This window comes from Actinomycetota bacterium (genome assembly GCA_040757835.1).
In the GTDB taxonomy this organism is placed as follows: Bacteria; Actinomycetota; Geothermincolia; order Geothermincolales; family RBG-13-55-18; genus SURF-21.
In genome coordinates, this window is sequence record JBFLWJ010000015.1 from 1 (window position 1) to 57,671 (window position 57,671).

Consider the following 57,671-nt stretch of genomic DNA (forward strand, 5'->3'; position numbering starts at 1 on the left):
GAGGAGGCCAGGCAAGCAAAGGCAGCGCCGGAGCGTACACCGCCGCCGCCACAGAGGCCTGCACCCCAGGGACCGGCGCCGCGCCAGCCGACGCCGTCGGGTGAAAAGACCGCGCCGCCTCAGATGCGCGGCAGGCCTCAGGGAAAGCCTCCCGCAAGGCCGAGGACGGACCGGCACGATCAGGTGCGCACCGAGAGGCCGGCCGTTGCGCGCGAGCCCGGCACCAAACCGATGAAGAAGAAGCTCCGTGTCCCGGCGGGGATAACGGTGAGGGAATTCGCGCAGCGTGTCGGCAGGACCCCCTCACAGATCATCTCCGTCCTCATGGGTATGGGAGAGATGGTAACCATCAACCAGGCCATCTCGGAGGACGCCCTCATGCTGGTGGCCGAGGAGTTCAAGATAGACCTGGAGATCAAGACGCGCGCCGGCGAGGAGGTCGTTGCCGTCGAGGATGCCCCCGAATCGTTGCTGCCCCGTGCGCCGGTGGTGACGGTCATGGGACACGTGGACCACGGCAAGACGTCGCTGTTGGACGCCATCCGCAACACCGCCGTCACCGATCAGGAGATGGGCGGGATAACCCAGCACATAGGTGCTTCGGTGGTTGAACACGAGGGCAAGACCATCACCTTCATCGACACCCCCGGCCACGAGTCCTTCACGGCCATGCGGGCCAGGGGGGCCAGCGTGACCGATATAGCGGTGCTGGTGGTCGCGGCAGACGACGGAGTGATGCCGCAGACCATCGAGGCCATCGACCATGCGCGCGCCGCCGAAGTGCCCATCATGGTGGCGGTGAACAAGATAGACAAGGCGGAGGCGAATCCAACCCGCGTGCGCCAGCAGCTCACCGAGTTCAACCTGCTTCCCGAGGAATGGGGAGGCGACACGATCTACGTCGACGTCTCCGCGAAGGACGGCACCGGCCTCGATCATCTTCTGGAGATGATATTGCTGGTGGCGGAGATCAACGATTACCGCGCCAACCCGCAGGCGCCGGCCAGCGGAAACATCATCGAAGCGCGCCTGGACAAGGGGAGGGGGCCGGTGGCTACGCTGCTGGTCAAACGGGGCACGCTGCGGCGCGGGGATGCCCTCATGGCCGGCAAGGCTTACGGAAGGGTACGTGCCCTAATCGACGACAAGGGAAAGACCATCCAGGAGGCTGGCCCCTCCACTCCCGTGGAGATCCTTGGCCTCTCCACGGTCCCGGAGGCGGGCGACGAGTTCGCGGTGGTCGAGGACGAGAAGAAGGCCCGAGCGATCGCCGGGGCCAGGGCCTCGAGGGAACGAGCTTCAGGTGATCGCAACGCGGTCCCGACCCTCTCTCTGGAGGACCTCTTCCGGCAGATCCAGGAGGGGGAGGCGCAGGAGTTCAACCTGATAATAAAGGGTGATACCCAGGGCTCGGTGGAAGCGGTGAAGGACTCCGTGGCCAAGATAAAAGTCGGGGAGATCGCGATCAACATCATCCGTACCGGTGTGGGAGCCATCACCGAGAACGACATCATGCTGGCCCGCGCTTCCGATGCCGTGGTGCTGGGCTTCAACGTCAGGCCGGATGCGGCCACCCAGGACATGGCGGCCAGGGAGAAGGTAGAGGTTCGGACATACCGCGTCATCTACCAGCTGCTGGAAGAGCTGGAAGCGGCACTGGTGGGCATGCTAAAGCCCGAATACGAGGAGATAAAGGTCGGGGAGCTGGAGGTGAGGGCGGTGTTCAAGGTGCCCCGCCAGGGGGCCATAGCCGGCTCTTACGTGCAGAGCGGGGAGATAAACCGCAATTCCCGCGTCAGGCTGGTGCGGGACGGGACCATCGTGTTCGAAGGGGGCATATCTTCTCTGCGCAGGTTCAAAGACGATGTACGCTCGGTCTCCGCCGGTTACGAGTGCGGCGTGGGGCTCGAAAACTTCCAGGACGTCAAGGAAGGCGACGTCATAGAGGTCATCGAGATGCGCGAGATACCCCGGGGCACCGAGGCGGCTGACTCCTGAGGAGGTCGTCGTCGTGTTCATAGGAGCATTGCGGATAGAACTGTATATGCCCCAGTGCCGGACCCTCAAGGACAAACGCCAGGTGGTCAGATCGATCATCGACCGCACCCGCAACCGCTTCAACGTAGCCGTCGCGGAGGTAGACAAGCAGGACCTCTGGCAGGTGTGCAGCCTCGGAGTATGTTGCGTGAGCAACACCGAATCCGCGGTGCGGGAGATACTGGACAAAGTGGACCGCAGCGTGAGGTCGACCGGCCAGGCCGAGGTGCTGGAATCGCCGGTAAGCGTGTTCAAGCCGTAACCGCGCGCCGGGAACGGGCGAGGTGACGAGATGATCCCTGACCGCATGAAGAGGGTCAACGAAGCCTGCAAGGAAGCGCTGGGGGAGATCCTCCAGGAGAAGATAAAGGACCCGCGCATAGGCTTTGTCACCGTCACCATGGTCGAGGTCACGCCTGATCTCCATCAGGCCAAGGTATGGTTGAGCGTGATGGGCACGGAAGAAGAGGTGGAAACGGCCATGCGGGTGCTCGAGAAGGCAAAGGGATTCCTGCGCAAGGAACTCGGAATGCGCGTCCGCATGCGCTATACTCCAGAGCTGAAGATAATCCTGGACCATGGGGCCGAGATAAGCGAGCGGCTCCAGGGTATCCTGCACGAACTGGAAGAGGATGGCACTTGAACGGAATCGCGCATATAGCGTCGCTGTTGCGGGACGCGGAGACAGTAGGGGTCGCCTCTCACGTAAATCCAGATGGAGACAGCGTGGGATCACTCCTAGCCCTGTCCATGGTCCTGGAGCGGACCGGAAAGAGAGTGCGTGCCTGCGTCCCTGAACCGGCGAAGTATCCTCCCCAGTACGGCTTTCTTCCCGGCAGGGAGTTGCTTATGGACCCCGGCGAGCTCGAGGAGGGACTGGAGCTCTTCGTCGCCCTGGACTGCAGCAACCCCGAGCGTCTCGGACCGCTGCGGGTCAAAGCGGAGTCTGCGCAGACCCTCATAAACATCGATCACCACGAGGACAATAAGCTCTACGGCACGGTGAACCTGGTTGACGCCGCGGCGTCCTCCACCTCTGAACTGGTGTTCGCGGTCATCAGGGAAGCCGGCTGGCCCCTCGACCCTGAAGTCGCTACTTGCCTCTATACGGGCGTGGTCACCGATACCGGCCGTTTTCAGCACCGCAACACGTCCCCTCGTACCTTCAGCCTGGCGGGAGAGCTTGCCGCCGCGGGCGGCGACATCTTCCGGGTGGTCAAAGAGGTATACGACAACCAGTCCCTCGCATATACCCGTCTCCTTGGCCGCGCCCTGCAACGCCTGGAGGTCGTGGGCGATCTCGGCCTTGGTTACAGCTTCATAACCCAGCAGGACCTGGACGAGACCGGCGCTTCCCTTCCCGAGACCGAGGACCTCATCGACCACTTGCGTACCGTCAGGGGCATCCAGGTGGTGGCGCTCCTCAAGGAGCTGGAAGACGGCAAGGTGAGGGTGAGCCTGCGCTCGCGCGACGGCATCGAGGTAGGACCCATCGCCCGTGCCATGGGCGGGGGCGGCCATGCCATGGCCGCGGGCTATACCTCGGATGCCGATATCGTGAACAGCATCGAGGTCCTCATCGGAGAGCTGCGGGAACGGCGTGGAAGCTAGGCGGACGGACGGACTGCTGCTGCTGGACAAGCCCACGGGCCCCACATCCCATGACATGGTCACTGCGGTGAGAAAGGGCGTTGGCGCGGCCAGGGCGGGCCACTGCGGCACCCTGGACCCCCTTGCATCCGGACTGCTGGTCATCCTCCTGGGGACAGCCACCCGGCTGGCTCCGTTTGTCCGGGGAGATCCCAAGATATACGAGGGCAGCATCGTGCTGGGCCTCACCACGGACAGCATGGACATAGAGGGACAGGTCACAAGCGAGAGCGACTATACGGGCGGGGAGGCTGAGGTGCGCGACGCACTGGCGTCCCTCGAGGGTGAGCTGGAACAACTGCCTCCCATGTATTCTGCGGTGAAGTACCGCGGCAAGCCCCTCCACCGCTATGCGAGGAAAGGCGAGGAAGTACCGCGCCGGGCCAGAAGGGTCAGCGTCTACAGCGTGGAGATGCTGGCCTTCCACAGGACGGGCGAACGGATGGAGGTGGACTTCCGTGTGGCATGCTCCCCCGGCACCTACGTGCGCGAACTGGCGGCGAGGTTGGGCGAGGCACTCGGCTGTGGCGGGGCCCTGTCGCGCCTGCGCCGCACGGCGTCCGGCCCTTTCCTCCTCGAACATGCGCACTCCCTGGACGAACTGGAAAAGCGGGGTACCGCAGGAGACGTGATCCTCCCCGCGTCGTCCGCGCTGAGGGGACACATGAGCATCGAGGTTGAGGAGGCTGTGGTGGAGGCGGTCTGCAACGGGTCACAGCTGGAGGGCTCCATGCTACGGCGCGTAGACGAAGGGATAGTGGACGGCGACATCGTCGCCGTCCACGGCGGGGGCAAGCTGCTGGGAGTGCACCGCGTGATCACGGCCTCGCCTTTCTCGTCGCGTGCGGTTCGTATGCTGCCGGGAGGTAACCGGTAGCCGGGCTCTCATGAGCGCGATTGAAAAGGCCGGGCGGTGCCTTATACTCTTTAGGTGAGCATTGGGGCGCGTTTTTCGTTAGCGAAGCGCGTGACAGGAGAAGAACGGCGGCGAGTTATGGAAATCATTCCAGGCATAGGGGCGATCCCCGAGGATATCGGAGAGACGGTGGTGACCGTCGGTATGTTCGACGGGGTCCACCGCGGCCATCAGAAGATCATCCACATCGCCCACGAGAAGGCGAGGGAGAGAGGCCTGCGCTGTGTGGTCTTCACCTTCGACCGCCATCCCCTCGAGGTCCTCAAGCCGGGGAAGCACCCCAAGCTGCTCTCTTCCAGCGCGCAGAAACTCCGGCTGCTGGAAGAACTCGATGTAGACATGGTGCTCATGGCCCACTTCGACGAGGAGTTCTCCGCCATAACCGCCGAGGAATTCGTGGACGGGCTGCTCATGAATGGACTGCATGCACGCGAGGTGGTGCTGGGCGAGAACTTCCGCTTCGGCCGGGGAGGGGAGGGGGACGTCGGCTCCATGGCGGCATTCGGCAAAACGAGGGGGATAATGACGTCCGCCATCCCGCTGCTGCGGGACAACGGCGATGTGATATCGAGCACACTCATACGCAAGATGATCGAACGGGGGGACGTCGAGGAGGCAGCACGCCGCCTGGGCTGGGACTATATGATCGAAGGAGTGGTGGTGAGAGGAGACGGCCGGGGAAGGAAGATGGGATTCCCCACCGCCAATATCGAGGTCCACGACAACCGCTGCATACCGGCCAAAGGCGTCTACGCGGGGGAAGCCCATCTCGAGCACCGTATCCTGCCGGCCGTGAGCTACATCGGGGATGTGCCCACTTTCGCCCACGCCATGGAGATCAAGAGGCGGGTCGAGGTGCACATCCCAGGCTGGGAGGATGATCTCTACGACCACTTCATGGGGATATCGTTCCAGGCCAGACTGCGTGGGGAGGCGACTTTTCCGGACGCGCAGGCGCTCATCGAGCAGATACGGGCGGACGTCAGCCGGGCCATGGATATGCTGAAGCAGCCGTAAGCGGGGACGGTAGCCCGACAGCCGTACCGGACCGACCCGCATGACACGCACGTTTTCCCTCTGTCCTGCGCTGTGTTATCATCTCATCGTGCAAGAAAGAGTGGAAAAAGATGTATAGGCGGCGGGAGGGCCGCCTGAACCTGGTCCTAGGAACGAAGAAAGCCGACTTCGCTCTTGGGTCCATGGGGATGAAGGAGGTGAAAAGGCATGCCCCTCAACAGTGAACGGAAACTCGAGATAATCGAGGAGTACAGATCTCACGAGCAGGACACCGGGTCCGCTGAAGTCCAGATCGCTATCCTCTCCAAGCGTATTGATGACCTTACCGAGCACCTCAAGGTGCATAAAAAGGACCATCACTCACGCAGAGGACTGCTGAAGATGGTCGGCAAGAGGAGAAGGCTCCTCGACTATCTCAAGGACAAGGACGTGGAAAGGTACCGCGAGCTCATCGAGAGATTGGGACTACGGCGTTAGCGACCGCGGGATTCGTGAGATGAGAAGAAACGAATGGAGATGAAGAAGGAATGACGGAAGAAGAAGCAAGGAAATACTCGGTGGATATAGCCGGAAAGGTGACCGAGTTGGAGGTGGGCAAACTGGCCTGCCTGGCAGATGGAGCCGTGGTCATATCCTGCGGCGGCACCGAGATCCTGGTAACGGCCATGGGGTCCAAGCACGAGGTTGACCGGGATTTCTTTCCCCTGGTGGTCGACGTCGAGGAGAGGATGTACGCGGCCGGGAAGATCCCCGGCGGTTTTTTTCGCCGCGAGGGACGCCCGTCGGAGAAGTCCATCCTCAACGCCCGCCTCATAGACAGGCCGCTTCGCCCCACTTTCCCGGAGGGTATGCGCATAGAGGTACAGGTCATAGCGACGATACTCTCGGTCGACCAGCTCAACCCGCCGGACGTGATGGCCATCAATGGAGCGTCCGCCGCCCTGTGCATCTCGGACGTGCCCTTCAACGGGCCGGTGGGTGCGGTAAGGGTGGGCCTGTTCGATAGCGGGCCCATGCTCAACCCCACTCTCCAGGAGCTCGAGGACAGCCGCCTCGACCTGGTGGTGGCGGGGGTGCTCAACCAGGAGACCAACGAGATCGACGTGATCATGGTGGAGGCCGGAGCCAACCAGGTCCCCGAGGACGAAATGGTCGACGCCTTGGAGTTCTCGAAACAGGGCATACGGGAGATGATCAAACTGCAGCTGCAGATGGCGAGGGAGGTAGGCAAGGAGAAGCGCAGCGTCAACCTCAAGAGCTACGACTTCGATGCCGTACGCGCCCGCTTTCCCGAGATGCAGAAACGCGTCGATCAGCTGGTGCACGACACGGCCCGTAACCAGTTGGACAAGGGCGAACGCGACCGCTGTATGGACAACCTCCAGAACGAACTGGTCCTGGCGGCGGAGATGGACGGCGCCAACGAGGAGTTCGTGGCGGCGATAAAGGAATACTTCAGTCACCTGGTGGGTAAATCCGTGCGCCGCATGATCGTGGATGAGGACATGCGGATAGACGGCAGGCGTCCCGAGGAGATACGTTCCATCTCATGCGAGGTGGGCCTGATATCGCGCACCCACGGGTCGGGCCTGTTCAGGCGCGGCCTCACCCAGGTACTGACGCTCCTCACCCTGGGCCCCATAAGCGACATGCAGAAAATAGACGACCTCTCCCCGGACGAGAGCAAACGCTACCTGCACCACTACAACTTCCCGCCTTTCTCGGTGGGCGAGACCGGTATGCTGCGCGGGCCGCGACGCAGGGAGATAGGCCATGGGGCTCTCGCGGAGAGGGCGCTGGTCAACCTGATCCCGGATGAGGAACAGTTTCCCTACACCATCCGCCTGGTTTCTGAGGTCCTCTCCTCCAACGGCTCGACCTCCATGGCTTCGGTGTGCGCCTCCACCCTGGCTCTGATGGACGCGGGTGTCCCCCTCAAGGAGAACAAGGCGGTGGCCGGCATAGCCATGGGCCTGATCAAGGAGGAGGACAAGGTCGCGGTACTCACGGATATCCAGGGGTTCGAGGACAAGTATGGCGACATGGACTTCAAGGTTGCGGGGACGGACAGCGGCATCACCGCGCTGCAGATGGACATGAAGGTGCAGGGGATATCGGTGGAGACCATGCAGCGGGCGCTGGAACAGGCCAAGGAAGCCCGCATATACATCCTGCGCAAGATAAGGGAGGCCATGCCGGAACCACGGAGCGAGCTGTCGCCGTTTGCGCCGCGCGTGGTGACCTTCGAGGTGCCGGTGGACAAGATCCGCGAAGTCATCGGCCCCGGCGGCAAGGTCATCCACAAGATAATGGCGGAGCACGACGTGGAGCTGGATATCGAGGATGACGGCCGCGTGTTCATCACCGCCAAGGACCTGGCGAGCGCCCAGGGGGCGAGGATGATGGTCGAGCAGATCATCCGCGAGCCCAAGGTCGGTGAACAGTACGACGGCACCGTGACCCGCACCACCAGCTTCGGTGCCTTCGTCGAGATACTCCCGGGTAAAGATGGATTGATCCACATCTCCAAGCTCGCCGACCGCCATATCCCACGCGTCGAGGACGTCATAAACGTCGGCGACAAGGTAAAGGTCGAGGTGATGGAGATCGACAAGATGGGAAGGATCAACCTGAGGGCACTCGATCTGAAGATACCTGACGGCCTGCCCGATTCGGGGCCACCGCGCAACGACCGCAGGCCGGAAGGGCGCAGGGATTCCAGGCCACCACGCGGCCAGTCAGGGCAGCAGGGCAGGCAGGACGGCAGGGACAGGGGCGACGCAGGCCGTCCGAGGCAGGACGGGCAGGACAGGAAGAGCTGGTAACGGGACGCCGTTTCCTATGGAGAAACACTTTCAGCGTACCGAGGGACGGAACGGCATCCGCATCCTCACGGAGCGGATGCCGAATCTGCGCAGTGTCACTACCGGGTTCTGGGTGGGGGTGGGCTCGCGCGACGAGCCCCAGGAGCTCTCCGGCATAAGCCATTTCATCGAACACCTGCTCTTCAAGGGGACCTCCCTGCGCAGCGCCAAGCGTATCGCCGAGGATTTCGATGCCATGGGAGGTGAGCTGAACGCGTTCTCCGCCAAGGAGTACACCTGTTACTATGCCAAGGTGCTGGACGAAAAGGTGGAGGACGCCTTCGAGGTCATGACCGACATGCTGCTGCGCTCGCTCATGCGGCCCCAGGACGTGGACGCGGAGCGCAAGGTGATCCTAGAGGAGATCGCCATGCATGAGGATTCCCCCGACGATATCATCCACGACCTCTTCGTATCAGCCCTGTGGGAATCGCATCCCCTGGGTCAGAGCGTGCTGGGCTACCAGAACGTCATACGCACCCTGGGGAGCGATGAGATAGCGGCCTACTTCCGCCGCTTCTATTTGCCACGCAATATCGTCATCGCGGTAGCGGGCAATATCGAGCACGAGAAAGTGGCAGGCCTGGTCGAGCGCTTCATGGATAGCGACGGGGCAAAGGGACTGCACGAGCGCCACAGCGTGGTGCCGGAGATCAGGCCCCATACCGTCGTTTACAACCGCCCCACCGAACAGGCGCATATCGTCCTCGGCACCCAGGGACTACCGCGCCAGCACCCCGCTCGTTTCGCCCTCGCCATCCTGGATAACATCCTGGGCGGGGGGATGAGTTCCAGGCTGTTCCAGAAGATAAGGGAAGAGCGTTCCCTGGCCTACTCCATCTTCTCCTACCACTCCATGTACGTCGAGACGGGCCTGGTGGCCGTCTATGCCGGCACGAACCCGGAGAACGTCTCGGCGGTGCTAGAGTTGATCAAGGAGGAGATAGACCTTCTGCTCGAAAGAGGGATCAGCGAGGAGGAACTGGAGCGCGCCAAGGGGCACATCAAGGGCAACCTGGTGCTTAGCCTCGAGGACAGCGGCAGCCGCATGACCCGGCTGGGAAAAGCGGAGATATGTGCGGGCGAGATCCTCAGCCTGGACGAGCTGCTGCGGCGCATTGACGTGATCACCACGGACGACGTGCGCAAACTGGCCAGGGACCTTTTCGGGGCGCGCAGGCTGGTGGCAACGGTCATCGGACCTTTCGGGGACAGGGAGATACAGGGCCATCTATTCTGAGCGGGAAGACCACGGCAGCGGTTTGGGTCAAGGGGGGATCGCATGATCAAGGTAGGTGTCAGCGGCGCGGGCGGGCGCATGGGCCGTGAGGTCTGCCGGGCAATCACCGCCGAGGAAGGCCTGGAACTGGTATGCGCCATCGATCCTTCCTATGCCGGAACGGTCCTCAGCGAACTGTTGCCGGGACTCGAGAGCGATATCACGGTTTCCGGTTCCCTGCAGGACCTGCACTCGTGCGGTACCGAGGTGATGGTCGACTTCAGCGTGGCCGCCGCCGCCCGCGTCGGGGTGTCCTACGCCCTGGACCGGGGCATCGCGTGCGTGGTCGGTACCACCGGACTCGAGGCAGGAGACCTCGAGGATTTCGCCCGCATCGCGGACGAGAGGGGGACCGGGTGCCTGGTGGCGCCAAACTTCGCCATCGGAGCGGTGTTGATGATGGAATTCGCCCGTCTTGCCGCGCGCCATATGCCGGCGTGCGAGATAGTGGAACTGCACCACGACCGCAAGATCGACGCTCCTTCGGGGACGGCCCTGAATACCGCGAGGATGATCCTGGAGGAAAGGGGAGTCGAGATCGCAAGCGCAGAGGCATCAGAGGCCGGGCCTCGCGGCCTGGACCTCGGAGGGATACGCGTGCATTCAGTGCGCCTGCCGGGACTGATGGCCCACCAGGAAGTTATATTCGGCGGGGCGGGACAGACCTTGAGCATACGGCACGACACCTTTGACCGCGCCTCCTTCATGCCAGGGGTGATGATGGCGGTTAAGGGGATCGTGGAGATGAAGGGGCTTGTCCTGGGCCTCGACAAGGTACTTGACGTTTAAGGCAAGCCGCTCCCGGTCCGGCGAGCGGGAGAGTGACGGCGAACGAGACGACAGGTAAGGCAGGGAGAGAGGAGGGACGGGAAGATGAGGGACCTAGCCGGGAAGATAGTCCTGATCACCGGGGCTGCGCGGGGCATGGGAAAGCTGCATGCCGAGAACTTCCACCGGGAAGGCAGCGTGGTCGTGGTCACCGATGTGGACGAGGCCGGGCTTAAGGTGACCGAGAGCGAGCTGCGCTCGCGCGGATGCAAGGTCCACGCATACGGACTGGACGTCTCCGACCGCGACGCTTGCTTTGCGCTGGCGGAAAAGGTCAGGTCCGAGGTGGGCCCCATAGACGTGCTCATCAACAATGCCGGGATCACCGAGTGCCACGCCGTACTCGACCTCTCCGAGAAGGCGGTGAGGCGCATGGCTGAGGTGAACTATATGGGGTACGTCTGGATGATGCAGGCGGTGGTCCCGGAGATGCTCAAGAGGGGATCGGGGCACGTGGTCAACGTCTGTTCCGTTGCCGGCAAGGTGGGAACAGCCAAGATGGGCGGCTACTGCGCCACGAAGTTCGCCGATATCGGCATCACCGACGCCATCCGCATGGAGACCAGGGGCAGCGGAGTGGACTTCACCATCGTCAACCCGGGCTACGTCTCCACCGGCATGTTCGAGGGAGGCAAGGTGCCCTTCATAACCAGGTGGCAGGACCCCATGAAGGTCTCCCGAGCCGTGGTGGAGGCGGTGAGGAGGAACAAGGCCGAGATCTGCGTTCCCCGGGCCAACGTGCTCCTGGTGGCCTTCCTGCGAGGGCTTTGTATGCCCAAGCTCATTGATTTCACCTTCCACCTCTTGGGCGTCGATAAGTCCATGGACGGTTGGTGCAGGGCGGGGGAGCGCCCGTTCTAGGGCTTTTCCGGCCTTGAGGTGCTAGATCCAGCCCGGCGACAAGGCTGGTCGTCGTCGCAAGCTCCTCCGAGCACCTTGCTCGCCGGGCTGGTGGCAGCGCAGACGAAGGCTCTTTGGCGAACCCAGCCTAGAACGGGCGGTGGGGATAATATAGGGCGACATCCGGGCGGGTACAGAGCCTTTGTACTGTGATAATATGCACGATTCATGGCGCGACCGACCTGGTAGTTCCCCGGGCTGGTGGCAACGCAGACGGATGCTCTCTTTCCGAAAAAGCCCGGAACGGGCGGTGGGGATAATATAGGGCGATATTCAGGTCCGAAAAATACCTGTTGGCCACATCCATGCGCGGTTCTCGTTCCCCATGATCCATATGTTGTTCCGCGACCCTGCCGTTGGCTGGTTAAAAGGTGATCGCGAGGTAAGCGTTGAACAACAGGAGTAGGATTTGGAGGAGGACGTTTTCGCTTAAAATCCTCGTGGGATCCGAGGTTGTCGTTGAAAACGACTGGAGTGAAGATGGCGACGGCTAAGAAAAAGCCGGCACGGGCGAACAAGAAGGGCAAGGTGCCGTCTACGGGCAACGCCAGGAAAGGGACCGGCGGCAGGAAGACGGAGAGAGGACTGCCGAGGAACCTGCGCGAGATCTACGGCGTGGCCATCATAACCGTGGCCGTCCTCTGTTTCCTTGCCTTCTACCTCTCCGCGCTGGGTCCGGTGGGAAGGGGGCTCGACCTCTTCTTCTCCTACGTCATGGGCGGCGTGCGCTATGCCCTACCCTTCATCCTGCTCCTGGTAGGCCTGGCGCTTTTGCTGGGCCGCCTGGGCGAGATACCCAGTGAGAAGGATGCATGGCACTTGACCTGGGTCGAACTGGCGGGGACAGCGGTGATGATCATGGCAATCTGTGCGCTGCTCAGCCTGGGACGTGGCGACGTGGAGACGATGTTTGAGCGCGCAAACCTGGAGGCCGGAGGCGGGCTCATAGGAGCGGCCATAGCTTGGCCGCTGGTAAAGATGTTCAGCAGAACGGGAGCGTACGTGCTCCTGATAGCGATGTTCATCGTCGGGTTCCTGCTCTTCACGGGTCTTACCATATCTAAGTATTTCCAAGAGAGGGTGGAGAAGAGGCGTCGCCAGCGCGCCGAGAAGAGGGCGGCGGTCCCCACGGCGGCGGCATCCATGACCGCCGGCCGGTCGCCGAGGAAAGAGGCGCCTCAACCACTTCCTGGAGTCGAGAAGGCCGGGATGTTGGTGGAGGACGGCCCGCCACCGGAGACTCCGCCCGCGCCCGAGATCCCCCCTGAAATGGCTGCTCCACCGAAACTGGTCGAGGAGGATACGGGCCAACTGGCCATCGAGGTGGAGGATGGGGGCAAAGGCAAGGCCTACAAGCTACCGCCGCTGGAGCTGCTGAGCAGGGCCGGGGAGCGCAATCCCATATCGCATAAGAGCGTGAACGAGAGCATCTCCATCCTCGAGAAGACCCTGAAGGAATTCGGAGTAGACGCGGCGGTGACGCGTGTGACGCGGGGTCCCACCGTGACCAGGTTCGAGGTCGAGCTGGGCTCGGGAGTGAAGGTGAACCGCGTGCTCAACCTGAGCGACGACATAGCCTACGCCCTGGCATCACCGGATATCAGGATAATCACCCCTATCCCGGGCAAGTCGGCCATCGGCATCGAGATCCCCAACCGCGAGAGGGACCTGGTGACCCTGGGGGACATCCTGTCCAATCCCATGGCCAGCAAGTCGCCGGGCCCGCTCAAGGTGGGTCTGGGGATGGACATATCCGGAAAGCCAGTGATGATGGACCTGCGCGAGATGCCGCACCTGCTGCTCGCGGGCGCCACCGGTACCGGGAAGAGCTGCTGCATCAACGCCATTATCGCGTCGGTGCTGGTCACTTCCCCTCCCCACGATGTGAGGATGATCATGGTCGACCCAAAGTACGTCGAGCTCTCGCACTTCAACGGCATACCCCACCTGCTCACCCCGGTGATAACCGACCCGAAGAAGGCAGCCGGTGCGCTGGCCTGGGTGGTGCGGGAGATGGAGATGCGATACCAGCTCCTCTCGAAGGCGGGGGTGAAGAGCATCATCGCCTACCGTTCGGCCCTCAAGGAGGGCCTCGAGAAGGAAAAGGACGAGAAGGGCGAGCGGCAGTTCCCCCACCTGCCGTACATACTGGTGCTCATCGACGAGCTGGCCGACCTGATGATGGTGGCCTCGGCGGAAGTAGAGGACAGCATAGCGAGGATCGCCCAGATGGCGCGGGCGGTGGGGATCCACCTGGTGGTGGCCACCCAGAGGCCTTCGGTGGACGTGGTGACCGGGATGATCAAGGCGAACATGCCTTCACGCATAGCTTTCACCGTGGCCAGCCAGGCCGATTCGAGGGTGATCCTCGACGTGGGGGGCGCGGAGAAGCTGGTGGGCCACGGCGACATGCTCTTTCTACCGGCGGGGAGCTCGAAGCCCATAAGGGTGCAGGGTTCCTACATCGCGGAGCGGGAGATCGCCGCCGTCGTCGGGTTCATCAAGCGCCAGCGCCAGGCGGACTACCAGGAGGAGATCCTGGAGGAGGCGGGCAAAGGGAGGAGAGAACAGACCCGCGAGGACGAGTTGCTGGAGGAAGCCATCGAGATCGTGGTGCTCTCCGGGATGGCCTCGGCGTCGCTGCTGCAGCGAAAACTCAGGGTCGGCTACGCGCGGGCGGCGCGTCTGGTGGACCTCATGGAGGACCTGGGCATCGTGGGGGGTTCAGAGGGCAGCAAACCCAGGGCGGTGCTCATAACCCCAGAGGAACTGGAGGAACGGAGGAGGCGCATGGGGGCGCAGCCGGAAGGGGAGGTAGCCAGTTGAGCCGCTCAGGGAGATACCATTACCGCGCCGGTGCTTTTGACGTTCTGGTTATTAAAGACATTGGTCTCTGGTATAATCAACCCAATAGGCATTGAGCAGGAGGTCGCGGTGGCCAACAGGTTGGCTCAGGAAGTCGAGAAGGTCCTTGCGGCGGCGGTCGGCGATTTCATCGCCAAGGCCACGGTGAAGAAGAACTGCGAGCTGATAGGCACCACGCCTGACGACCTGACCGCCGATCAGCTTCCGACCCTGGCCGAGAAGATCGAGAAATCCGTATCCTTCTTTTCCGGAAAGGACGTCGGCAGCGGGGTGGCGGAGAAGATCAAGGCCATAAAGATCTGATATTGCGTGGCACCGTGCCGCCAGGGCCGCGATCAGACTTAGCAACATGGTAATAGAGGAGGACCGGGGTCGAGATATGCCCGGTCCTTTTAGCGTCTCGCAAGATGGCCGTGGTGGCGGCGAGAAAAGGAACGGCCGGGGCGCTTGAAGGCGGCCGCGGCGAGGTGGTCGAGGATGATGGTGCATAAGAAGTCCTTCTTTCTGTTCAGCCTGGGTTGCCCCAAGAACGAGGTGGACTCGGACGGCCTGGCCTCGATGCTCATGAGGGAAGGCTGGGCCATGCAGCGCCATGCCCGTGATGCCGGGGTCATGGTGGTCAACACGTGCTCGTTCGTGGCCGCGGCGGTGGAGGAATCGCTGGAGACCATCATGGAGCTGGCGGACCTGAGGGAGGATGGAGGCAGGCGCCTGGTGGTCAGCGGCTGCCTGGTCTCGAGGTACGGCGGGGGTACTCTCGCTCCCCTCCTTCCCGAAGTGGACATGTGGGTCGACATGTCCGAATATCATCGCTTTGCAGCCTTGCTGGACGAGCTGATCGGCGAGGAGCCCACGGGGGAAGAAGGCGGGGGGCGGGACCGCGCTGCAACGCTTGAGCGCGGTTTCGTCTATGTCAAGATCGCAGAAGGGTGCTCGAGGAGGTGTTCCTTCTGTGCTATCCCGGCCATCAGGGGACCCCTGAGCTCGCGCCCCCGTGAAGAGATCGTGGAGGAAGCGCGCCTCTTCACGCGGCACGGGGCACGCGAGATAGTGCTCGTGGCCCAGGACACAACCTCGTACGGGCTGGATTTATACGGCCGGACCGCGCTCCCCGACCTTCTCTCGGACCTGCGTGAGGCCGTGGGAGAGGCGTGGCTGCGCGTCATGTATACGTATCCCGAGGGCGTCGATGACGCCCTCCTGCGGGCCATGGCCGATTACGGCGCCTGCCGCTATCTGGACCTTCCCTTTCAGCACTCAGACGCTGGCGTGCTCAAAGCAATGGGGAGGAGGGGGGATGCCGGGTCACACCTCCGGCTTCTGGCGAGGATAGGCGAGCTTATGGGGGAGGTGGCCTTGCGCGCCACCTTCATGGTGGGTTTCCCTGGCGAGGACGGCAGGGCCTTCGCTGATCTCGCGGCATTCGTGGCCGGCGCCCGTTTTGACTGGCTGGGGCTCTTCGGCTATTCTCAGGAGGAAGGCACCCCCGCGTTTTCCCTTGGAAAAGGGGCTTCCGCTTCCGTGACACGCGCCAGGCTGCAGGAGCTGGCCGCCGTGCAGGAGGAGATAATGCGGGAGAAAGCAGTGGCGCTGGTGGGGAACGAGATGAGAGTGCTGCTGGAGCAAGCGAGCTCGGAGGCTCCAGGCTTCTGGGAGGGCCGGACGTGGCGAGAAGCCCCCGAAATAGACGGCGTGGTCTTCGTAGCAGACACCGGGGGCTTGCGAGCGGGGAGCATGGTCGACGTGGCGATAACGTCGAGCGAAGGGGTTGACCTGGTTGGCACGGTCAAAAGGGGATAATGACGTATCGAACGCGGTGGGGAGAGGGGACAACCTGAACCTGCCCAATGCCCTTACCATGTCGCGTATGCTCATGGCGCCGCTCATCGCCTACCTGCTCTCCGACGATGACCGCCGCAGGAACGTCCTGGCGGCGATCACGGTAGGCGCCGCCGCCCTCACAGATCTCCTTGACGGACACATCGCCCGCAAACAGGGGAAGGAGACCAGGCTGGGGCAGTTTCTCGACCCCCTTGCGGACAAGATATGCATCTCCACTACCTTCATCATGCTCGCGGCGCGGCGCAGGATGCCTGCATGGGTGCCGGGGGTGATCATAGGGCGAGAGGTATTGATCACCCTCTTCAGGGTCTACGCCGGATCGCAGGGCTCCTCGGTCCCTGCGAGCATTTGGGGGAAGCTGAAGACCAACTCGCAACTCCTGGCGGTCCTTATGGTCATCCTGGGGGGCGGAGACCCCTCCCGGGCGGACCTGGAAAAAGCAGCCGTCAACCTGTCGGTGGCGCTGACCCTATATTCCGGACTCGACTACATGCGCAAGTCGGGCCGTTACCTGAGCAGGCCGGAGGGCGTGTAGGGTGCAGACATGCGCGCTGCTTGCCGTGGGAGACGAACTGCTCGACGGCAGGGTGAGCGACACCAATTCCGACTTCATCATCGAGAGGTTAACGCCCCTGGGCTTCGAGGTGGTCCTGCGCGTCAACGTCGGCGACGATCTGGCCCGCATAGGGCATGCCATTTCGCTGTGCATGGGCCTGGCCGACGTGGTGGTGGTCACCGGGGGGTTGGGGCCCACCGGGGACGACCTGACGAGGGAGGCGGTGGCCGGATCGCTGCGCCGCCCGCTCCACCGCGACGGGCGCCTGGAGGAGAGGCTGCGCGGCTTCTTCGAGACCATGGGGAGAAAGATGTCGGACACCAACCTGAAGCAGGCGGACCTGGTCGAGGGGGCCGTGCCCATCGACGCGCGCCTGGGTACGGCCCCCGGCCAGTGGATCGAGGCCGGCGGCAAGCTGATCTTCCTCGTCCCCGGCGTCCCCAGGGAGATGCGCGACATGATCGAGGGAGACGTCATCCCACTGCTCGCGCGGCGGTTCGCTTTGGAGGAGAGGGGCATGAATTCGACCTTCCTGGTCGCTGCGATGCCCGAGTCTGAACTCGCGGAACACGTGGAGAAAGCCCTGTCAGGCGTGGAGGGGGTGAGGGCCGCATACCGGGCGATGCTGGGCCAGATCGAGGTCAAACTGTCCGCACCCCACGGCCATCCCGGCTTCAGGGGGGCGGAGGAGAGGGTGAAAGCCGCCCTGGGGGCCTGGGTGGTGGCAGAGGGAGGAGAGACGCTGCAGGGGAACCTCGGGGAAGCCATGCGCGGCCGCGGGCTCACCCTGGCGGTGGCGGAGTCGCTCACGGGGGGTATGGTCGGCGAGAGGATCACCAGCGTCCCCGGCAGCTCGGACTATTTCCTTGGGAGCATCGTCGCCTACACCTACGATGCCAAGGCCGGACTGCTGGGAGTGAACGCGGGGCTGCTGCGCGAACGGGGTGCTGTGAACGAGGAAGTGGCTAAGGCAATGGCCCGGGGAGCCAGGCAGAGGTTCTCCTCGCACCTCGGTATAGCGCTGAGCGGCGTCGCGGGACCAGACGGCGGAGAGGAGGATGAACCTCCCGGTACGGTCGCCTTCGGACTGGCCGATGAAACGGGGACTTACGGCTGGATCTACCGCCTGCCCGGGGACCGAGAGATGGTACGCCAGTTCGCCACCACGATAATGCTGACCATCACTCTCCTCTATGTGCGTGGTGAGGATTATAGCCATGTCCGGTAAGGCCCTGAGGTTGTTCGTCGCGGCCGGCATACCCAGCGAGGCCAGGGACATCCTGGGGCTGGCGATGGACGGTTCGCGCGCAAAGATCGCTGACGCGAGATGGGTAAGTGCGGAAAACCTCCACCTCACGCTGAAGTTCATCGGCGCATATGGAGAGGAAGCGCTGGAGGGCTTGTCGAACGAGTTGCTGGAGACGGCCGCGCGCTGCAAGCCTTTCAAGGCGGCGCTTGGAGGTTGCGGCGCGTTCCCCTCGCCGCGCAAGGCCCGCGTGATCTGGGTCGGTATGTGCGAGGGAGCGGAAAGCGCGGGCGCGGTCGCCCGAAAGCTGGATGCCCGGCTGGAGAGGGTGGGGATAGAACGCGAGAGCAGGCCGTTCCGCGGCCATATCACCCTGGCGAGGATGAAGCACCCGCGGGACTGTGCGGCTGCGCTGGAGGACCTGGGCAAGCAGCTCGGGGGATTGCAGGACAGGGCTTTCACAGTGGACGAAGTGGTACTCTACCACAGTATACTTGGACCACAGGGACCTACCTATATTGCGCTGCAGAGGGTCGCGCTGGGAGGGAACAGCCATGAGTAAGGTCAAACTGGCCCCGTCGCTGCTCAATGCCGACTTCAGCGACCTGCGCGAGGCCGTATCCTCAATCGAGGACACCGCGGACGTCATCCACCTGGACGTGATGGACGGCAACTTCGTCCCCAATATAACCTTCGGACCCCTGGTGGTGAAAGCGGTTCGGGCCATCACCGACCTTCCCCTGGATGTGCACCTCATGATCGCCCACCCCGCGGAGTACGTCGAGGACTTCGTCAGGGCCGGTGCGGACTGGGTCTCGTTCCACGCCGAGGTCACGCGGCACCCCGGAGAGATACTCGGGCTCATACACAGCCTTTCCTGCCGGGCCGGTGTGGTCATCAACCCCCAGACGCCCGCGGAGCGCCTCTACGAGTACCTTGAATTGATGGAATTCGCGCTGGTGATGACGGTCATGCCCGGCTTCGGTGGACAGGCAATGATCCCGGAGGCACTATACAAGGTCGAGGAGTTGAAAAGCGAAGCGGGGCGACGGGGCCTGGGCCTGGAAGTCGAGGTGGATGGCGGTGTGAAGACGGAGAACCTGCACGCGGTGCTGGAGGCGGGCACCGACATCGTGGTGGTGGGGTCCTCCATATTCGGCGCGCCGGACCCGCGGATGGCCGCGCGAGAGATCAGGTCCATCCTCGACGGATCCTGAGGCACCGGGGCTCTCCCTCCGGCGCAAAACGCGCTGCCGGCCGGTTATCATTATCTTGGATGATATAGACAGCCGTTAACGGCTGCCGCTATAATTTATCTGTACGGTCTTCGGGGCAGGGTGAAAACCCCGACCGGCGGTAAAAGTCCGCGAGCCGCAAGGCAGAGCCGGCGAAATTCCGGCACCGACGGTGAAAGTCCGGATGGGAGAAGACCTCCAGGCGCAGGTTCGTGGGCGTCGGGTTTTCTCCCGGCGCCCCTTTTGTTTTTTCGGCGGGAGCGTGCATAGAGTGGATTTCAGCGCGGAGGACAGAGAATACATGGGCAAGGCCCTGTCCCTGGCCGGCAGGGGCAGGGGCATGGCCCACCCCAATCCCATGGTCGGCGCGGTCATTGTAAACAATGCCGCTATCGTGGGCGCCGGTTTCCACCGCGGCCCCCACACCCCCCACGCGGAAGCCGCAGCCCTTGCCCGGGCGGGAGAGGGCGCGCGAGGCTCGACCCTCTATGTGACCCTCGAGCCCTGTAACCACCAGGGAAGGACGCCGCCCTGCACGGATGCCATCATCGCCGCGGGAGTCAAGAGGGTGGTGATAGCGGCACTGGACCCCAATCCCAGCGTCAAGGGGGGCGGTGCTGAACGCCTGAAGGAGGCGGGCCTGGAGGTGGAAGCCGGTCTCATGGCCGCGAGGTCTTCTCGGCTGAACGAGGCCTATGAGAAGTACGTGACCACGGGAATGCCGCTGGTGGTCTTGAAGATGGCCGCCACCGCTGACGGCAAGGTGGCTACGGCAAGCGGGTCATCGCAATGGATCACCGGCGTGAAAGCGAGGAGGCTGGTGCACTCCATGCGCAGGGAGAGCGACGCGGTACTGGTGGGCAGGGGGACGGTGCAGCGCGATGACCCCGAACTGACCGTGCGGATGGTGCCTTTGCGCGATGCCAGGCCTCCCGCCAGGGTGATCGTGGATTCCCGCCTCTCCATGCCCCTGGAATGCAAGCTGGCGAGTGGCGGTGAGCCGCCGGTGATCGTGGCGACCACCGCCGACCACGACCGCGGCAAAGCGCAGGTATTGCGCTCCCGCGGCATAAGGGTCCTCGAGATCGCGGGGAGCCGTGAGCGGGTGGACCTGCGGGGACTCCTGCACGAGCTGGGCAGGATGGAGATAGCCGGTCTTCTCGTGGAAGGGGGACCGACCCTGGTGGCGTCGTTTCTCGAGGAGGGGCTGGCGGACCGCCTGGCCCTTTTCCTGGCCCCAAGGGCGTTCGGTGACGCGCATGCCAGAGGCTGGGTCGAAGGCATGAAGATAGACGACCCGTCCCAGGGCCTGCCGCTGCGATGGAAGAGGGCGCGCAAGGTCGGAGAAGACATGCTGCTGGAGGCGGACTTCAGAGAAGGAGAATGAGAGTGTTCACGGGGATCATCGAGGAGGTCGGAAGGGTAGGCGGACTGAGGATGATCGCACAGGGGGCGGCCATCACCATAACCTGCAGACGTGTCCTCGAAGGCCTGCGCGAGGGGGACTCCATAGCGGTGAACGGAGTGTGCCTTACCGCGACGGAGATGGGAGCGGGCTCCTTCAGGGCCGACGTCTCGCAAGAGAGCCTCGAGCGCTCGAACCTAGGTGGGCTGCGCAGGGGCTCGGAGGTCAACCTGGAAAGGGCCCTGAGCCTGGGCGACCGCTTGGGAGGACACATCGTACAGGGCCATGTCGACGGCGTCGGCAACCTGAAGGCGGTCAAGGGAGCGGGTGAGAGCCGCGTGCTCACCTTCTCGGTGACGCGGGAGATAGCGGTTTACCTGGTCGAGAAGGGGTCCATTGCCGTGAACGGCATCAGCCTGACCGTGAGCGGACTAGGCGAAGGCGAGTTCAGCGTGGCGGCTATCCCCCATACCATCGAAAAGACGAACCTCAAGGGGATCAAGGCGGGTGACGCCGTGAACCTCGAAGTGGACATAATCGCGAAGTACGTGCGCAGGTACCTGGAGCGCGGAATGCCGGCAGCGGTGGGCGGGACCGCGCCCGGCGATGCCTTGCGCGATAAGCTGTCAGAAGGAGGGTTTATGTGATGGAGGAGATGAAGAGAGAGGGGAGTCCGTTCGATCCCATCGAGGAGGTGATCGAGGACATCCGGGAGGGAAAGATCATCATCGTCGTTGACGATGAGGACCGTGAGAACGAAGGCGATTTTCTCATGGCGGCCGAGAAGGTCACGCCGGAGGCAATCAACTTCATGGCCAAGTACGGCCGCGGTCTCATCTGCATGCCGTGCCTGGGAGAACGCCTGGACGAACTGAACATCCACCCTATGGTATCCAACAACACGTCGACACACGAGACCGCCTTCACGGTATCCATAGGAGCCAAGGGCAAGATAACCACGGGTATCTCCGCCTACGACCGCGCGGTGACCATCCAGGCCGTTCTCGATCCGGCCACCAGGCCCGAGGACATATCGCGCCCCGGCCATGTCTTTCCGCTGCGCGCGCGCGACGGCGGAGTCCTGCGCAGGGCGGGCCATACCGAGGCCGCCGTGGACCTGGCGCGGCTGGCGGGGTTCTTCCCGGCGGGGGTCATCTGCGAGATCATGAACGACGATGGGACCATGGCACGGGTGCCACAGCTGGCGGAGATCAAGAAGAAGTTCGGCCTGAAGCTGGCGACCATCGAGGACCTCATCCGCTACCGCAACCGCATGGAGACCCTGGTCAAGCGCACGGCGGAGGTGCGGCTACCCACTGCCTTCGGGGAGTTCCGGGCCGTGGGCTACGAGTCCCTCATCGACGGCCATTCACTTATCGCCCTGGTAAAAGGGGACGTCGAGGGGAAAGAGAACGTGCTGGTGAGGGTCCACTCCGAATGCCTCACCGGAGACGTCTTCCACTCCCTGCGCTGCGATTGCGGCCTCCAGCTGCAACTGGCGCTGCAGATGATCGATGAGGAGGGAGAGGGCGTGCTCCTCTACATCATCGGTCACGAGGGCAGGGGCATCGGCCTTACCCACAAACTAAAGGCTTACGAGCTGCAGGAGAGCGGCAAGGACACGGTTGAGGCGAACCTCGAGCTCGGGTTCCCGCCCGATGCGCGCGATTACGGCATCGGGGCCCAGATTCTGTCCGACCTCGGGCTGAGCACCATGCGGCTGATGACCAACAACCCTGCCAAGCGCGTAGGGCTGGAGGGGTACGGCCTCAGGGTGGTAGAACGCATCCCCCTGGTAATCGAGCCGTGCGAAGACAACTATGCCTATCTAAAGGCCAAGCAGGATAAACTGGACCACCTGCTGGAACTGCAGGAAAGGAGAACATGATGACGACATACGAAGGCCATCTGGTCGCCACCGGACTGAAGTTCGCCATCGTCGTGGCGCGGTTCAACGAGTTCATCAGCACGCGGCTGCTGGACGGCGCCCTGGACGCCCTCAAGCGACACGATGCCGATATGGACGCCGTGGACATCGCCTGGGTACCCGGCTCCTTCGAGATACCCCTGGTGGCGTCGAGGCTTGCCGCCAGCGGACGCTACGATGCCGTGATCTGCCTGGGCGCCGTTATCCGTGGATCGACACCGCATTTCGAGTATGTCGCCGCCGAGGTATCGAAGGGGGTCGCCAGGGTAAGCCTGGACAGAGAGGTCCCCGTGGTGTTCGGGATCATCACCGCCGACACCATCGAGCAGGCCGTGGAGCGGGCCGGTGCCAAGCAGGGCAACAAGGGCTGGCAGGCGGCACTGACCGCCGTGGAGATGGGTAACTTACTCAAAGGCCTGAGATAGTCTGACCAGCAATGGGGTTTCGCGCTTTTCTGACCCTCCCCATAAGCGCAGATAAAACGCCACGGTAATTCATATAGCGTGAGCGACGTGCTCAGTCTGCGGCGCGGCGGTGCCTGTGGCCCGGGCAATCCCGATTGTCCATACCCGGCACGTATTCGTTGGGGGTAAAAGCGCCCCGCGACCCTGCCGATAATCATCAAGAAGGACTTATGTATTCGTGCTTTTGCAGGAAGCGGGAGAAATATAGTCGTCATGGCCAGCAAGGCAGGTAAAGGCCTGCTTGTTGAGGTGCGAGATGCCGTCCTCTCCAGGTCGCTCGAGACCCTCAGCTCCCAGGAGATAACCGGGGCCGTCGAGCTGCCCCTGGATCACCGGGGGATAATGGCGGCCCTCCTCGACCTGGCCGTATCGCCGGATGGGGAGGAGGCGGCGGCGGCCCGCTGCGAATTACTGAACATAGCGCGGCAGTTGTGCCGTCACGGGATCTCCTGGAGCGCCGTTGACGGCCTCGGCCAGGCCCTCATGTGCAGCGCCGTAGAGCACCTCGACGGCAGGGGTGCTCCGGCGCAGTTGAGCGCCATAGGGGCGGGCCTTCTGCAGGCACAGGCGTTTCTTTTCGACGCATTCATGGAGGCTGAGCGGGAGAAGCGAGAGAGGGTGTCGCAGCAGCTGCATGAGGTGGACCGCTTCCCGGATACCATCGCGTCGACCCTCGATCCGCCCACCCTGACCAAGGTGGGTCTCGCCAGGTTGAGAGAGATTCTGGGCATGGAGAGTTCCACCATGTTCGAGGTCTCCGCCTCCCACAGGCTGACGGCCATCGCCGGAGACCTCGCAATTGCCGGCGGGACCCGCGGCGCTTACAACCTCAGCGAACAGGCGGCGGCTGCCCTGCTCGAGAGGGGCGACCCGTACTGGTTGGAACGCGGAGGGGACGGTCCCTTCGCGGAAGACGGCACCGGGCCCCTTGCCACGGGGACGGCTGTCCTTCTGCCCATGGTGGTGAGGGGACGCACGACCGGCGTGGTCCACCTGAGCGGCGCCGCTGCTTCCTCCCTGTCTTCAGAGGACATGGAGATAGCAGTCAGGTTCTCGAGCCGGTTGGCGGTGGCGCTGGAGAACGCGTACCTGCACGAGCGCGAGCAGCGCAAGATAAAGGAGACCGTGGCGCTGCTGGAGATCACCCGGGCCATAAACTCCACCCTGGACCTAGAGCACATCCTGGAGAAGGTCGTCCAGATGATCGTCGACCTATGCGGGGTGGCCATGTGCGCGGTCTTCCTGTATGAAAGCGACACGGGCCACTTTCGCCCCTCGGCTTTCTGCGGCTTCATAGCGGAGGGGGAGTGGAGGGAGTGCGCCGGCGACGGTTTTTCGGCCAGCGGCCTGCAGGCCGCGCGCATGAAGACCCTTGAGCAGGGGGAGCCGCTTTTCATCCCCGCGGAGGAGGCCGGCCACCTTATATCGCCGCAGTTGCTGCACGAACATGGAGTGGACCTGGTCCTGGTCTTTCCCCTCTCCTCGCGGGAGAGGCTGAGCGGTGCCTTCGCGCTCTTCTATCCCTGCCGGGAGGCGGAGGGCCTGGACATGGAGGAGGTAGAGGTGATCAGGGCCATAGCCTCACAGGCCTCCATGGCCATCGAGAACGCCTCCCTGTACGAAGACATAGAGAAGAGCTATTTCTCGACCGTGCGCGCCCTGGCCAAGGCCATCGAGGTAAAAGACCCCTATACCCACGGCCATTCCGAGCGGGTGACCGAATACGCGCTGATGATCGCCGACGCCATGCAGATGGATGAGCGGGAGAGGCAGAAGCTGAAGTACGCGGCCACCCTGCACGACATCGGCAAGATAGGCATAGCCGGAAGGGTGCTGAACAAGCCGGGCGGGCTTACCAGGGAGGAATATACACACGTCAAGACACACCCGATACTCGGCGAGAGCATCGTCGAGCCCGTGGAGTTCCTGCAGGGACCCCGCCCCATCATCCTCCACCACCACGAGCGTTTCGATGGCACCGGGTACCCCCAGGGGCTCAAAGGGACCGCGATCCCCATCTGTGCCCGCATCCTCTCCGTGGCCGACGCGTTCGAGGCCATGCGCTCAGACCGGCCTTACCGGCGCGCGCTGCCGTTACAGACGGCCGTGGAAGAGCTGAAGCGCAACTCGGGCAGCCAGTTCGATCCGGAGGTAGTGGATGCCTTCCTGCGCATACTGGAAGAACGTGGAGGAGATCCCGTTACCAGATAGAAAAACGGGAGCAGTGTGACCGGCATGGCATGCGGAGATCGGAGAGACGGAAGGGACGTGCTTCTCACATCGAGGGAAGCAGCGCTGGAGGTGACAGGTTGTTCGACGAGGTATTGAAGGGAGAATCCACCGAGATTGTCGGTCAGAAAAGGGCCTACAAGGTCCTGGTGGTTGACGACGACCCCAATATCCGCGAACTGATCGTGGAGACCCTGGGCAACGGGAAGTACGAACCCATCGAGGCACGTGACGGCAGGGAAGCCCTGGATATCTGCGAATCGCAGCGGCCGGACATCATCGTCCTGGACGTCATGATGCCGGATCTCGACGGCCTGGAGGTGTGCCTGAAACTGCGTGGAGAGGCCCTGACCAGCCATATCCCCATCATCCTGCTCACCGCCAAGGGCATGCTCGAGGACAAGATAAGGGGCATGGAAACCGGCGCCGACGACTACCTCACCAAGCCCTTCGATCCCCTCGAGCTGGAAGCCAGGATAAACATGCACCTGCGCCGCTCCGTGCGCGACAGTGAGGCCAGTCCCCTGACGGGACTTCCGGGCAACAGGGCCATTGAAGAGGTCATCGAGTCCCGCATAAGGGCAAAGGCGCTCTTCGCCGTATGCTACATCGATCTCGACGACTTCAAAGCCTACAACGACCGCTACGGGTTCCTTGCCGGCAGCGAGGTGATCAAGCTGACCACACAGGTGATCCTGGAATCCATAGCGAGGTTTGGCAGCAAAGACGACTTCGTGGGCCACATCGGGGGAGACGATTTCATCGTGGTCACGGAGATGGAGAGGGCCTCCCTTATCTCCCAGGAGATAATCAGGCTCTTCGACGAGCGCATACCGACACAGTACGAGCAGGAGGACCGCGAACGTGGCTTCATCATCAGTACCGACCGGCAGGGAAATATCAACCGGTTCAACATCATGACCATCAGCGTGGCCGTGATCCATAACACCTACCGCAGCCTTGACCACCCAGGGAAGGTGGCCCAGATCGCCGCTGAATTGAAGAAGTATGCCAAGGGCATGGAGGGAAGCAACTATGTCTTCGACCGCAGGCGGCGGGACTGAGGGAAGGCGGGATGCCTTGAGGAAGCCGACAACGCAGCTCGATAGCGTTCCCGAGCCGATCCCGGCGCGGGGAAGCGAGCAGCGAGAGAGCGTGCGCATGCTCCTCTCGTCCACACGTTTCATCGCCTCCATCTTCTGGCTGACTATCATCGTCGCCGCCATGGTCTTCGTACTCCCGTATTCCGAACGCAGCGAGTCACCTGTCTTCTACGGTTTCATGGTCCTTTCGGTGCTGGTCTTCATAGGCCACCGCTATTTCCCCTACGAGGGTTATCATCCCGTGGCTTTCTTCCTGCTCATGCTGTCTACGGACGCGCTCATCGCGGTGATGGTCTACCTCACCGGCGGTGCCGAGAGCAGCATCTCCCTGCTGTTCATGGCGGTGATCATCTTCTCCTTCGCCTATTTCGAGCTGGTGGAGATGATGCTCATCACCGCGGTCACCTGTGTCATCTATTTCGCCCCTATTACCTATGAGACAGTGACCTTCGAGTCCCTGAAGGGCATGGCCATAGCGCTGCCCATTTTCTTCATCATCGCCCTGGGCGGCTTCTTTGTGATCAGCAAGGCGCGCGAGCAGGAGAGGGAAAAGCAGGCCATGACCAGCCTCTACGACCAGGCTGACACCAAGCGCAGGGAGATGTCCACCCTTTACGCCGTTTCTCTCAAGCTCGCCTCAACCTTCGACGAGAGGGAGATGGTAGGCACGCTCATCGACAACGCGTCCAAGCTGGTACGCTGCGACGCCATGGTCATGTCGTTGCTTGAGGATGACGGCACGCTCGGGGCCGGCACATATCGTGGCCTGCGGGAGGGAGAGGCCGCCGCGATGATGGCCCGGGGCGAGGATAATCCCCTCTACATGTCGGCGTCCGCGGTACTGCCGGTGATACTCAGGGACAGCGGCGAGGACCCGCGCTTCCATGGCTACCTGGTAAGGAACGGCTTCGACTCCATGATCGCGGTGCCCCTGTTCGCCAGCGCCAGCGTGATAGGCGTCCTGGGTTGTTTCTCCAGGGCCCCGGGAGACTTCGACGATGACGACGCGCGCGTCCTGCTCACCCTCTCCAGCGAGGCCGCGCTGGCCCTGGAGAAGGCCGCGCTCTACCGCACCACCCTGCAGGACAAGACGAAGATAGAGACCATCATCAACAGCCTCACAGACGGGCTCCTGGTCCTTGACCAGGACGGCAGGCTGGTCATGGCCAACCCTTTCATCTCGCGCCTACTCGCCCTCGGCGACTCCGAGCATGACGAACCCCTGCCCGAGTTGCTGCGGGGCTCGCCCCACCACATCGAGTTCAAGGAGGTGTCCTGCGAGGACGCCCTGGAGAAGGTGCTGGACGGTGGCGAGAGTTTGCGGAGCGAGATGGTGCTTGGCGCCGAGCCGGCCCTTACCTTCGATATCTTCTGGGTACCACTCCTGGATGCCGAGGAAGAGGTGGGTGGCGCGGTTATCCTGCTCCACGATATCACGGACTTCGTCGAGCTTGACCGCTTGAAATCCGACTTCATATCCATCGTCTCCCACGAGCTCAAGACCCCCCTGACCTCCATCAAGGGTTTCGTGCGGCTGCTCACCACGGAGAGGGTCGGGCCCATCAACGACAAGCAGCGCCATTATCTGGACGTGGTGCAGAAACAGACCGAATCGCTCACCGCTCTCATCAACGACCTCCTCGACCTCTCGAGGATCGAGGCGGGTATAATCGAGGTCCGGCACGAGCCGGTACTTCTGTGCGAGGTGATCGACGGTGTGGTGCAGCAGCTGGACAACCTCGCGCAGGAGAAGGAGATAGAAATTAGAATGGACATACCCGGAGACCTGCCAATGCTGCTGGGGGACGGCGAGAGGTTGGCCCAGGTGTTCCTGAACCTCATCCACAATGCCATCAAGTTCACGCCGGAGAGGGGCGAGGTGGGCGTCAAGGCCAGGACGGCGGGGAGCGACTGCCTGGTGAGGGTATCGGACAATGGCATCGGGATCTCGGCCCAGGACCTGCCCAGGATATTCGACAAGTTCTATATGGTGGACTCGTCCTCCACCCGCACCCAGAGTGGCACCGGACTGGGCCTGGCCATAACCAGGCAACTGGTCCATGCCCACGGCGGCGAGATCTGGGTGAACAGCGTCAAGGGCGAGGGCACTACCTTCAACATCCTGCTCCCTCTCTACAGGTCTGACGGGAGCCCGCGCCTGCGCCAGGTGCGGGATGTGGGGGAGGCGGCGGCGAGCTGAGATATTGCCTAAGGCCGGGGAGATACTCTATACTTTCTGCTTGAAACGTATAACGGACGAAGAAGAAGCGGTTTTGCTTCTCACCCTGGGGCGCGCAAGCAGCCAGGGTTCATGAGAACACAGGCCCGTGGATAGCGGGGAAAGGCCGCTGTCCTTTTCTTTTGTATGAGGAGGGATGCCAGATAGACAAGAACGCGCGCGTTAACGAAGGTATCAGGGCGAGAGAGGTGCGCCTCGTAGGCCCGGACGGGAACCAGATAGGGATCAAACCCATCGAAGAGGCCCTGGCCATGGCGGAGGAACTGGACCTGGACCTCGTGGAGGTCGCGCCCCAGGCACAGCCCCCGGTCTGCAAGATAATGGATTACGGCAAGTACCGCTATGAGCAGACGGTTAAGATGAAAGAGGCGCGCAAGAAACAGAGCGTTGTCACCTACAAGGAGATGAAACTGCGTCCCAAGATCGACCGGCATGACTATGAGATCAAGAGGAAGCACATAGAACGCTTCCTCAACGCGGGTTCAAAGGTCAAGGTGACCATCATGTTCCGCGGGAGGGAGATGAGCCACACCGAGCTGGGCAGGAACCTCCTGGAGCAGCTGGCCGAGGAACTCGCGGAGCTCGGCACGGTGGAATCGATGCCCAAGCTCGATGGCCGCAATATGCAGATGATCATGGCGCCGGTTATGGCGAGGAAAGACGGAGGTAAGCATGCCCAAGATGAAGACACACCGGGGAGCGGCCAAGAGGTTTGAGATAACCGGTGGCGGCAAAATAAAACGCAGGAAGGCGTACGGGAGTCACCTGCTCTCTAAGAAGAGCGCCACCCGTAAGCGCGGCTACCGTTCCAAGGCCGAAGTCTCCGAGCACGACGCGGACAACGTAAAGAAGCTCTTGAGGCGGGGATAGGGGACTTCCTCCGCTCACCGCATTAGATAAGTGGCACGAAAGGACTGATCAGGCATGTCCAGGACAAGACATTCCGTGGCGAGGAAAAAGAGAAAAAAGAAGGTCATGAGCATGGCCAAGGGCTACCGCGGCGCCCGCAGCAGGTCTTACCGCAGCGCCAACGAGCAGGTCATGCATTCCCTGCAATACGCTTACCGCGACCGCCGCAACAAGAAGAGGGACTTACGGCGGCTGTGGATTGCGCGCATCAACGCTGCCGCAAGGCAGAACGGCATCTCTTACAGCAGGTTCATCCAGGGAATGAAACTGGCGGACATCGAGGTCAACCGCAAGTTGCTGGCCGAGATGGCCGTCTCCGACCCCGACTCCTTCGCGGCACTGGCGCAGAAGGCCAAGGATCAGCTGGAGAAAGAGCCGCAGGCAAAGGAGGCGAGTGCCTGATGGGGTTCGCCTGTCCGGCGTGATCGAGAGCCCTAAGAACGAGCGCGTAAGGCGCTACCGCCGCCTGCGCAAGAAGAACTTCCGCTACCGGGAAGGCCTGTTCATCGTGGAGGGACTGCAATGCGTGGCGGAGGCGCTGCTCTCGTCCCACGTGCCGGAATGCCTAATCAGCAATGAGAACGGAGCGCAGGCCCTTGCCGCCTATACAGACATCATCCGCGAAAAAAACGTGCCTTTCCTCACCGCCAGCGACGAGGTCATCGCGAGCCTGTCGGACACCGTAACCCCACAGGGGATGATCGCCGTATCTCCCCTGGTCCACGTGGAGCTGGAGGACATAGTGAGCGGGGGAGCATCGCCCCTGCTGATCGCGAGCAGGGTGAGGGACCCGGGGAACCTGGGGACCATGATCAGGATAGCCGACGCGGCGGGGGCCGGCGGGATGGTGGTCTGTGCGGAGAGCGCGGATCTCTACAACCCGAAGACGGTGAGGAGCACCGCGGGGTCGATCTTCCACTTTCCCATAGCCGTCGGCGCGGATATCCCCGCCACCCTGCGCGTGCTGCGGGACGAGGGATACATGGTGCTGGCGGCGGACGCGCACACAGGACGGGGCATGTGGGATATCGCGTGGCCCGACAAGCTGGCACTGGTAGTGGGCAACGAGGCCTGGGGCATACCCCCGGAAGAGGCTGCCATGATGGACGGGCTGGTCAAGATACCCATGCTCGGCAGGGCCGAGTCCCTGAACGTGGCCGCGGCGGCGGCCGTGCTGCTCTACGAGGCTGCCAGGTCGAGACAAGCAGGACTGGTCGAGGAGGGAGATAGATAGATGGCGCAGCAGTCTTTCCTGGACGAGCTAGGGGCCGATCCCGGTCTGGGCGGCATTTACGAGGAAGCGAGGGCGGCCCTGGATGGCGCCGCCAGCACGGCCGCCCTCGAGGAAGTACGCGTGGCTTTCCTGGGACGAAAAGGGAAGCTCTCCGTTCTACTGCAGGGCATCAAGAGCCTCGCGCCCGAGGACAGACGCCGCGTTGGCCGCCTCGGCAATCTGCTCAAGGGCTGGCTGGAGGAGTCGCTCGAGGAGAAGGGGAGGGTACTGCGCGAGGGTGAGATGAACGACGCCCTGGCCAGGGACCGCGTCGACGTGACCCTGCCCGGGCGAATAATGCCCACCGGCACCCGCCACCTGTTGTCGCGCATCATCACCGAGATCGAGGACATCTTCATCGGCATGGGTTACAGGGTGGTGGAGGGCCCGGAGGTCGAACTGGACTACTACAACTTCGAGGCCCTGAACACGCCGGCCTGGCACCCGTCCAAGTCCCTCTCTGACACCTTCTACGTGGACGTGCCGGGCAGCGGAAGAAACGATATCCTGCTGCGTACCCACACATCTCCCGTGCAGATAAGGGTAATGGAGAAGACCCCTCCTCCCCTCTACGTCATCGCCTCCGGCAAGGCCTACCGCCGTGACGTCCCTGACGCCACCCACACCCCCATGTTCCACCAGGTGGAGGGACTTGCGGTGGACGAGGGCATCAGCCTGGGCGACCTCAAGGGGACCTTGGAGGTCTTCGCGAGACGAATGTTCGGAGAGGAGCGCGACGTGCGCTTCCGCCCTCACTTCTTCCCCTTCACCGAGCCCAGCGCCGAGGTGGACATCTCCTGCAACATCTGCGGCGGTCACGGCTGCAAGGTATGTGGGGGAACGGGCTGGCTGGAGATCCTGGGGTGCGGCATGGTCGATCCCAACGTCTTCGGCTACGTGGGGTACGACCCCGAGGAGATAAGCGGCTTCGCATTCGGCATGGGGGTGGAACGCATCGCCCTGCTAAAGTACGGGGTGCCGGACATAAGGTATTTCTTCGATAACGACCTGCGCCTGCTCAGGCAGTATTAGGGGTGACGGACATGCGTGTTTCATTACAATGGCTAAACGACTACGTGGACCTCTCCGCCGGGGCGGAAGAACTGGCGGAGATGCTCACCGCCTCCGGTACGGCGGTGGACGGCATCGAGCGCCTGGGCGAGGAGCATGACCAGTTCATCGTGGGGCGGGTACTCGAGGTGAGGCCTCACCCCTCCGCCGACCGCCTCACCCTGTGCCGGGTGGACGTGGGCGGAGAGGTGGCGGATATCGTGTGCGGCGCCCCCAACGTGAGGGAGGGGATCTACTCGCCGGTGGCGCCGCCCGGGTCTAGGCTGCCTGACGGCACCGTCATCAAGGAGGCCAAGATACGCGGCGTCTCCTCGGGGGGAATGCTCCTCTCCGAGATGGAGCTGGGTATCAGCGAGGAGGCGGCCGGTATCATGTTGCTGGAAGGGGAACCGCGGGCGGGAGCGAGGCTCTCCGATGTCCTGGAGACGCAGGACACCGTCCTCGACCTGGAGATCACCCCCAACCGGCCTGACTGCCTGTGTATGCTGGGGGTAGCCCGCGAGGTAGCCGCCCTAACCGGCCAGGAACTGAGGTACCCGGCCTTCACGTTGCGTGAGGTGGGGCCTCCGGCCTCGGACGAGGTGAAGGTGGAGATCCTCGACCCCATGCTTTGTTCCCGCTACGTGGCCAAGGTGATCGAGCAGGTGAAGATAGGCCCTTCTCCCTGGTGGATGCGGCGCAGGCTGCAGGCTGCCGGTGTGCGCCCCATAAACAACGTGGTGGACGTGACCAACTATGTCATGCTTGAGCTTGGACAGCCCCTGCACGCCTTCGACCTCGACCTGGTGCGGGATGGCCACATCATCGTCAGGCGGTCGGAAGACGGCGAGTCCATGACCACCCTCGACGGCCTGAAGCGGGAACTCACCCCGGACGACCTGCTTATCTGCGACCCCTCTGGACCGGTGGCCATGGCGGGCGTGATGGGAGGAGAGAACACCGAGGTTGGAGGCGGCACCACCAGGATCCTGCTGGAGTCGGCCCACTTCGACCCCGCAAACATCATGCGCACCTCGCGCACCCATGACCTGCCCTCGGAGGCCTCGTACCGGTTCGAGCGGGGGGTAGACCCGAGTGGCTGCCTGCGAGCCGCCGACCGTGCAGCCTTCCTCATGGGAGAGCTGGCGGAGGGCGTTATAAGGCCGGGGGCCGTGGACGCGCGGGCCAGGGTCATCGAGCCCGTTTTACTGGAATTGAGAAACGACCGCGCCGCCCGGCTCATCGGCATCGAGCTGGAGAGTGCGAAGACGGCGGATCTGCTCAACTCCATCTCGCTCGAGGTGAAAGAGATCAGGGAGGCCGGAGGAGATACCGTACTCAGCGTGGAGGTGCCCACTTTCCGCCCCGACCTGGAAAGGGAGATCGACCTGGTTGAGGAGGTGGCCCGCCTCTACGGCTACGGCCGCATAGAACCCACCCTGCCGAAGACTTCCTCCAATGTCGGAGTTCTCACCGGTGGCCAGAGGAAACGCCGGGAGATAGCTGACGCCCTCGCGGGCATGGGCCTTCACGAGGCGGTAACCCTGGCCTTTATCTCTCCACGCTGGCTGGAGGTCCTGGACGCCGCCGGTGAATACCTGCCCACCGCGCGTGTCAGCCTGCGCAATGCCATCAGCGATGAGATGTCGGTAATGCGGCCGTCCCTGCTGCCCGGTCTGCTCGAAGCCGTCTCTTTCAATATCAACCGGCGGGTGATGGACGTGCATCTCTTCGAGGTCGGAAGGGTTTTCCTGACAGCGGAAGGAGAGGTCCTGCCCCAAGAGACGGAGAGGCTGGGTTGCGCCCTGGCCGGTAAGTGGCTCCCCAAGCAGTGGGACCGAGAGGCCGAGGACGCTGGCTTTTTCGCCGTCAAAGGGGTCCTGGAAGCCCTGTTCTCTATCCTCCATATCGAAGGGCCGTCCCTACGGCGGGAGAGGCTGCCTTTCCTTCACCCCACACAGTCATGCGCCGTCAGCATTGGCGGCAGCGATGTCGGTTTCCTGGGGCTCATCCACCCGGGTGTGGCTGAACGGGTCGACCTGCCCACGGACACGGCGGTGCTGGAGATCGACCTCGCGCCTCTCATCGCGGCCTCACTGTTTACTCCCCCTTACCGGGATATACCGCGATTTCCATCCATACAGATGGACCTGGCGATAGTGGTGGGCGAGGGAGTAGACGCGGGGGATGCCGAGGAGGTCATCTGGGGCGCCGGAGGAGAGCTGCTGCGCGAGGTGCGCCTCTTCGACCTCTATCGCGGGGAACAGCTGCGGGCGGGGGAGAAGAGCCTGGCATACAGCATGACCTTCTACGCACTGGACCGCACCCTGCGCGACGATGAGGCAAGGTCCGCCTGCGACGTCATCATCGCCGCCCTGGAAAAGAACCTGGGCGCTAGGCTGCGCTAGATGTAAAGAGAATGTCGGCCCTGGAAGATCGCGGTTGCTATGCCCTTGGGTATTTCATAGAACCAAAGTCAATCTTATGTAATGGCGACTGGGGCCAGTATAAATGCTGGCCCACACCCTACGGGGAAAAGACGGAACTGGGTGGGAAGACCAGCGGGCTAACGGTCAAGCCGTCAGCCATACGTAACGGCGATAGAGACCGGTACCGGGGACATGCACAAGCCTACTCTGGTTTGTTATACCTGGCCATGAGGCGGGACTTGCGGTTGGCGGCGTTGTTCTTGTGGATGATGCCGTCGCTGGCCGCCTTGTCCAGCGCTCTTACCGCCTTGTTAAGGTAGACCTCGCTCTCCTCGCGGTTTCCGCGCTGTAAGGCCTCGTCGAAGTGCCTGATGTAGGTCTTGATCTCCGACTTGCGCGACTTGTTGCGCATGCGCCGCTTCTCCGCCTGCCGCATGCGCTTCTCCTGTTGCTTGGTGTTGGGCAAACCGATCCTCTCCTTTCGTCAAACAGGGGAAATTGTAGCACATCGGCAGGGGTATGCACACCCACTGAACCCTGCTTATGTGCGATAATGGCCAGGGTGTATACATATGGAGGAAAAACGGGTACGGAATTTCTGTATCATCGCGCATATCGACCACGGTAAATCGACGCTGGCGGACAGGTTCCTCGAGATAACCGGCACGGTGCCGCGACAGAAGATGGCGGACCAGTACCTCGACCGCATGGACCTGGAGCGCGAGCGCGGCATCACCATCAAGGCCCAGGCGGTGCGCATGCTCTACGCGCCAGCTGGGGAGGAAGAGTGCCAGCTCAACCTCATAGACACCCCCGGGCACGTGGACTTTTCCTATGAGGTCTCGCGCAGCCTGGCGGCCTGCGAGGGCGCGGTGCTGCTGGTGGACGCTTCCCAGGGGGTGGAGGCGCAAACGGTGGGCAACGCCTACCTGGCCGTGGAGGCCGGGCTCACGGTGATCCCCGTGGTAAACAAGATCGACCTGCCCTCGGCGGACTACGAGGACAGCGCCATGGAGCTTGCGGACCTGCTGGGGATCGATCCCGGCGAGGTCATGGCCGTCTCCGCCAAGACGGGTGAGGGCGTGGAGGAGCTGCTGGCGGAGATCATCCGCCGTGTGCCGCCGCCCCGGGCCGAGACCGCGGTTCCCTTGCGCGCTTTGGTATTCGACTCCACCTACGACGTCTACCGCGGCGTGGTCGCATTCTTGCGCGTGGCGGAGGGCGTGGTGAGGAAGGGCATGAAGGCGCGCTTCATGGCCGCGGGAACGGCGGTGGAGATAGACGAGGTGGGTTACTTCTCCCCGGACATGATCTCCACCGGCAGCCTGGAGGCGGGAGAGGTGGGATACATCATCACCGGCATCAAGGACGTCACCCGCATCAAGGTGGGGGACACCGTGACCGGCAGGGAAGACCCCGCTTCCGAGCCGCTTCCGGGTTACCAGGAGCCGAAGCCCATGGTGTTCGCGGGCATCTACCCCGTGGACTCAGACGACTTCACGGGTCTGGGCGACGCCCTGGAGAGGCTCAAGCTGAACGACGCTTCCCTCACCTTCGCGAGGGAGACCTCAAAGGCCCTGGGCTTCGGGTACCGCTGCGGGTTCCTGGGCCTGCTGCACATGGAGATCGTGCAGGAGCGCCTCGAGAGGGAGTACGGACTGGACCTGGTCTTCACCGCGCCCAACGTGGTCTACGAGGTGCTCGAGCGAGGGGGGGAGGTATCCTACGTGCGCAACCCCTCTGACATGCCCGACGCGGGCACGCTGGCCGAGATACGCGAGCCGTACGTGCAGGCGACCATCCTGGTGCCGCCCGACTACATGGGCGCCATGCTCGAGCTGGTCAAGGAGAGGAGGGGCATCTACCAGGACATGGCCTATCTCTCCGGGCGCCGCGTGGAGATACGCTGCCGCCTGCCCCTGGCGGAGATCGTGGTCGATTTCTACGACCAGCTCAAGTCCCGAAGCCGCGGGTACGCCTCCCTGGACTACGAGCACATCGGTTTTCTGCCGGGAAACCTGGTCAAACTGGACATCCTCATCAACTCGGAGCCCGTGGACGCCTTCTCCTCCATCGTGGACAGGAGCCGCGCTTACGAATATGGCCGGCGCATCACCGAGAGCCTGCGCAAGCTCATCCCCCGCCAGCTCTTCGACGTGCCGGTGCAGGCGGCCATCGGCGGCAGGGTGGTGGCGCGGGAGACAATCAAGGCCAAGCGCAAGGACGTGCTCTCCAAGTGCTACGGCGGGGACGTCACCCGCAAGAAGAAACTGCTGCAGAAGCAGAAGGAGGGCAAGAAACGCATGAAGATGGTGGGGAGAGTGGAGATACCCCAGGAGGCCTTCATCTCCGCCCTGCGCGTGACCAGGGAGGAGACCGGGAAATGAGGCTCTACGTCCACTGGCCGTTCTGCGTGTCGCGCTGCACCTATTGCGATTTCAACACCCGGGCGGGTGCGGGACGCCACATGCGGGAGTATATGGCCGCGCTCCTTACGGAGCTTGACTTCTGGTCCACTCTTCTGGATGAGGAGCGGCGGCGCCTAGACTCCGTCTACCTGGGAGGGGGCACTCCCTCCATCCTCAGTGGAGCCGAGGTGTCGAGGCTCCTGGACCAGGTGCGGTCGCGCTTCGTGCTCGGCGAGGGTGCCGAGGTCACGGTGGAGGTCAATCCGGCAACCTGGAAGGCCAACGATCTCTTAGCCGCTTGCGCCGGGGGAGCCAACCGCTTCAGCATCGGCGTACAGTCGCTGCATGATCCCGTCCTGAGGCTTCTGGGCAGGGCGCACGACGCCGCTTCGGCCCTCGAGTGCATAGAGGAAGCACACGCCGCGGGAGCGGCATCCGTCTCGGCAGACCTCATCTACGGGCTGCCGGGTGAAGACACGGCGATGCAGCTGGATTCGGTGCGAGGGGTCATCGCGGCGGGAGCCCGGCACGTGAGCCTCTACGGCCTTTCGCTGTCGCGAGGGTCTCGCCTCCCCGGCATACTGCGCGAGAGCGGTAAGAAGCTTCCCGGTGATGACGAGATGGCGGACCAGTACCTGGCGTCCTGCGCGGCGCTGGAGGCAGCCGGCTTCGCGCAGTACGAGATCTCCAACTTCGCCCTCCCCGGACACCACAGCCGCCATAACCTGGGATACTGGGCGAGGGACGAATACCTCGGGGTGGGGGCTGGGGCCCATTCCTTCCTGGGGGACTGCAGGTTCCACAACACCCGCTCCATCCTGTCCTATATCTCCGCCATGCGTGGGGGACGTCCGGCCAGCGGGGGGTGGGAACGGCTGGGTGCCATCGAAAGGCGCGAGGAGGAGATAATCCTGGGCCTGAGGACCGCATCGGGGGTGCCCGCGGACGCCCTTGACGCCGGAGATGACCGCCTGGAAGACCTGGTAGACCTGGGCCTGCTCCTCGTATCCGGCGGGCGGGCCCGCCTGACCCGCCGGGGGATGCTGGTGTCCAACGCGGTGATAACGGAACTCCTGCCCGCTTGACGTGCCGCCCACGATGCCGATAATTAAGGTTGTGGGTAGCACTCTGACAGGGAGAGTGCTAACAACGTGAGGGAAGGCGGAATGCTGGACAAGAGGCAGCAGAAGATACTGAAGACGGTGGTCTACAGATACATCACCACCGGGACCCCGGTGGGCTCGAAGTCCCTTGCCCAGAGCCTGAACCTGGGCATCAGCGCGGCGACCATCCGCAACGAGCTGAGCAAGCTAGAAGGCCTTGGCTACCTCTTCCAGCCCCACACCTCCGCGGGCAGGGTACCCACCGACCTGGGGTACCGCTTCTATGTGGACAGCCTCAGCGGACGTACGCGCCTGCGCGAGGAGGAGAAGAACGCCATCGTCACCCTCTTCTCCCACAAGACCAGGGAGCTGGAGAACCTGCTGCAGGAGACGAGCACCCTGCTCTCGCGCCTCACCAGCGCCGCCGCCCTGGTAATCGCCCCGCGCCTGCGCCGCAACACCATCAAGCACGTCGACCTGGTGAACCTGGCCGGGGATATGGTCCTGCTGGTGATCATCACAGACACCGGGAGGGTTGAGAAGAAGCTCATCGACGTAAAAGACTCGGAAGAGCTCATCGACCTGGAGGAGATACAGGCCTTCCTCAACCGCAACCTGCAAGGCAAGGGGCTGGAGAAGATCTCGGACCTGGCGCTCCACCGCGACCTGCGCGCCCTGAAGTCTCCCGCCCTGGCGTCAAGGGTGATCAACGTTATAAGGGACATCCTCTCCGAGGAGGAATACGAGAAGGTCTACGTAGGGGGCACTCTGAACCTGCTGCGCTACCTCGACGCCGAAGGGCTGAAGAAGATCGAGGGCCTGCTCGAGCACTTCGAGGAGCAGTACTTCCTGTTGAGCATGCTCAGCGAAGCCCTGGGCTCGAAGGAACTGCTTGTGCGCATCGGCGACGAGAACCTCTTCAAGGAGCTGCAGTCCTTCAGCCTTATCGCGACCCCCTATGCCATCGGGGAGGAGATGGTGGGGACGGTCAGCGTCCTCGGATCCACGCGTATGGACTATGCCCGCGTCATCCCGACGGTGGATTTCATCGCCAAGTCCCTCAGCCACACGCTGGAGATGCTCAGGGGTTAGGGGGGATCACTCGTCGCCATGGCAGATTATTACGATATCCTCGGTGTGACCCGGGGAGCCGACCAGGAAGAGATCAAACGCGCTTACCGCCGGCTGGCACGCCTCCACCATCCCGATGTCAGCGAAGAGGAGGGCGACGGGGGCGACCGCTTCAAGGAGATCAGCCAGGCCTACGAGGTCCTGAGCGATCCGGAGAAGCGACGCCGTTACGATATATTCGGCGACGAGGGGCTTGCGTCATCCCCGTTCGGGGACGTCATGGACGGTTTCGGCGGACCGCTCGGGGACATCTTCAACATCTTCTTCGGGAGGGGTCAACAGCAGTCCGCCCATGTGCCGCGGCGGGGTAGCGACCTCCTCACGGTAGTGGAGGTGACCCTGTCAGAGGCCTTCAGCGGTACTACGCGCCAGATCGAGATGCCGCGCCACGACACCTGCGCAGAATGCGGCGGCACAGGCCTGGACAAGGGTTACGGGCGCGACCTCTGCCCCGATTGTGGAGGTGAAGGAAGGTCGGTGCACACCCGCCGCAGCACATTCGGCACGTTCTCTTCCACCACCACCTGCCGCCGTTGTGGCGGCAGCGGCGAGATAAACACCCACCCCTGCCCCGCTTGCGGAGGGGAGGGCTACAAGGGAATAGTGGACAACATCGAGGTCAAACTGCCAGCCGGAGTGGATAACGGTGACCGCATCCGCCTCAACGGACGCGGGGAGGCTGGACGTCTGGGGGGGCCGCCCGGCGATCTCTATGTCGAGGTGAGGGTGGGGGAGCACGAGACCTTCACCCGCCACGGCCGGGATCTTCACGCCCTGGTGAGCATAGACATATCCGAGGCCGCCCTGGGCACCGATATCGACGTGCCGACACTCAACGGAGTGGAAAACCTCCACGTACCCGCGGGGAGCCAGCCCGGGGAGGTCTTCAGGCTCAAGGGCAAGGGCATGCCGAGCGTGCGCGCGCACGGCCACGGCGACCTCTATCTCACTTTGGAGGTGCGCGTGCCGCGCAGACTCAGCGCGGAGCAGAAAAGGCTGATGAAGGAGTTCCAGCGCATCGAGTCCGAGAAGAAGGACGCGCCCGGCCTCGTCGGGCGCCTGCGCAAGGTGATAAGGCAGGATTATTGACCACCCCCAGGTTCTATGTCTCCAGCGACGCCCTGCGCTCGGGGGGTCTGTGCATCGAGGGTGAAGACCATCACCACGCCAGCCGGGTCCTCAGGATGAAAAAGGGCGATATGGTGTTGCTCATGGACGGAAAGGGATGCGTCGGCCACGGCAAGGTCAGCGCCATCGACGCGGCGTGCATGAGAGTGGAAGTGGCGTATATAAGCGACGTACCGCAGGAGCGGCCCCGCCTCCATCTCTTCCAGGGACTTCCCCACGGCAGCAAGATGGACGACGTGGTGCACTGGGGGGTTGAGTTGGGAGCGGCATCGCTGGTACCCTTCCTGAGTTCCCGCACCGGCTCGGTGGACGCGCCGCAGACGAGGCGGTTGGTAAGGTGGCGCAGGATAGCCCGGGAGGCGGCCAGGGTCGCCGGTCGCGCCTATATTCCGGAGATCGAAGCGGTCAATGCATGGCCGCAGGCCATGGAGGGATTACGCCGCATGGATATGGCCCTGTTCGCGGATGAAAAAGGCGGCTGCAGGCCCGCGGAGGCACTCGTGAACGCAAATCCCCTGGACCTGGGACTCGTCGTCGGGCCCGAGGGCGGTTTCTCCGCCGCGGAACGTGAGGAGCTATTGGCGCTGGGCGCGCACCCGGTCACCCTCGGTGCCAGCGTTATGCGCACGGAGACGGCGGGCATGGTGCTGCTGGCGGCGGTGAGGTGCCGCTATGGGCTGCTGTGAGGCGCGGCATGGCTAAGGTAGCAGTTTACACCATAGGTTGCAAGGTGAACCAGGCGGAGAGCGAAGAGCTGAAGTCGGCCCTTGCCGAGCACGGCCATGCCGTGATCGCCGATGCCGCGGCCGCCGACCTGTGCGTGGTAAACACCTGCACGGTAACGGCAGAGAGCGACCGCAAGTGCCGAAAGCTGCTGAGGGCGCTGTGGCGGCGGGGCGCGCCGTCCCTGGTGGCCGCGGGGTGTTATGCGGAGGTCAATCCCGGCGACCTTGAGGGCCTGCCCGGCGTGGTAAGGGTCATCCCCAACGCCCGCAAAAAGGACTGGGTGCGGGAGATCCTGTCCCTGCTGCCGGACGAAAAAGACGGAAAGGCGGAGGCCATACCTCACCGCACGCGGGCCTTCATCAAGGTCCAGGACGGATGCGAGCGAGGGTGTTCTTACTGCATCGTGCCGCGCGCGCGCGGGAAGGAGAGTTCGCGCGGGCCCGCCGAGGCACTGCGGGCCATCTCCAAGTGCGTCGCCGGTGGCGCACGTGAGGTGGTGTTGTGCGGTGTCAACCTGGGGCGGTACGACGGGGGCGCCGGCAGGGACCTGGCATACCTGGTGCGCGAGGTCCTGAGGGCCGGCGAGGGCTTCCGGGTCAGGTTAAGCTCCATCGAGCTCGAGGACCTGCGCACGGAATGGATAGAGGAATGGTCGCGGGAGGGGCGTGTATGCCCCCATCTCCACCTGCCCCTTCAAAGCGGGGACTCGGATATCCTCGCCGATATGGGGCGTGGGTACGGCGCACGGGAATACATCACAGCGGTTGAAGGAGTGCGCGAGGCATGGCCGTGTGCCGCCCTTACCACCGAGGTCATGGTGGGCTATCCAGGAGAGAGCGAGGACGCCTTCAGGAACACCGTGGAGGTGCTTTCGAGGGCCATGCCGTCCCGGGTGCATGTATTCCGTTTCTCACCGCGTCCTGGAACCGCGGCCTGGGACCGTGCCGGACGGCCGGGTCCGGGATGCATGGAAGAGCGCTCGGCGGTCCTGCGCGAGCTGGCGGAGGAATGGCGCTTGCGCCATATTGAGGAACACGTCGGAGCGATGCGACAGTTACTGGTGGAGAAGCTGGAGCGCAACGCTGAAGGCAGGACGGCGTTCGGCACCACCGAGGACTTTATCAAGGGCACCGTCACCGACCCGCCACCGCAGGTTGAACCGGGCCATATCGTGCCGGTAAGGATAAGCGGCGTGACGGGAGGAAGGGCCTTGATGGAGGCGGTGTGAGCATGGCGGACTGGATGGCCGGACTGCGAACTCCTGTGCGAGAATGGTATGAGAGGAGCATGTACATGGAAGACTGTATCTTCTGCAAGATAGCGAGCGGCCAGATGAAGGCAGACGTCCTTTACGAGGACGAAGAGGTGATCGCCTTCCGCGATATCAACCCGCAGGCTCCCGTGCATTTTCTGGTGGTGCCGAAGCGCCACCTGGCCTCCGCCCTCGACCTGGGACCGGAAGACACCGGGCTGCTTTACGAGATGTTCGATGCTGCCAGGAAGGTGGCGGAAGCCGAGGGCATCGCGGAGAGCGGGATGCGCATCCTCACCAACGTCGGCAAGTCCGCGGAGCAGATAGTCCTGCACCTTCACTTCCATGTCCTGGGCGGCAGGCGGTTGCAATGGCCTCCGGGATAATGAAACAGGCGGCGGTGGCCGAATAGTATTCATGGGAGTGATGAACACGGAAGGTCCAGGGCAAGGCGAACTGAAGATACTCGTACCGGGCAGCCAGCCCATGGTGAGCCTGCTGGGGGAACGCGATGAGCTTCTGAAGATCGTCGAGAAGGCCTTCAAGAGTTCCATACTGGTGCGGGGCAACGAGATCACCATACGCGGCGACGCGGCCGAACTGGAGACCATGGGCAGGCTTTTCGAAGAACTCCTCGAGTTGCTCAGTTCCGGCATGGCCCTGAGCGCCGATAGCGTGGAAAAGGCCATCGAGATGATCCAGGAGGACGGGGAGTTGAACCCCACCCAGGTCTTCACGGACATCATCATCTCCCGGCGCGGCAAGGTGATCCGGCCCAAGACCCCCAACCAGAAACGCTACGTGGAGGCCATACGCTCCAACACCATCGTCTTCTCCATCGGGCCGGCGGGGACCGGCAAGACCTACCTGGCCATGGCCATGGCTGTGAAAGCGCTCCTTTCCAAGGAAGTGGGGAGGATCATACTCACCCGGCCCGCCGTGGAGGCGGGAGAGAAACTGGGGTTCCTGCCCGGGGACCTCTACCAGAAGGTAGACCCCTACCTCAGGCCCCTCTACGATTGCCTCTACGAGATGGTGGAGGTGGAAAGGTTCTCGCGCTACATGGAGCAGGGAGTGATAGAGGTGGCACCACTGGCCTTCATGCGCGGGCGTACCCTCAACGATTCCTTCATCGTGCTCGACGAGGCCCAGAACACTTCCCCAGAACAGATGAAGATGTTCCTCACCCGCCTCGGGTTCGGGTCCAAGGCAGTGGTCACCGGCGATATAACCCAGATCGACCTGCCGGGGGGACAGCTCTCGGGGATGAACGTGGTCAGAGAGATCCTCACCGATATCGCGGGAATAGAGTTCGTGTATATGGATGAGAGGGATGTCGTGCGCCACAAGATCGTACAGGAGATCGTGCGCGCCTACCGGCTATACGACGACGGCCGCGAGGGCGATAAGGGGGCCGCGAGGTGAGAGGCCACGGCGTGGTGATGCGGCATGGAAGTTAAGGACAGCCCTAAAGGGAAGGACCCCTGGTACCGTTCCCTGGTGCCTTCCAGCGGCGAGAAGAGGGCACTCCTCCTCTCCCTGGCCCTGCTACTGGTGATACTGGTGATGCTCGTACTGGAGTACGTGCCCAGGGTGGCCCGTTTCGAGGCAGGAAAGCCGAGCGCGGAGACGGTCATCTCGTCGCGGGATTTCAGCGTGGTGGACGAGGAGGCCACACAGGCAGCGCGTGAGGAAGAGCGCAGGCGCAAGGAGAGCCTCTTCATAGACGACGAGATGAACCGGGAGGCCATCTCGGAGCTGGGGGCCTTCTTCGAGCTCGTCCGGGAGGTGGACGCCCAGGAAGGAACCGTAGCCGGCAAGGTATCAACGCTGCTGAAGCAGGAGGGCCTGGACGTAAGTTTCGATACGCTGGAGACGATGCTCAACGCATCAGAGGAGGAGTACTCCGTCATCTATGCCGCGGCTGTGGACCTGCTCAACACGGCCATGTCGAGCCCGGTCTCCGTGGACAACCTGGAGAGCCGGAGAGACGAGATAATCCAGCGGGCGGAGACCACGTCCCTGGGCCGCGATACCCGGCAGGCGGCCGGAGAACTGGCGGCGGCCTTTCTCATCCCCAATACCGCCTACACCTCCGCCACCATCGCGAGGGACAGCGAGGCGGCCGCGAACAGTATCGAACCGGTGACGGTGAACTTCAGCGCGGGGCAGAAGATCGTCGAGAAGGGCGAGATCATAAACGAACTCACCCTGGCCAGCCTGAGCGAGGCGGGCGCGCTCTCTCCGGTCGGCAACTACCAGCAGGTGCTGGGCATCTCCATCATGGCGCTTGTCCTCTACGTGATGGCCCTCGTCTTCTTCAAGCGGCTGCGCCCCGAGATCGCACGCAACTGGAGGGTGGTGGCCATGATCTGCCTGGTCTTCCTCGCTTTCTGCCTGGCCTGCCGCTTCATCGCCATCTTCATGGACGAGAACCCCCTGTGGGGGTATCTCATCCCCCTGGCCCTGGTCGGGCTGCTCCTGGCGATACTCCTCGACGACCTGGTGGCCCTGTTCATGGTGGTCCTGGGCGGCGTGCTCACCGGCCTCTTCGTAAAAGGGAACATCTATATCACCTTCGCGGCGCTGCTGGGGGGCCTCGCCGGAGCGCTCCTGGTCACGGCCATCAAGAAGCGCGAGGACCTCTTCCGCGTCGCCGTCGAGATATCACTGATCCTGGCGGTCATCTCCATGATCACCGCCAGCCTTATCAAGGACTTCACTTTCGTGGTCTATGCGGGCCTGTTGGGTATGGGCAACGGTGCCTTCACGGCGGTCTTCGCCCTCGGCTCCCTGCCCCTGCTGGAGAGGATCTCCGGCATAACCACCCCCATGCGCCTGCTGGAACTGGCGTCTCCGGACCAGCCCCTCATGAGGGAGCTGGTATCGAAGGCCCCCGGGACCTACAGCCACAGCGTCATCGTGGGCAACCTCGCCAACGCAGCCGCCCTCGAGATCGGAGCCGATGCCGCACTGGCCAGGGTCGGGTCCTACTACCACGACGTCGGAAAGATCAAGCGCTCCAGTTTCTTCGTCGAGAACCAGCCTTCCGGATACAACGGCCACTATAACCTCAAGCCCAACCTCAGCGCCCTGGTGATCACGGCCCACGTCAGGGAGGGCGTTGAACTGGCGCGGGAATACGGCCTCCCCGAAGAGGTCACCGACATCATCAGGCAGCACCACGGCACCTCCCTGGTCCGTTACTTTTACGCCCTGGCCCTCGAGCAGGGCGAGTCCGCGGAAAAGGCCACCGAGACCCGCTTCCGCTACCCGGGAGAGAAACCCCAGAGCAAGGAGGCGGCCCTGGTCATGCTGGCGGACGCCATGGAGGCGGCGGCAAAGGCACTGGAGAAACCGACGCCGGTCAAACTGGAACAGCTCATGCATTCCATAATCGAGGACCGCCTGGAGGACGGGCAGCTCAGCGAGTCGAATATGACCATGGGAGACCTGGAGAAGACGGGGAAGACTTTCGTGCGCATCCTCTCCAGCATGTATCATGAGCGTATCGAATACCCATCGCTGGTCAGGGAGGAAGGCATACCGTGAAGGTCTCCTTGAACCGGGCCGAGGCCCTCGGGGCCGCCGGCAGGTCGCTCAGGAAGAGCTGCCTGAAGGTGATGCGGGCCGAGGGGGCGCGCAGGGACACCGTGGTCTCGGTAACGGTACTGGACGAAGCGGAGATGAGCGAACTGAACCGGCGTTACCTCTCGCGGCAGGGGCCCACGGACGTGCTGGCGTTCCCCCTCGGGGAGGACAGCGAGGAAGGATATCTTCTTGGAGATGTGCTCATCTGCCCGCAACTCATACTTGCAAGGAGAGGCGAGTACGGGGTAGTTAAGGGAAGGGAGCTGGATTTCGTGGCCGCACATGGAGTGCTGCACCTGCTGGGCTATGATGACGGCGACGACGAGGGGGCCGCCATCATGGACAGGCGGCTGAGGGAGGTCCTGGGGCTGCCGGGGGGCGATGCGGGATGACCGCGGGCATGGGCTTCGCGTTGATGGCCACACCGGTTGCCGCGGAGGTGAGCGGCGGAGAGTTGGCGTGGCGCATCGGCGCGCTGGTGGCGCTGCTCATCGTGGCGGCATTTCTGGCAGCGGCGGAGATATCCCTGGTGAGCGTGAACCGTTTCCGCATCCGCTCCCTGCGCGACGAGGGAAACCGCAGAGCGGAGAAGCTGGACAGGCTGCTGGAGCAGCCGAACCGCTTCCTGTCGACGATACTCATGCTCACCCTCCTGGTCCAGGTGGGAGCTTCTTCCATCGCCACCGGCCTCGCCCTCAGTTTCGACCTCCCGGTGGCGGCGGCCATAGCCACGGGCGCGATGACCTTCCTTATCTTCATCTTCTCGGAGATGGCCCCGAAGACATATGCCACCAACCACACCGAGAAGGTGGCCCTGGCCCTCGCCCCTTCCGTAAACCTCCTGTCGAAGGTCTTCTACCCCGTGGTGAGGGTACTGATCCTCATCTCCAACGGGGTCATCAGGATATTCGGAGGCAAGACCATCAAGGAAGGCCCTTTCGTAACGGAAGGTGACATAAAAGCACTGGTCAGCGCGGCCGAGGAGCAGGACGTCATCGAGGAGGAGGAGAAGAAGCTAATCCACTCGATCTTCGAGTTCGGCGACACCCTGGTACGCGAGGTGATGATCCCCCGCACGGACATGGTAATGCTGGACGAGAACTCCAGCCTCGAGGAATCGCTGGAGGTAATCCTGGGGTCCGGGTTTTCGCGCATACCCGTGTACCGGGGGGACTTCGACCACATCGTCGGCGTGCTCTACGCCAAGGACCTTTTGCCCTATCTTAAGCGGGGGGAGAGCGATGTCCGGCCGCGCGAGTTCCTGCGCGAGGCGTATTTCATCCCTGAGACCAAGCGGGTCAGCGAGCTCCTCACCGAACTGCGCACCCTCACCATCCATATGGCCATCGTGCTCGACGAGTATGGCGGCACCTCGGGGCTGGTCACCATCGAGGACCTGCTCGAGGAGATCGTGGGGGAGATCTTCGACGAGTACGACAGCGCCCTGGAGCTCTACGAGAGCCTGGGGAACGGCAGATATTCCTTTGACGCCCGCATCTCCATCGATGACTTAAACGAGCTGCTGTGCACAGAGCTGCCTGCCCACGAGTGGGACACCCTGGGCGGCCTCATGTACAACCTCATGGGAAAGATACCAAAACAAGGAGAAGCGGTGGAGTTCGAGGGCATGCGCCTGACCGCGCAGAAGGTGGTCGGCAGGCGCATATACAAGGTGCTCCTCGAGGTCCTTGACCGGGAGGAATGTGACGAAAGGTAGGGGGTCGGGAGCGGGGCGGAGCGCGGGCGGCCAGGAGTTCCCGCACGCGTGGTCCGATGCCGGCGGTTTCCTGGGCGAGGGGATGGGGCTGGTCTTCACGGACCGTCACGGCGGTTTCAGCTCACCGCCCTACGATACCCTTAACCTCGCTTTCCATACCGGGGACGACGGAGCCGTTATCGTGCGAAACCGCATGGTGGTCTCGCATGCGCTGGGCATAGCGCCGCGGGATTTCGTCTACCTCGAGCAGGTGCACGATACCCGCGTAGCCCGGATCACGGCCCGTCCCGTGCCGTGCGAGGGCGGCGCATCTCCTCCGGTCGTGGAGGGTGCCGACGGCGCCTGCACCGCCGTGCGCGGACTGGCCCTGGCGGTGCTCACAGCCGACTGCGTCCCCATCGCCCTGGCGGACGAGTCAATACCCGCGGTAGCCGTGGTCCATGCCGGATGGAAAGGGACCATCGGCGATATAGCCGCAGCTGCGCTGCGTGCCATGGGGGCCGATCCGCGGCGGGTGAAAGCCGTACTGGGGCCGTCTATCGCACCGTGCTGCTACGAAGTGGATGAAGGCAGAGCCGGTCTCTTCGTCGAAAGATATGGAGAGAAAAGCGAGGTCGTAACGGGGAAGGCGGGAAGGAACCTTGATCTCGTGAGGGCGAACGCCCTCAACCTGATGGAAGCAGGGGTCAGGGAGGAGAACCTGCTGGCGGTCGGCGGATGTACCTGTTGTGACGGCCGATATTTCTCTTTCCGAAGGGATGGCGTGACCGGCAGGCAGGGCGCCTTCGTCTTCCTGCGCTGACCGTGGAGAGAGGACCGGAGTGGACCTGGCAAGAGCTCATGTCGTGGTATCCGGCAGGGTGCAGGGGGTATATTACCGCTCCTACGCCGCCGACGCGGCGAGGGAGCTGGGCATCACGGGATGGGTGATGAACACTCCCGGGGGCGACGTTGAGGCGGTCTTCGAGGGAGACAGGGGAGCGGTGGACAGGATGATCGACTGGTGCTGGAGGGGGTCCCCTTCTTCCAGGGTGGACGACGTGCGGGTGACCTGGGAGGAAGCGACGGGCGAACTCGAGGGTTTCGACGTGAGATACCGGAACAGAGGTGGCGTATGACCGAGGCGGAACTCGCGCTCAGGCTGCTCATGGCCGTGGCTTGCGGCGGCCTCATAGGTCTCGAGCGCGAGAGGGGAGACCGGCCTGCCGGTTTCCGGACCTATATCATGGTATCCCTGGGCGCCGCCCTCTTTACCGCGCTGTCGCTCATAGCCTTTCCCGGATCCGATCCAGCCAGGATCGCGGCCCAGGTCGTCGTGGGCATAGGTTTTCTTGGCGTGGGCGTGATCGTGGTCTACGGTGGCACCCACGTGGTCGGGATCACCACCGCCGCGACCATGTGGGCTACGGCGGCGGTGGGCATGGCGGCGGGAGCGGGGTACTTTCTTACCTCCCTATACAGCACGGGGATCATCCTGGCTGTGCTCATAGCCCTGCCCCTGGTGGAGAGCAAAGTGATCGCGCGTTTCCGCAGCCGCAGGCTGTACTTCACCATACGCAGCATGCCGCGTCCGGGACTGGCGGAGGAGGTGGAGGCCACCCTGGCCCAGTACGGTATCGGGTCGATCCTTCTCAGGTACCAGCAATGCAAAGGGGATTTGAACGAATGTTCCCTCGTCCTGAGGGTAAACGTGCCGGCCAGGACCGTGCTCCTGGAGGTCATGGAAACCCTGTATCAGATCTACGGAGTGATCTCCGTGAGCTTCGAGGATTGACGGCCATACCGGGCAGGTGAGGGGATTGTCCAGTATAGCGGAGAACCTGGACGCGGTGCGCGAGCGCATCGCGCGGGCCGCCGCAAGATCGGGAAGGGATGCGGCCGATATCACCCTGGTGGCGGTGAGCAAGGGGAGGACGCTCGAGGCCATCCGCGAGGCCGCACTGGCCGGACAGACCGTCTTCGGTGAGAACCGCGCCCAGGAGCTGAAGGAGAAGCTCGACCACATGCAGCAAGAGCTGGAGTGGCATTTTATTGGTCATTTGCAGAGGAATAAGGTTAATATGGTGGTAGGCAGAACGGCCTTGATCCACTCCGTGGACAGCCGGAAGCTCTTGGATGCGGTCGCAGCGCGGGCGGGAGAGCTTGGAACGGTCCAGGATATCCTGCTGCAGGTGAACACCTCCGGCGAGGAGAGCAAGTACGGCATGGGGGAGGGGGAAGCGGCGGACATACTCGAGCGTGCCCTGTCCCTCCCCTCCTTAAGGGTGCGGGGGCTGATGACCATCGCGCCACTGGGGGACGTGGATGATGCACGGAGTTGTTTCAGGCGCTTGCGGGAGCTCCGCGAGACGCTGGCGAGGGATATTGCCCCGCAAGGCCTCGAGGTCTTGAGCATGGGAATGACCCAGGACTTCGAGGTGGCCCTGGAAGAAGGGGCGAATATGGTCCGTATAGGCACGGCGATATTCGCGGCCTGAGGTTGTTGGGAGGTAACGCGATGGCTGGGTTTTTTCGCAGAGCCCTGATCTATCTGGGGCTCGTGGAGGACGATGAGTTCGAGGAGATGCTCGAGTACGACGAAGGGAGAGCGGACTACGTCGAGCCCCCGCCCCCGCCGCCGTCGCGCCGCGCGCAGCGCGAGGAGGCAAGGGTGGCCCCCATACAGGCCGTCCCCAACAAGCAGGTGCGCATGCATATGGTGGAGCCCAAGTCTTTCAACGACGCCGAGCAGATAGGTCAGAAGTTCAAGTCGGACATACCGGTCATCATCAACCTGCAGCAGGCGGACGCCGAGCTGTCCAAGCGGCTCATCGACTTCGCCAGCGGGCTCACTTACGGGCTGGAGGGGGGGATACAGCGTGTGGCGGAGAAGGTCTTCCTGCTCTCGCCGCACAACGTGGAGGTCTCCGCCGAGGACAAACGCTGGCTGCGCGAAAAAGGCTTCTTCAACCAGTTCTAGGAAATAAACGGGAACGCTACACTTCCAGGAGATGATGTATGAGTAAGATCGCCTTTATCGGGGCGGGGAAGATGGCCGAGGCCATTTTAAAGGAACTTCTCCGCGTGGGATGGGCCGCGCCCGGAGACGTCGTCATCTCCGACGTGGACGGATCCCGGCTGGAGATGATGGCCTCGACGTACGGCGTGGTGGCTAAGACCTCGAACCCGGAAGCAGCGCGCGGTGCGGAGATCGTCCTTCTGGCCGTCAAGCCCCAGAAACTCGAGGAGGTCCTGCGCGAGCTGTCCGGAAACGTCGATGGCGCCCGCGCGGTGGTCTCCATCGCCATGGGAAAGAGCACCGGGTTCATAGAGGACCTGCTGCCCGGCGGGACGCCGGTGGTGCGCGTGATGCCCAACAACCCAGCCATGGTTGGAGCCGCGGTATCCGTGCTGAGTTACGGTACCGGCGCTGGCGAAGAAGCCCGCTCCGCCGCCAGGGAGATCTTTGCCTGCCTGGGGGAGGTATACGAGCTGGACGAGAGACTGCAGGATGAGGCCATGGCCGTTTCCGGCTGCGGGCCCGCCTATTTCTACGTGCTGGCGGAGGCCATGTGCGACGCGGCGGTGAGGCTGGGGATAGACCGCGCCCTGGCCCTGAAGCTGGTCACGGGGACCATGATAGGTTCCGGGATGATGTTGCGCGAGACAGGGCTGCACCCGGCTCAACTCAAGGACATGGTCACCTCTCCCGGGGGGTCGACCATAGCGGCCCTTGAGGTCCTGGAGGAGGCCGGCCTGCGTAACGCATTCTACAAAGCGATCGCAGCCGCATGGAGGAGGGCCAAGGAGGTCTGAGGTGGAGATAGTCGGCGATATCCTCTGGTGGATATTGCTCGTCTATCTCGTGGTCGTCTTCGCCAGGATCGTTATCGGCTGGCTCCCGGTGAAGTGGCCGCCCCCCCTGCGTCCGGTGGTGGTGTTCATATACGATATCACAGAGCCGCTTCTCTCTCCGCTGCGCAGGGTAATACCGATCGTGCCCTTGAGCGGAGGTGTCGGACTGGACTTCTCTCCGATGGTACTCATGCTGGCCATAGGGTTCCTGCAATGGCTGGTCAGGGAAGTGTTCGGATAGAAGCTATACGGGTAAACTTGTTAGCACAATACCCCGATACAATCTATACTGGATCAAGCAGGGTCGTTTTTTCGGCAGTTGGTGTGGCGTGTTAAAAGGAGGCGGTTGAGTTGGCTATCAGCCCCATGGATATCCACCACAAGGAATTCAGTACGGTCCGTATGGGCGGCTACAACAAGGAGGAGGTCGATTCCTTCCTCGATATGGTCGCGGATGAGCTTGACCGGTTGCTCCACCGCAGCCAGGAGCAGGCGGAACTGGTCGAGTCCATGCGCCAGAAAGCCGGGCAGTTCGACTCCATGCAGCAGACCCTTCAGAACGCCCTTATAAACGCACAGAAGAGCGCCGACAATATCGTGCAAGAGGCAAGGTCCCAGGCAGACGCGCAACTGAAGGACGCGCAGGAGCAGAGCCAGCGCATCCTCGACGAGGCGCATTCCGAGAGCGCCCGCATCTCCCAGTCCTTCGAGGGCCTGCGCGACCAGGTCCGCAGGTATATCGCCACCGTCCACGAGCTGCTGGACAACAACCAGGCCATGGTCAAGGACTACGAGGCCCGCCTGACCGCCTCGGAACCAAAGGTCCAGCCCGCGCAACCGGCAGCAGCGCCATCCTTCGCGCCGGTGGCACAACCACCGGAAGCCGCGCCCACCGCCGAGGCGATTCCGGAGTTCCGTCCCCAGTCCTTCGAGGAGCCCGCTGCCGGCGAGCCCGAGGTCCTTGCTTCGCCGCGTGAGCCCGCGGAGTCGTTCATGCGGGCGGAGATGGTCCCGTCGCCTCCGCCAGTGCAGGAACCGCTTTATGAGGCGCCACGTGAGACTCCCGTACAGCCGGCTGCCCGGGCGGTCGTGGAGCCTGAATTCGAGATAAAGGAGCGGCCGCAAGCCGCGGAAGAGGCGCCCCTCCCGCCGCCACCCACCACCTATTCTCCCGAGCAGGAGATGGAGCTGATGCGCGAAACCCTGACCCAGGAGCCAGTGGCTCCACCGCCGCCCCCGCCGATGGAGCCTCCGCCACCGCCGCCGGTGCAGCAGGCGCCTGCGCCAGCACCCGCACCGGAGCCGACCGAGCCGGCCGAGGAGGAGTCGGGGGACAAGCATTTCTTCTGGGAGTAATGGTTGGTTCCCGGGCCGTTGGGTAGCGTTTAACGTTTAAGGCGCTTTTACGGCCCGGCGACAAGGCTGGTCATCGTCGCAAGACTCCTCCGAGCACCTCGCTCGCCGTGCAAGTATAAGCGCAGATGGATAGGTTCCGGACACCCAGGCAGCCCGGGAAGTGGTTTTTATATAGGCGACACACGGAAGGGTTCCCGGCTTGGTTTGCCATAGATATGCGCGTTTCCCAGTTGCGGCCGGCCCTGTAGTTCCCTGGCAAGGGTCAGAACATATTATAGTATATTATTAACTAGTTAATAGTTAAATATTACGTGAGGGATGCCGGCCGAGGCGTTCCCGGACCGCGGCGGGGGATAGGTCGCGGACGAGGACGGTCTTGCTGCGTGACGACTGGCCACCCAGGACCTCGATGCGGGAGGGGGAGATGCCGAGAGCCTCCGAGAGCACCTTGAGGGCTTCCTTGTTGGCCTTGCCCTTCTCGGGTGGGGAATGGACGCACACGGTCAAACGGCCTTCAACAAGGCCTTCCAGACCGCGCCGCGACGAGGAGGGGCGTACGCGTATATCAACGACCGACCCATCCGGGTGTCCCCTCACGCCGATCTCGCGCTTCTCCACGCTACCACCGCCATCGAACATGGACTCTTGTTACATTAAACCAGGGTCCCGCGGCTGATGGGAATAGCCATCGGAACTGCTGGACGTGTTATTGCGCTTACATCGGCTGCGTGCTAATAATGGAGCAAAATCCCTAGTTAAATACGGAGAAGAGAGAAGATGGATTACCGCAAGACCCTCAACCTTCCGCGTACCGACTTCCCCATGAAGGCGAACCTGCCCTCGAGGGAGCCGGAGATCCAGAAGGCATGGAGAGAGAGCGGCATCTACCGGCAGGTGCTCGAGGCGACCTCGGAGCGGCCGGCGTTCGTCCTGCACGACGGCCCGCCTTACGCCAACGGCGACCTGCACCTGGGAACGGCGCTGAACAAGGTCCTCAAGGACATCATCATCAGGTACAAGACCATGCGCGGCCATTTCTGCCCCTATGTCCCGGGTTGGGACTGCCACGGACAGCCCATCGAGTTCAACGTGGAAAGGATCCTGGGGGAGGAGAAGAGCAGGCTGGACATCATGGAGGTGCGCAGGCGCTGCCACGAGTACGCCCTCGGGTTCGTCGAGAGGCAGTCGCAGCAGTTCCAGCGCCTGGGCGTGCGGGGGGACTTCGATGACCCCTACCTGACATTGAAGCCCTCCTACGAGGCGGAGAACATACGCGTCCTGTCGAGGCTCCTGGAACGCGGCCTCATCTTCCGCAGCCGCAAGCCGATACACTGGTGCCCACGTTGCGTCACCGCGCTCGCCGAAGCCGAGCTGGAATACAGGGACAAGGTGTCTCCGTCCATATACGTGAAGTTCCCTTTCCTGGAGGCACTGCCGCAGGCTGACGGACCGGCCGCCATGGTCATCTGGACCACCACGCCATGGACGCTGCCGGCGAACGTAGCCATCGCCCTCCACCCCGGCATGGACTACGTCCTCCTGCGGGCGGACGGCGAACTCCTTGTCCTCGGAGAGCCCCTGATGGAACGCTCCCTCGCGGAGATGGGCATCTCCAAGAGCGAGGTCGTCGCCAAGTTCAAGGGCGACGATCTGCGGGGCCTGCAGACGAAGCACCCGTGGCGCGACCGGCCCACCACCATAGTCACCTCGGAATACGTCACCACCGAGGCGGGAACCGGCGCGGTGCACATCGCCCCGGGACACGGGCAGGAAGACTACCAGGTCGGGCTCGAATACGACCTGCCCATGCCCATGCCCGTGGACGACCACGGCCGCTTCACTTCCGACGCGCCGGAATTCGAGGGGGATTTCGTGGACGACGCGAACCCGCGCATCATAGCTGACTTACGGGCGAAAGGCCTGCTCCTTGGGTCTGCCGACTTCCCGCACTCATATCCCCACTGCTGGCGCTGCAAGGGCCCGGTCATCTTCCGGGCGACGCCGCAGTGGTTCGTGGGCGTGGACCGTCCCTTCGATGGGTCCACTCTGCGGGAGCGCAGCCTGTACGCCGTGCAGGACGTGCGCTGGATACCGGAGTGGAACAGCCGCCGCATGCGCGGCATGCTTGAGCTGCGCCCGGACTGGTGCATATCGCGGCAGCGAGCGTGGGGAGTGCCCATTCCCGCTTTCAGGTGCTCGGATTGTGGCGAGGTCTTCATGACCGTGGAGTTTCTGAACAGGGTGGCGGAGCTGATCGCGGCCGAGGGCTCGGACGCATGGTTCCTCAAGGACACCCGGGAGATACTGGGAGGCGATGCCCGCTGCGAGCGCTGCGGCTGCGGGGAGATGCACAAAGAGACCGACATCCTGGACGTGTGGTTCGAGTCGGGCATCAGCCATGAGGCGGTCCTGAACCAGTGGGAGGGTCTCTCATGGCCTTGCGACATGTACCTGGAGGGGAGCGATCAGCACCGGGGCTGGTTCCAGACCTCGCTGCTCACCGCCATCGGGAGCAGGGGAGAGCCTCCCTACCGTTCCGTCCTCACCCACGGTTTCGTCGTGGACGGCGAGGGCAGGAAGATGTCCAAACTGCTGGGCAACGTCATCAACCCCATGGATATATGTAACACCCTGGGCGCGGACATCCTGCGCCTGTGGGTGACAGCGGCCGACTATACCGTGGACATACCGGCCTCGCAGGAGATATTCGACCGCCTGGTGGAGGCATACAGGCGCATCCGCAACACCCTCCGTTTCCTGCTGGGCAACCTCTACGATTTCAACCCCGCCGAGGACTCGGCTCCGGCTGACGCCATGGAGGAACTGGACCGCTGGATACTGTCGCGGCTGCAGGGGCTGGTGGAGCGCTGCACGCGGGCCATGGAGGACTACCAGCTCCACGTGGTCTATCACGCCCTGCACAACTTCTGCGCCGTTGAGCTCGGCTCGCTCTACCTCGACATCCGCAAGGACTGCCTCTACACATTCGCTCCGGACTCCGCCCCCAGGAGATCGGCCCAGACCGCCATCCATATCCTCCTGGAGACCCTGGTGCGTCTCATGGCCCCGATCCTTTGCCATACCTCTGAGGAGGCGTGGTCTCTGATACAGGGGAGCGATGGGCGCAGCGTACAGCTGCAGGACTGGCCCCTCGCGGACGCCGCGTGGCGTGACCAGGCCCTCGAGGAGACCTACGGGCAGCTCCTGAAGGTGCGTGAGATGGTGACCAGGGCACTGGAGGAGATGCGCTCCTCGAAAGAGCTGGGGACTTCCCTGGAGGCGGCGGTGCGCCTGCGGGTGCCTGAAGACATGGCCGGCGTCCTCGCGACCAGGCAGGACTCTTTACCGAGCTTCTTCATCGTTTCCCAGGTGGAGGTGGAGGTCGCGCAGGAAGGTGAGGAGTTGTTGGTGGAGGTCTCCCGCGCCGCGGGCGGAAAGTGCGCGCGCTGCTGGAACTACCGTGGATCGGTGGGGAAGAGTGAGGCCCACCCGGAGATATGCGACCGCTGCCTGGAGGTGGTCGAGAAAACGACCGGCGGCGCGGACTGATCGCCGCACGGGTTGACGGACCCACCCTGCCGCGTTATCACGGCCTCCATACCTCCCCGCTATATGCGGGGTTTCGCACGCGCGATTTCGCACTTGTTAAAAGGAAGGAAACGTGCATAATAGGGATAATGCAAGTCTGGCAACGGCAAGAAAGTCATGGCCATTTATGAACAAGAGGAAGCTCGCGTCGTTCAAGAAGATACTCCTGCAGGAAAAGGAAGTCCTGGAGAAACAGTATCGTGACCTCGAGGAGGGCAACCTGCATTCCTCGCAATCGGACTTCTCGGGGGAGATGCCCTTCGAGGAGGAGTACGCCGCCAGCGGGACCACCACCTTTGAGCGCGAGAGGGACCTCTCGCTCTCGGAAAACGTCAAGGATATCCTGAAACGCGTTAACGAGGCCCTGGAGCGCATCGAGGAAGGCACCTTCGGTACCTGCGAGATCTGCAACCTGCCCATCCCCGAGGAACGCCTGCAGGCCCTGCCCTACGCCAACCTCTGCATCACGTGCAAACAGAAGGAAGAAAAGGCTTTCCGGTAGCCCTCCTGGGTACCGCCGTCATCACGCTGGCGTTGGACCAGTTGAGCAAGGCCCTTATTCGTATCCTGCTGCCCCAGGGAGAAGCGGTGTCCCTGGGCGGTTTCGGGGAGATCCGGCAACTGCGCAACCCCGGCACCGCCTTCGGCATCATCGAGGGCAGGTCATGGCCGCTCTTTCTGGCGAGCATAGCGGTCTTCGTCATCCTCGTTGCGGTGCTCTGGCGGTGGGGCGGGCCCGGTACGGCCGCTTTCCAGGTGGGTCTGGGCTTGATTATCGGGGGTGCGCTAGGTAACATCATCGACAGGATAGCCCTTGGCGCGGTGGTCGACTTCGTGGACCTGGGGTTCTGGCCCATGAGGTCGTGGCCGGTCTTCAACCTCGCGGACCTAGCCATCGTCGCCGGGGTAGGGATGATCCTGATCATCGTGGTCAAGGACAGCTTCAAGAGACCGCGGCAGCTGGAGGTGGGGGACAGCACCCCCCCCGAGGACTGAACGGGACCGCCAAGGCAGCCCGGTCGCACGGTCCGCACCAGGAACGGGACTCGCTCAACACCGGATATGAGGGGGCCGCTTGAGACCTGAACTCTTCGAGATCGGACCCATAACCGTACACTCCTACGGGTTTTTCCTGGCCGTGGCCTTTGTCGTGGGCATGCTGGTGAGCTTCTGGTACCTGCGACGCCAGTTCCTGGACGCCTACGTAGTGTTCGAGCTGGTCCTTGCGGCGGCTGTGGGCGGTATCATCGGTGCCCGCATCTTTTACGTGGTGGGGCACTGGAGCGAGTTCTCGGGAGACTGGCTGGAGGTCCTCAAGTTCTGGAACGTCGAGGGCCTGGTCTTCTACGGCGGTTTTATCGGGGGGGTCCTGGCAGCGGCGGCGGTGATCAAGCTGCGTGGCCTTTCCGTGGGGGTTGTGCTGGACTCAGGAGGGCTGGCGGTGCCGGCTTCTCTGGCAGTGGCCAGGGTGGGTTGCTACCTCAATGGTTGCTGCTTCGGAAAGTCCTCCGGGCTGCCCTGGGCGGTCACCTTCCCGCCCAGCACCCAGGCGAGCATGGGCATGCCGCTCAACC

The 57,671-nt window shown here is 63.1% G+C and carries 56 protein-coding genes and 1 riboswitch (1 of these 57 running past the window's edge); of the genes, 54 read left to right on the top strand and 2 right to left on the bottom strand.

The genetic code is table 11. From position 1 onward, the window contains the following. Positions 1-231 precede the first annotated feature (231 nt). The 31 genes from infB (at position 232) to pheT (ending at position 34,242) form a co-directional block, all read left to right on the top strand. Positions 232-1,998 (top strand): translation initiation factor IF-2, encoded by a 1,767-nt coding sequence (infB, locus tag AB1384_11640; protein MEW6554925.1) that lies wholly within the window; start codon positions 232-234, stop codon positions 1,996-1,998. Positions 1,999-2,011: 13 nt separating this feature from the next. Next, positions 2,012-2,299: a DUF503 domain-containing protein gene (locus AB1384_11645; protein MEW6554926.1), complete on the top strand. Its 288-nt coding sequence runs from the start codon at positions 2,012-2,014 to the stop codon at positions 2,297-2,299. Between the two features lie 30 nt (positions 2,300-2,329). Next, a complete protein-coding gene (rbfA, locus tag AB1384_11650) occupies positions 2,330-2,680 on the top strand; it encodes a 30S ribosome-binding factor RbfA (GenBank protein ID MEW6554927.1) in 351 nt (116 codons plus the stop codon). Continuing rightward, entirely contained in the window at positions 2,677-3,648 is a 972-nt protein-coding gene (locus AB1384_11655; GenBank protein ID MEW6554928.1) for a bifunctional oligoribonuclease/PAP phosphatase NrnA, read from the top strand. The genes rbfA and AB1384_11655 overlap by 4 nt, the downstream gene beginning before the upstream one ends. Then, positions 3,638-4,564, top strand: coding sequence for a tRNA pseudouridine(55) synthase TruB (truB, locus tag AB1384_11660; GenBank protein MEW6554929.1), 927 nt, complete (start codon positions 3,638-3,640; stop codon positions 4,562-4,564). The genes AB1384_11655 and truB overlap by 11 nt, the downstream gene beginning before the upstream one ends. Before the next feature lie 117 nt (positions 4,565-4,681). Continuing rightward, positions 4,682-5,620 (top strand): bifunctional riboflavin kinase/FAD synthetase, encoded by a 939-nt coding sequence (locus AB1384_11665; GenBank protein ID MEW6554930.1) that lies wholly within the window; start codon positions 4,682-4,684, stop codon positions 5,618-5,620. 207 nt (positions 5,621-5,827) lie between these two features. Then, positions 5,828-6,097 (top strand): 30S ribosomal protein S15, encoded by a 270-nt coding sequence (gene rpsO / locus AB1384_11670; protein MEW6554931.1) that lies wholly within the window; start codon positions 5,828-5,830, stop codon positions 6,095-6,097. A gap of 50 nt (positions 6,098-6,147) precedes the next feature. Beyond that, positions 6,148-8,445: a polyribonucleotide nucleotidyltransferase gene (locus AB1384_11675; protein MEW6554932.1), complete on the top strand. Its 2,298-nt coding sequence runs from the start codon at positions 6,148-6,150 to the stop codon at positions 8,443-8,445. 16 nt (positions 8,446-8,461) lie between these two features. Then, positions 8,462-9,724, top strand: coding sequence for a pitrilysin family protein (locus tag AB1384_11680; protein ID MEW6554933.1), 1,263 nt, complete (start codon positions 8,462-8,464; stop codon positions 9,722-9,724). Between the two features lie 42 nt (positions 9,725-9,766). Further along, a complete protein-coding gene (gene dapB, locus AB1384_11685; protein ID MEW6554934.1) occupies positions 9,767-10,552 on the top strand; it encodes a 4-hydroxy-tetrahydrodipicolinate reductase in 786 nt (261 codons plus the stop codon). Positions 10,553-10,636: 84 nt separating this feature from the next. Then, positions 10,637-11,452, top strand: a complete 816-nt coding sequence (locus tag AB1384_11690) for an SDR family NAD(P)-dependent oxidoreductase (GenBank protein ID MEW6554935.1) — start codon at positions 10,637-10,639, stop codon at positions 11,450-11,452. A 519-nt stretch (positions 11,453-11,971) separates the two neighbouring features. Continuing rightward, positions 11,972-14,317: a DNA translocase FtsK 4TM domain-containing protein gene (locus tag AB1384_11695; protein MEW6554936.1), complete on the top strand. Its 2,346-nt coding sequence runs from the start codon at positions 11,972-11,974 to the stop codon at positions 14,315-14,317. Between the two features lie 108 nt (positions 14,318-14,425). Further along, the gene (locus tag AB1384_11700) at positions 14,426-14,659 is read left to right on the top strand and encodes a hypothetical protein (protein MEW6554937.1); all 234 of its coding nucleotides are present in this window, start codon (positions 14,426-14,428) and stop codon (positions 14,657-14,659) included. A 174-nt stretch (positions 14,660-14,833) separates the two neighbouring features. Then, positions 14,834-16,156, top strand: a complete 1,323-nt coding sequence (gene rimO, locus AB1384_11705) for a 30S ribosomal protein S12 methylthiotransferase RimO (protein MEW6554938.1) — start codon at positions 14,834-14,836, stop codon at positions 16,154-16,156. After that, a complete protein-coding gene (pgsA, locus tag AB1384_11710; protein ID MEW6554939.1) occupies positions 16,134-16,733 on the top strand; it encodes a CDP-diacylglycerol--glycerol-3-phosphate 3-phosphatidyltransferase in 600 nt (199 codons plus the stop codon). The genes rimO and pgsA overlap by 23 nt, the downstream gene beginning before the upstream one ends. A gap of 1 nt (position 16,734) precedes the next feature. Beyond that, positions 16,735-17,982, top strand: coding sequence for a CinA family nicotinamide mononucleotide deamidase-related protein (locus tag AB1384_11715; protein MEW6554940.1), 1,248 nt, complete (start codon positions 16,735-16,737; stop codon positions 17,980-17,982). Next, positions 17,972-18,562 carry an RNA 2',3'-cyclic phosphodiesterase gene (gene thpR / locus AB1384_11720; protein ID MEW6554941.1) on the top strand — a complete coding sequence of 197 codons (591 nt, stop codon included), beginning with the start codon at positions 17,972-17,974 and terminating at the stop codon, positions 18,560-18,562. The genes AB1384_11715 and thpR overlap by 11 nt, the downstream gene beginning before the upstream one ends. Next, entirely contained in the window at positions 18,555-19,217 is a 663-nt protein-coding gene (gene rpe / locus AB1384_11725; GenBank protein MEW6554942.1) for a ribulose-phosphate 3-epimerase, read from the top strand. Before thpR ends, rpe begins: the two co-directional genes overlap by 8 nt. A gap of 102 nt (positions 19,218-19,319) precedes the next feature. After that, positions 19,320-19,435, top strand: a riboswitch (FMN riboswitch). Positions 19,436-19,506: 71 nt separating this feature from the next. Beyond that, a complete protein-coding gene (gene ribD / locus AB1384_11730; GenBank protein MEW6554943.1) occupies positions 19,507-20,622 on the top strand; it encodes a bifunctional diaminohydroxyphosphoribosylaminopyrimidine deaminase/5-amino-6-(5-phosphoribosylamino)uracil reductase RibD in 1,116 nt (371 codons plus the stop codon). Beyond that, on the top strand, positions 20,619-21,287 hold the full coding sequence (locus AB1384_11735) for a riboflavin synthase (GenBank protein ID MEW6554944.1): 669 nt from the start codon (positions 20,619-20,621) through the stop codon (positions 21,285-21,287). Before ribD ends, AB1384_11735 begins: the two co-directional genes overlap by 4 nt. Next, positions 21,287-22,528: a bifunctional 3,4-dihydroxy-2-butanone-4-phosphate synthase/GTP cyclohydrolase II gene (locus AB1384_11740; protein MEW6554945.1), complete on the top strand. Its 1,242-nt coding sequence runs from the start codon at positions 21,287-21,289 to the stop codon at positions 22,526-22,528. The genes AB1384_11735 and AB1384_11740 overlap by 1 nt, the downstream gene beginning before the upstream one ends. Then, complete coding sequence (gene ribE / locus AB1384_11745) at positions 22,525-22,992, top strand: 6,7-dimethyl-8-ribityllumazine synthase (GenBank protein ID MEW6554946.1); 468 nt, start codon at positions 22,525-22,527, stop codon at positions 22,990-22,992. Before AB1384_11740 ends, ribE begins: the two co-directional genes overlap by 4 nt. A gap of 252 nt (positions 22,993-23,244) precedes the next feature. Then, entirely contained in the window at positions 23,245-25,242 is a 1,998-nt protein-coding gene (locus tag AB1384_11750) for an HD domain-containing phosphohydrolase (protein MEW6554947.1), read from the top strand. A 98-nt stretch (positions 25,243-25,340) separates the two neighbouring features. After that, positions 25,341-26,324 carry a response regulator gene (locus AB1384_11755; protein MEW6554948.1) on the top strand — a complete coding sequence of 328 codons (984 nt, stop codon included), beginning with the start codon at positions 25,341-25,343 and terminating at the stop codon, positions 26,322-26,324. 16 nt (positions 26,325-26,340) lie between these two features. After that, entirely contained in the window at positions 26,341-28,563 is a 2,223-nt protein-coding gene (locus AB1384_11760; protein ID MEW6554949.1) for an ATP-binding protein, read from the top strand. A 161-nt stretch (positions 28,564-28,724) separates the two neighbouring features. After that, positions 28,725-29,318: a translation initiation factor IF-3 gene (gene infC, locus AB1384_11765; protein MEW6554950.1), complete on the top strand. Its 594-nt coding sequence runs from the start codon at positions 28,725-28,727 to the stop codon at positions 29,316-29,318. After that, positions 29,275-29,472, top strand: coding sequence for a 50S ribosomal protein L35 (gene rpmI, locus AB1384_11770; protein MEW6554951.1), 198 nt, complete (start codon positions 29,275-29,277; stop codon positions 29,470-29,472). Before infC ends, rpmI begins: the two co-directional genes overlap by 44 nt. 54 nt (positions 29,473-29,526) lie before the next feature. Next, positions 29,527-29,913, top strand: a complete 387-nt coding sequence (gene rplT / locus AB1384_11775; protein MEW6554952.1) for a 50S ribosomal protein L20 — start codon at positions 29,527-29,529, stop codon at positions 29,911-29,913. Further along, the gene (locus AB1384_11780) at positions 29,906-30,745 is read left to right on the top strand and encodes an RNA methyltransferase (GenBank protein ID MEW6554953.1); all 840 of its coding nucleotides are present in this window, start codon (positions 29,906-29,908) and stop codon (positions 30,743-30,745) included. Before rplT ends, AB1384_11780 begins: the two co-directional genes overlap by 8 nt. Next, positions 30,746-31,816, top strand: coding sequence for a phenylalanine--tRNA ligase subunit alpha (pheS, locus tag AB1384_11785; GenBank protein MEW6554954.1), 1,071 nt, complete (start codon positions 30,746-30,748; stop codon positions 31,814-31,816). An 11-nt stretch (positions 31,817-31,827) separates the two neighbouring features. Further along, the gene (gene pheT / locus AB1384_11790) at positions 31,828-34,242 is read left to right on the top strand and encodes a phenylalanine--tRNA ligase subunit beta (GenBank protein MEW6554955.1); all 2,415 of its coding nucleotides are present in this window, start codon (positions 31,828-31,830) and stop codon (positions 34,240-34,242) included. Positions 34,243-34,465: 223 nt separating this feature from the next. Here the strand turns inward: pheT and rpsT are convergent, their stop codons facing one another. Next, positions 34,466-34,729 (bottom strand): 30S ribosomal protein S20, encoded by a 264-nt coding sequence (rpsT, locus tag AB1384_11795; GenBank protein MEW6554956.1) that lies wholly within the window; start codon positions 34,727-34,729, stop codon positions 34,466-34,468. Between the two features lie 106 nt (positions 34,730-34,835). Between rpsT and lepA the strand changes: the two genes are divergently transcribed. The 19 genes from lepA (at position 34,836) to AB1384_11890 (ending at position 52,509) form a co-directional block, all read left to right on the top strand. Further along, complete coding sequence (lepA, locus tag AB1384_11800; GenBank protein ID MEW6554957.1) at positions 34,836-36,650, top strand: translation elongation factor 4; 1,815 nt, start codon at positions 34,836-34,838, stop codon at positions 36,648-36,650. Beyond that, positions 36,647-37,756: a radical SAM family heme chaperone HemW gene (hemW, locus tag AB1384_11805; protein ID MEW6554958.1), complete on the top strand. Its 1,110-nt coding sequence runs from the start codon at positions 36,647-36,649 to the stop codon at positions 37,754-37,756. The genes lepA and hemW overlap by 4 nt, the downstream gene beginning before the upstream one ends. A gap of 81 nt (positions 37,757-37,837) precedes the next feature. Then, a complete protein-coding gene (hrcA, locus tag AB1384_11810) occupies positions 37,838-38,866 on the top strand; it encodes a heat-inducible transcriptional repressor HrcA (GenBank protein ID MEW6554959.1) in 1,029 nt (342 codons plus the stop codon). Positions 38,867-38,884: 18 nt separating this feature from the next. Continuing rightward, complete coding sequence (gene dnaJ / locus AB1384_11815; GenBank protein ID MEW6554960.1) at positions 38,885-39,994, top strand: molecular chaperone DnaJ; 1,110 nt, start codon at positions 38,885-38,887, stop codon at positions 39,992-39,994. After that, positions 39,991-40,719, top strand: a complete 729-nt coding sequence (locus AB1384_11820; GenBank protein MEW6554961.1) for an RsmE family RNA methyltransferase — start codon at positions 39,991-39,993, stop codon at positions 40,717-40,719. Before dnaJ ends, AB1384_11820 begins: the two co-directional genes overlap by 4 nt. An 8-nt stretch (positions 40,720-40,727) precedes the next feature. Then, a complete protein-coding gene (locus AB1384_11825) occupies positions 40,728-41,987 on the top strand; it encodes a MiaB/RimO family radical SAM methylthiotransferase (protein MEW6554962.1) in 1,260 nt (419 codons plus the stop codon). 65 nt (positions 41,988-42,052) lie between these two features. Continuing rightward, positions 42,053-42,397 (top strand): histidine triad nucleotide-binding protein, encoded by a 345-nt coding sequence (locus tag AB1384_11830; GenBank protein MEW6554963.1) that lies wholly within the window; start codon positions 42,053-42,055, stop codon positions 42,395-42,397. A gap of 40 nt (positions 42,398-42,437) precedes the next feature. Continuing rightward, positions 42,438-43,436: a PhoH family protein gene (locus AB1384_11835; GenBank protein MEW6554964.1), complete on the top strand. Its 999-nt coding sequence runs from the start codon at positions 42,438-42,440 to the stop codon at positions 43,434-43,436. A 24-nt stretch (positions 43,437-43,460) separates the two neighbouring features. Continuing rightward, the gene (locus tag AB1384_11840; GenBank protein MEW6554965.1) at positions 43,461-45,563 is read left to right on the top strand and encodes an HDIG domain-containing metalloprotein; all 2,103 of its coding nucleotides are present in this window, start codon (positions 43,461-43,463) and stop codon (positions 45,561-45,563) included. Then, positions 45,560-45,994, top strand: coding sequence for an rRNA maturation RNase YbeY (ybeY, locus tag AB1384_11845; GenBank protein MEW6554966.1), 435 nt, complete (start codon positions 45,560-45,562; stop codon positions 45,992-45,994). Before AB1384_11840 ends, ybeY begins: the two co-directional genes overlap by 4 nt. Next, positions 45,991-47,319, top strand: coding sequence for a hemolysin family protein (locus AB1384_11850; GenBank protein ID MEW6554967.1), 1,329 nt, complete (start codon positions 45,991-45,993; stop codon positions 47,317-47,319). The genes ybeY and AB1384_11850 overlap by 4 nt, the downstream gene beginning before the upstream one ends. Continuing rightward, a complete protein-coding gene (gene pgeF / locus AB1384_11855; protein MEW6554968.1) occupies positions 47,306-48,121 on the top strand; it encodes a peptidoglycan editing factor PgeF in 816 nt (271 codons plus the stop codon). The genes AB1384_11850 and pgeF overlap by 14 nt, the downstream gene beginning before the upstream one ends. Positions 48,122-48,140: 19 nt before the next feature. Then, positions 48,141-48,437: an acylphosphatase gene (locus AB1384_11860; GenBank protein ID MEW6554969.1), complete on the top strand. Its 297-nt coding sequence runs from the start codon at positions 48,141-48,143 to the stop codon at positions 48,435-48,437. Continuing rightward, positions 48,434-49,093, top strand: coding sequence for an MgtC/SapB family protein (locus tag AB1384_11865; GenBank protein ID MEW6554970.1), 660 nt, complete (start codon positions 48,434-48,436; stop codon positions 49,091-49,093). The genes AB1384_11860 and AB1384_11865 overlap by 4 nt, the downstream gene beginning before the upstream one ends. 25 nt (positions 49,094-49,118) lie before the next feature. Continuing rightward, positions 49,119-49,796 (top strand): YggS family pyridoxal phosphate-dependent enzyme, encoded by a 678-nt coding sequence (locus tag AB1384_11870; protein MEW6554971.1) that lies wholly within the window; start codon positions 49,119-49,121, stop codon positions 49,794-49,796. Between the two features lie 20 nt (positions 49,797-49,816). Next, on the top strand, positions 49,817-50,278 hold the full coding sequence (sepF, locus tag AB1384_11875) for a cell division protein SepF (protein ID MEW6554972.1): 462 nt from the start codon (positions 49,817-49,819) through the stop codon (positions 50,276-50,278). A 38-nt stretch (positions 50,279-50,316) separates the two neighbouring features. Next, positions 50,317-51,114 carry a pyrroline-5-carboxylate reductase gene (proC, locus tag AB1384_11880; protein ID MEW6554973.1) on the top strand — a complete coding sequence of 266 codons (798 nt, stop codon included), beginning with the start codon at positions 50,317-50,319 and terminating at the stop codon, positions 51,112-51,114. Position 51,115: 1 nt separating this feature from the next. Beyond that, on the top strand, positions 51,116-51,394 hold the full coding sequence (locus tag AB1384_11885; GenBank protein ID MEW6554974.1) for a YggT family protein: 279 nt from the start codon (positions 51,116-51,118) through the stop codon (positions 51,392-51,394). Positions 51,395-51,504: 110 nt separating this feature from the next. Next, the gene (locus tag AB1384_11890; protein ID MEW6554975.1) at positions 51,505-52,509 is read left to right on the top strand and encodes a DivIVA domain-containing protein; all 1,005 of its coding nucleotides are present in this window, start codon (positions 51,505-51,507) and stop codon (positions 52,507-52,509) included. Between the two features lie 300 nt (positions 52,510-52,809). Here the strand turns inward: AB1384_11890 and AB1384_11895 are convergent, their stop codons facing one another. Next, positions 52,810-53,127, bottom strand: coding sequence for a DUF167 domain-containing protein (locus AB1384_11895; GenBank protein ID MEW6554976.1), 318 nt, complete (start codon positions 53,125-53,127; stop codon positions 52,810-52,812). Positions 53,128-53,286: 159 nt separating this feature from the next. Here AB1384_11895 and ileS point away from each other — a divergent pair, with 159 nt between their 5' ends. The 4 genes from ileS to lgt all read left to right on the top strand — a co-directional run. Then, positions 53,287-56,058, top strand: coding sequence for an isoleucine--tRNA ligase (gene ileS, locus AB1384_11900; protein ID MEW6554977.1), 2,772 nt, complete (start codon positions 53,287-53,289; stop codon positions 56,056-56,058). Between the two features lie 166 nt (positions 56,059-56,224). Next, positions 56,225-56,599: a TraR/DksA C4-type zinc finger protein gene (locus AB1384_11905; GenBank protein MEW6554978.1), complete on the top strand. Its 375-nt coding sequence runs from the start codon at positions 56,225-56,227 to the stop codon at positions 56,597-56,599. After that, complete coding sequence (gene lspA / locus AB1384_11910; GenBank protein MEW6554979.1) at positions 56,566-57,093, top strand: signal peptidase II; 528 nt, start codon at positions 56,566-56,568, stop codon at positions 57,091-57,093. The genes AB1384_11905 and lspA overlap by 34 nt, the downstream gene beginning before the upstream one ends. 79 nt (positions 57,094-57,172) lie before the next feature. Next, a protein-coding gene (gene lgt, locus AB1384_11915; GenBank protein ID MEW6554980.1) for a prolipoprotein diacylglyceryl transferase crosses the window boundary here: on the top strand, positions 57,173-57,671 show its 5' portion. It continues 269 nt past the right edge of the window; 499 of the gene's 768 nt are visible here — the first part of the coding sequence; its start codon is at positions 57,173-57,175; its stop codon lies off the right edge, out of view.

What these genes read in the sequence shown, in the direction of transcription:
- infB (MEW6554925.1), top strand. Translation starts at nt 232, where the DNA reads ATGAAGAAGAAGCTCCGTGTCCCGGCGGGGATAACGGTGAGGGAATTC.
- rbfA (MEW6554927.1), top strand. Translation starts at nt 2,330, where the DNA reads ATGATCCCTGACCGCATGAAGAGGGTCAACGAAGCCTGCAAGGAAGCG.
- AB1384_11665 (MEW6554930.1), top strand. Translation starts at nt 4,682, where the DNA reads ATGGAAATCATTCCAGGCATAGGGGCGATCCCCGAGGATATCGGAGAG.
- rpsO (MEW6554931.1), top strand. Translation starts at nt 5,828, where the DNA reads ATGCCCCTCAACAGTGAACGGAAACTCGAGATAATCGAGGAGTACAGA.
- AB1384_11675 (MEW6554932.1), top strand. Translation starts at nt 6,148, where the DNA reads ATGACGGAAGAAGAAGCAAGGAAATACTCGGTGGATATAGCCGGAAAG.
- AB1384_11680 (MEW6554933.1), top strand. Translation starts at nt 8,462, where the DNA reads ATGGAGAAACACTTTCAGCGTACCGAGGGACGGAACGGCATCCGCATC.
- dapB (MEW6554934.1), top strand. Translation starts at nt 9,767, where the DNA reads ATGATCAAGGTAGGTGTCAGCGGCGCGGGCGGGCGCATGGGCCGTGAG.
- AB1384_11690 (MEW6554935.1), top strand. Translation starts at nt 10,637, where the DNA reads ATGAGGGACCTAGCCGGGAAGATAGTCCTGATCACCGGGGCTGCGCGG.
- AB1384_11695 (MEW6554936.1), top strand. Translation starts at nt 11,972, where the DNA reads ATGGCGACGGCTAAGAAAAAGCCGGCACGGGCGAACAAGAAGGGCAAG.
- rimO (MEW6554938.1), top strand. Translation starts at nt 14,834, where the DNA reads ATGATGGTGCATAAGAAGTCCTTCTTTCTGTTCAGCCTGGGTTGCCCC.
- thpR (MEW6554941.1), top strand. Translation starts at nt 17,972, where the DNA reads ATGTCCGGTAAGGCCCTGAGGTTGTTCGTCGCGGCCGGCATACCCAGC.
- rpe (MEW6554942.1), top strand. Translation starts at nt 18,555, where the DNA reads ATGAGTAAGGTCAAACTGGCCCCGTCGCTGCTCAATGCCGACTTCAGC.
- AB1384_11735 (MEW6554944.1), top strand. Translation starts at nt 20,619, where the DNA reads ATGAGAGTGTTCACGGGGATCATCGAGGAGGTCGGAAGGGTAGGCGGA.
- AB1384_11740 (MEW6554945.1), top strand. Translation starts at nt 21,287, where the DNA reads ATGGAGGAGATGAAGAGAGAGGGGAGTCCGTTCGATCCCATCGAGGAG.
- ribE (MEW6554946.1), top strand. Translation starts at nt 22,525, where the DNA reads ATGATGACGACATACGAAGGCCATCTGGTCGCCACCGGACTGAAGTTC.
- AB1384_11750 (MEW6554947.1), top strand. Translation starts at nt 23,245, where the DNA reads ATGGCCAGCAAGGCAGGTAAAGGCCTGCTTGTTGAGGTGCGAGATGCC.
- rpmI (MEW6554951.1), top strand. Translation starts at nt 29,275, where the DNA reads ATGCCCAAGATGAAGACACACCGGGGAGCGGCCAAGAGGTTTGAGATA.
- rplT (MEW6554952.1), top strand. Translation starts at nt 29,527, where the DNA reads ATGTCCAGGACAAGACATTCCGTGGCGAGGAAAAAGAGAAAAAAGAAG.
- pheS (MEW6554954.1), top strand. Translation starts at nt 30,746, where the DNA reads ATGGCGCAGCAGTCTTTCCTGGACGAGCTAGGGGCCGATCCCGGTCTG.
- pheT (MEW6554955.1), top strand. Translation starts at nt 31,828, where the DNA reads ATGCGTGTTTCATTACAATGGCTAAACGACTACGTGGACCTCTCCGCC.
- lepA (MEW6554957.1), top strand. Translation starts at nt 34,836, where the DNA reads ATGGAGGAAAAACGGGTACGGAATTTCTGTATCATCGCGCATATCGAC.
- hemW (MEW6554958.1), top strand. Translation starts at nt 36,647, where the DNA reads ATGAGGCTCTACGTCCACTGGCCGTTCTGCGTGTCGCGCTGCACCTAT.
- hrcA (MEW6554959.1), top strand. Translation starts at nt 37,838, where the DNA reads ATGCTGGACAAGAGGCAGCAGAAGATACTGAAGACGGTGGTCTACAGA.
- dnaJ (MEW6554960.1), top strand. Translation starts at nt 38,885, where the DNA reads ATGGCAGATTATTACGATATCCTCGGTGTGACCCGGGGAGCCGACCAG.
- AB1384_11825 (MEW6554962.1), top strand. Translation starts at nt 40,728, where the DNA reads ATGGCTAAGGTAGCAGTTTACACCATAGGTTGCAAGGTGAACCAGGCG.
- AB1384_11830 (MEW6554963.1), top strand. Translation starts at nt 42,053, where the DNA reads ATGGAAGACTGTATCTTCTGCAAGATAGCGAGCGGCCAGATGAAGGCA.
- AB1384_11835 (MEW6554964.1), top strand. Translation starts at nt 42,438, where the DNA reads ATGAACACGGAAGGTCCAGGGCAAGGCGAACTGAAGATACTCGTACCG.
- AB1384_11840 (MEW6554965.1), top strand. Translation starts at nt 43,461, where the DNA reads ATGGAAGTTAAGGACAGCCCTAAAGGGAAGGACCCCTGGTACCGTTCC.
- AB1384_11850 (MEW6554967.1), top strand. Translation starts at nt 45,991, where the DNA reads ATGACCGCGGGCATGGGCTTCGCGTTGATGGCCACACCGGTTGCCGCG.
- AB1384_11865 (MEW6554970.1), top strand. Translation starts at nt 48,434, where the DNA reads ATGACCGAGGCGGAACTCGCGCTCAGGCTGCTCATGGCCGTGGCTTGC.
- sepF (MEW6554972.1), top strand. Translation starts at nt 49,817, where the DNA reads ATGGCTGGGTTTTTTCGCAGAGCCCTGATCTATCTGGGGCTCGTGGAG.
- proC (MEW6554973.1), top strand. Translation starts at nt 50,317, where the DNA reads ATGAGTAAGATCGCCTTTATCGGGGCGGGGAAGATGGCCGAGGCCATT.
- ileS (MEW6554977.1), top strand. Translation starts at nt 53,287, where the DNA reads ATGGATTACCGCAAGACCCTCAACCTTCCGCGTACCGACTTCCCCATG.
- AB1384_11905 (MEW6554978.1), top strand. Translation starts at nt 56,225, where the DNA reads ATGAACAAGAGGAAGCTCGCGTCGTTCAAGAAGATACTCCTGCAGGAA.